70 protein-coding genes and 2 other annotated features (1 of these 72 running past the window's edge) are annotated in these 56,075 nt (G+C 45.2%); all 70 genes read left to right on the forward strand.

The annotated features are described in order from the left end of the window. Positions 1–210 precede the first annotated feature (210 nt). Entirely contained in the window at positions 211–909 is a 699-nt protein-coding gene (locus ACFQ2J_RS18420) for an MgtC/SapB family protein (protein ID WP_386064178.1), read from the forward strand. 397 nt (positions 910–1,306) lie between these two features. Continuing rightward, positions 1,307–1,771: a CtsR family transcriptional regulator gene (locus ACFQ2J_RS18425; protein ID WP_386064181.1), complete on the forward strand. Its 465-nt coding sequence runs from the start codon at positions 1,307–1,309 to the stop codon at positions 1,769–1,771. 20 nt (positions 1,772–1,791) lie between these two features. Beyond that, positions 1,792–2,343 (forward strand): UvrB/UvrC motif-containing protein, encoded by a 552-nt coding sequence (locus ACFQ2J_RS18430; protein ID WP_386064184.1) that lies wholly within the window; start codon positions 1,792–1,794, stop codon positions 2,341–2,343. Then, a complete protein-coding gene (locus ACFQ2J_RS18435) occupies positions 2,343–3,407 on the forward strand; it encodes a protein arginine kinase (RefSeq protein WP_386064187.1) in 1,065 nt (354 codons plus the stop codon). The genes ACFQ2J_RS18430 and ACFQ2J_RS18435 overlap by 1 nt, the downstream gene beginning before the upstream one ends. Before the next feature lie 26 nt (positions 3,408–3,433). Next, positions 3,434–5,869 (forward strand): ATP-dependent protease ATP-binding subunit ClpC, encoded by a 2,436-nt coding sequence (clpC, locus tag ACFQ2J_RS18440; RefSeq protein WP_386064190.1) that lies wholly within the window; start codon positions 3,434–3,436, stop codon positions 5,867–5,869. A 148-nt stretch (positions 5,870–6,017) separates the two neighbouring features. Then, positions 6,018–7,397, forward strand: a complete 1,380-nt coding sequence (radA, locus tag ACFQ2J_RS18445) for a DNA repair protein RadA (protein ID WP_386064193.1) — start codon at positions 6,018–6,020, stop codon at positions 7,395–7,397. Beyond that, complete coding sequence (gene disA, locus ACFQ2J_RS18450) at positions 7,398–8,471, forward strand: DNA integrity scanning diadenylate cyclase DisA (protein ID WP_386064196.1); 1,074 nt, start codon at positions 7,398–7,400, stop codon at positions 8,469–8,471. Between the two features lie 163 nt (positions 8,472–8,634). Beyond that, positions 8,635–9,729 (forward strand): PIN/TRAM domain-containing protein, encoded by a 1,095-nt coding sequence (locus tag ACFQ2J_RS18455; RefSeq protein WP_386064199.1) that lies wholly within the window; start codon positions 8,635–8,637, stop codon positions 9,727–9,729. Between the two features lie 88 nt (positions 9,730–9,817). Next, positions 9,818–10,999, forward strand: a complete 1,182-nt coding sequence (locus tag ACFQ2J_RS18460; protein WP_386064202.1) for a bifunctional 2-C-methyl-D-erythritol 4-phosphate cytidylyltransferase/2-C-methyl-D-erythritol 2,4-cyclodiphosphate synthase — start codon at positions 9,818–9,820, stop codon at positions 10,997–10,999. Positions 11,000–11,083: 84 nt separating this feature from the next. Next, positions 11,084–12,553 carry a glutamate--tRNA ligase gene (gene gltX / locus ACFQ2J_RS18465; RefSeq protein ID WP_386064204.1) on the forward strand — a complete coding sequence of 490 codons (1,470 nt, stop codon included), beginning with the start codon at positions 11,084–11,086 and terminating at the stop codon, positions 12,551–12,553. Between the two features lie 42 nt (positions 12,554–12,595). Next, positions 12,596–12,814 (forward strand) — a binding site (T-box leader). A 400-nt stretch (positions 12,815–13,214) separates the two neighbouring features. Further along, the gene (gene cysE / locus ACFQ2J_RS18470) at positions 13,215–13,886 is read left to right on the forward strand and encodes a serine O-acetyltransferase (protein WP_386064206.1); all 672 of its coding nucleotides are present in this window, start codon (positions 13,215–13,217) and stop codon (positions 13,884–13,886) included. Next, positions 13,867–15,264: a cysteine--tRNA ligase gene (cysS, locus tag ACFQ2J_RS18475; protein ID WP_386064209.1), complete on the forward strand. Its 1,398-nt coding sequence runs from the start codon at positions 13,867–13,869 to the stop codon at positions 15,262–15,264. The genes cysE and cysS overlap by 20 nt, the downstream gene beginning before the upstream one ends. Before the next feature lie 2 nt (positions 15,265–15,266). Next, the gene (locus ACFQ2J_RS18480) at positions 15,267–15,668 is read left to right on the forward strand and encodes a Mini-ribonuclease 3 (RefSeq protein WP_386064212.1); all 402 of its coding nucleotides are present in this window, start codon (positions 15,267–15,269) and stop codon (positions 15,666–15,668) included. Positions 15,669–15,673: 5 nt separating this feature from the next. Further along, positions 15,674–16,417, forward strand: coding sequence for a 23S rRNA (guanosine(2251)-2'-O)-methyltransferase RlmB (gene rlmB / locus ACFQ2J_RS18485; protein WP_386064214.1), 744 nt, complete (start codon positions 15,674–15,676; stop codon positions 16,415–16,417). Positions 16,418–16,420: 3 nt separating this feature from the next. After that, positions 16,421–16,930: an NYN domain-containing protein gene (locus ACFQ2J_RS18490; protein ID WP_386064216.1), complete on the forward strand. Its 510-nt coding sequence runs from the start codon at positions 16,421–16,423 to the stop codon at positions 16,928–16,930. Between the two features lie 139 nt (positions 16,931–17,069). After that, a complete protein-coding gene (gene sigH, locus ACFQ2J_RS18495) occupies positions 17,070–17,663 on the forward strand; it encodes an RNA polymerase sporulation sigma factor SigH (protein WP_386064502.1) in 594 nt (197 codons plus the stop codon). A gap of 71 nt (positions 17,664–17,734) precedes the next feature. After that, the gene (gene rpmG / locus ACFQ2J_RS18500) at positions 17,735–17,884 is read left to right on the forward strand and encodes a 50S ribosomal protein L33 (protein ID WP_386064219.1); all 150 of its coding nucleotides are present in this window, start codon (positions 17,735–17,737) and stop codon (positions 17,882–17,884) included. A gap of 38 nt (positions 17,885–17,922) precedes the next feature. Beyond that, positions 17,923–18,093: a preprotein translocase subunit SecE gene (secE, locus tag ACFQ2J_RS18505; protein WP_386064222.1), complete on the forward strand. Its 171-nt coding sequence runs from the start codon at positions 17,923–17,925 to the stop codon at positions 18,091–18,093. Between the two features lie 139 nt (positions 18,094–18,232). Continuing rightward, entirely contained in the window at positions 18,233–18,766 is a 534-nt protein-coding gene (nusG, locus tag ACFQ2J_RS18510; protein WP_386064225.1) for a transcription termination/antitermination protein NusG, read from the forward strand. A gap of 148 nt (positions 18,767–18,914) precedes the next feature. After that, a complete protein-coding gene (rplK, locus tag ACFQ2J_RS18515) occupies positions 18,915–19,340 on the forward strand; it encodes a 50S ribosomal protein L11 (protein WP_386064228.1) in 426 nt (141 codons plus the stop codon). A 114-nt stretch (positions 19,341–19,454) separates the two neighbouring features. Further along, positions 19,455–20,153 (forward strand): 50S ribosomal protein L1, encoded by a 699-nt coding sequence (rplA, locus tag ACFQ2J_RS18520; protein ID WP_386064230.1) that lies wholly within the window; start codon positions 19,455–19,457, stop codon positions 20,151–20,153. Positions 20,154–20,203: 50 nt separating this feature from the next. Next, positions 20,204–20,351, forward strand: a sequence feature (ribosomal protein L10 leader region). 57 nt (positions 20,352–20,408) lie between these two features. After that, positions 20,409–20,909, forward strand: a complete 501-nt coding sequence (gene rplJ / locus ACFQ2J_RS18525; RefSeq protein ID WP_386064233.1) for a 50S ribosomal protein L10 — start codon at positions 20,409–20,411, stop codon at positions 20,907–20,909. Positions 20,910–20,967: 58 nt separating this feature from the next. Beyond that, positions 20,968–21,333 carry a 50S ribosomal protein L7/L12 gene (gene rplL / locus ACFQ2J_RS18530; RefSeq protein ID WP_386064236.1) on the forward strand — a complete coding sequence of 122 codons (366 nt, stop codon included), beginning with the start codon at positions 20,968–20,970 and terminating at the stop codon, positions 21,331–21,333. Between the two features lie 190 nt (positions 21,334–21,523). Continuing rightward, positions 21,524–22,126, forward strand: coding sequence for a class I SAM-dependent methyltransferase (locus tag ACFQ2J_RS18535; protein WP_386064239.1), 603 nt, complete (start codon positions 21,524–21,526; stop codon positions 22,124–22,126). A gap of 341 nt (positions 22,127–22,467) precedes the next feature. Next, positions 22,468–26,004 carry a DNA-directed RNA polymerase subunit beta gene (gene rpoB, locus ACFQ2J_RS18540; protein WP_386064242.1) on the forward strand — a complete coding sequence of 1,179 codons (3,537 nt, stop codon included), beginning with the start codon at positions 22,468–22,470 and terminating at the stop codon, positions 26,002–26,004. Positions 26,005–26,076: 72 nt separating this feature from the next. Further along, positions 26,077–29,679 carry a DNA-directed RNA polymerase subunit beta' gene (gene rpoC / locus ACFQ2J_RS18545; protein ID WP_386064244.1) on the forward strand — a complete coding sequence of 1,201 codons (3,603 nt, stop codon included), beginning with the start codon at positions 26,077–26,079 and terminating at the stop codon, positions 29,677–29,679. Between the two features lie 148 nt (positions 29,680–29,827). Continuing rightward, positions 29,828–30,079 carry a 50S ribosomal protein L7ae-like protein gene (locus ACFQ2J_RS18550; protein ID WP_386064247.1) on the forward strand — a complete coding sequence of 84 codons (252 nt, stop codon included), beginning with the start codon at positions 29,828–29,830 and terminating at the stop codon, positions 30,077–30,079. Between the two features lie 98 nt (positions 30,080–30,177). Further along, the gene (gene rpsL, locus ACFQ2J_RS18555; protein WP_386064249.1) at positions 30,178–30,591 is read left to right on the forward strand and encodes a 30S ribosomal protein S12; all 414 of its coding nucleotides are present in this window, start codon (positions 30,178–30,180) and stop codon (positions 30,589–30,591) included. A gap of 47 nt (positions 30,592–30,638) precedes the next feature. Next, entirely contained in the window at positions 30,639–31,109 is a 471-nt protein-coding gene (gene rpsG / locus ACFQ2J_RS18560; protein ID WP_386064252.1) for a 30S ribosomal protein S7, read from the forward strand. Positions 31,110–31,157: 48 nt separating this feature from the next. Continuing rightward, positions 31,158–33,236, forward strand: a complete 2,079-nt coding sequence (fusA, locus tag ACFQ2J_RS18565; protein WP_386064255.1) for an elongation factor G — start codon at positions 31,158–31,160, stop codon at positions 33,234–33,236. A gap of 129 nt (positions 33,237–33,365) precedes the next feature. Beyond that, entirely contained in the window at positions 33,366–34,556 is a 1,191-nt protein-coding gene (gene tuf / locus ACFQ2J_RS18570) for an elongation factor Tu (RefSeq protein WP_386064258.1), read from the forward strand. A 142-nt stretch (positions 34,557–34,698) separates the two neighbouring features. Continuing rightward, a complete protein-coding gene (locus ACFQ2J_RS18575) occupies positions 34,699–35,346 on the forward strand; it encodes a GOLPH3/VPS74 family protein (RefSeq protein WP_386064261.1) in 648 nt (215 codons plus the stop codon). A 320-nt stretch (positions 35,347–35,666) separates the two neighbouring features. After that, the gene (rpsJ, locus tag ACFQ2J_RS18580; protein ID WP_386064264.1) at positions 35,667–35,975 is read left to right on the forward strand and encodes a 30S ribosomal protein S10; all 309 of its coding nucleotides are present in this window, start codon (positions 35,667–35,669) and stop codon (positions 35,973–35,975) included. A 30-nt stretch (positions 35,976–36,005) separates the two neighbouring features. After that, on the forward strand, positions 36,006–36,641 hold the full coding sequence (gene rplC / locus ACFQ2J_RS18585; RefSeq protein WP_386064267.1) for a 50S ribosomal protein L3: 636 nt from the start codon (positions 36,006–36,008) through the stop codon (positions 36,639–36,641). 21 nt (positions 36,642–36,662) lie between these two features. Further along, positions 36,663–37,286, forward strand: a complete 624-nt coding sequence (gene rplD / locus ACFQ2J_RS18590; RefSeq protein WP_386064270.1) for a 50S ribosomal protein L4 — start codon at positions 36,663–36,665, stop codon at positions 37,284–37,286. Then, the gene (gene rplW, locus ACFQ2J_RS18595; protein WP_386064274.1) at positions 37,286–37,576 is read left to right on the forward strand and encodes a 50S ribosomal protein L23; all 291 of its coding nucleotides are present in this window, start codon (positions 37,286–37,288) and stop codon (positions 37,574–37,576) included. The genes rplD and rplW overlap by 1 nt, the downstream gene beginning before the upstream one ends. Positions 37,577–37,610: 34 nt before the next feature. Continuing rightward, positions 37,611–38,441, forward strand: a complete 831-nt coding sequence (rplB, locus tag ACFQ2J_RS18600; RefSeq protein ID WP_386064277.1) for a 50S ribosomal protein L2 — start codon at positions 37,611–37,613, stop codon at positions 38,439–38,441. 57 nt (positions 38,442–38,498) lie between these two features. Next, positions 38,499–38,777 carry a 30S ribosomal protein S19 gene (gene rpsS, locus ACFQ2J_RS18605; protein WP_386064280.1) on the forward strand — a complete coding sequence of 93 codons (279 nt, stop codon included), beginning with the start codon at positions 38,499–38,501 and terminating at the stop codon, positions 38,775–38,777. A gap of 20 nt (positions 38,778–38,797) precedes the next feature. After that, positions 38,798–39,139, forward strand: coding sequence for a 50S ribosomal protein L22 (gene rplV / locus ACFQ2J_RS18610; protein ID WP_386064283.1), 342 nt, complete (start codon positions 38,798–38,800; stop codon positions 39,137–39,139). Positions 39,140–39,142: 3 nt separating this feature from the next. Continuing rightward, on the forward strand, positions 39,143–39,784 hold the full coding sequence (gene rpsC, locus ACFQ2J_RS18615) for a 30S ribosomal protein S3 (protein ID WP_386064286.1): 642 nt from the start codon (positions 39,143–39,145) through the stop codon (positions 39,782–39,784). Between the two features lie 18 nt (positions 39,785–39,802). Continuing rightward, entirely contained in the window at positions 39,803–40,237 is a 435-nt protein-coding gene (rplP, locus tag ACFQ2J_RS18620) for a 50S ribosomal protein L16 (RefSeq protein WP_386064288.1), read from the forward strand. Beyond that, on the forward strand, positions 40,227–40,427 hold the full coding sequence (rpmC, locus tag ACFQ2J_RS18625; RefSeq protein WP_093046744.1) for a 50S ribosomal protein L29: 201 nt from the start codon (positions 40,227–40,229) through the stop codon (positions 40,425–40,427). Before rplP ends, rpmC begins: the two co-directional genes overlap by 11 nt. Before the next feature lie 24 nt (positions 40,428–40,451). Then, the gene (gene rpsQ, locus ACFQ2J_RS18630; protein WP_386064292.1) at positions 40,452–40,715 is read left to right on the forward strand and encodes a 30S ribosomal protein S17; all 264 of its coding nucleotides are present in this window, start codon (positions 40,452–40,454) and stop codon (positions 40,713–40,715) included. Positions 40,716–40,757: 42 nt separating this feature from the next. Next, a complete protein-coding gene (gene rplN, locus ACFQ2J_RS18635; RefSeq protein ID WP_386064295.1) occupies positions 40,758–41,126 on the forward strand; it encodes a 50S ribosomal protein L14 in 369 nt (122 codons plus the stop codon). Between the two features lie 41 nt (positions 41,127–41,167). Next, on the forward strand, positions 41,168–41,479 hold the full coding sequence (gene rplX, locus ACFQ2J_RS18640) for a 50S ribosomal protein L24 (protein WP_386064298.1): 312 nt from the start codon (positions 41,168–41,170) through the stop codon (positions 41,477–41,479). A gap of 25 nt (positions 41,480–41,504) precedes the next feature. Further along, the gene (gene rplE, locus ACFQ2J_RS18645) at positions 41,505–42,044 is read left to right on the forward strand and encodes a 50S ribosomal protein L5 (protein ID WP_386064301.1); all 540 of its coding nucleotides are present in this window, start codon (positions 41,505–41,507) and stop codon (positions 42,042–42,044) included. Between the two features lie 24 nt (positions 42,045–42,068). After that, a complete protein-coding gene (rpsN, locus tag ACFQ2J_RS18650) occupies positions 42,069–42,254 on the forward strand; it encodes a 30S ribosomal protein S14 (RefSeq protein ID WP_084632683.1) in 186 nt (61 codons plus the stop codon). Positions 42,255–42,284: 30 nt separating this feature from the next. Then, on the forward strand, positions 42,285–42,683 hold the full coding sequence (gene rpsH, locus ACFQ2J_RS18655) for a 30S ribosomal protein S8 (RefSeq protein WP_386064304.1): 399 nt from the start codon (positions 42,285–42,287) through the stop codon (positions 42,681–42,683). A 30-nt stretch (positions 42,684–42,713) separates the two neighbouring features. Then, a complete protein-coding gene (gene rplF / locus ACFQ2J_RS18660) occupies positions 42,714–43,250 on the forward strand; it encodes a 50S ribosomal protein L6 (protein ID WP_386064307.1) in 537 nt (178 codons plus the stop codon). A 32-nt stretch (positions 43,251–43,282) separates the two neighbouring features. Then, positions 43,283–43,645: a 50S ribosomal protein L18 gene (gene rplR, locus ACFQ2J_RS18665; RefSeq protein ID WP_386064309.1), complete on the forward strand. Its 363-nt coding sequence runs from the start codon at positions 43,283–43,285 to the stop codon at positions 43,643–43,645. Positions 43,646–43,665: 20 nt separating this feature from the next. Further along, complete coding sequence (gene rpsE, locus ACFQ2J_RS18670) at positions 43,666–44,169, forward strand: 30S ribosomal protein S5 (RefSeq protein WP_386064311.1); 504 nt, start codon at positions 43,666–43,668, stop codon at positions 44,167–44,169. A 13-nt stretch (positions 44,170–44,182) separates the two neighbouring features. Then, positions 44,183–44,368, forward strand: coding sequence for a 50S ribosomal protein L30 (gene rpmD, locus ACFQ2J_RS18675; RefSeq protein ID WP_386064314.1), 186 nt, complete (start codon positions 44,183–44,185; stop codon positions 44,366–44,368). 32 nt (positions 44,369–44,400) lie between these two features. Next, complete coding sequence (gene rplO / locus ACFQ2J_RS18680) at positions 44,401–44,841, forward strand: 50S ribosomal protein L15 (RefSeq protein WP_386064317.1); 441 nt, start codon at positions 44,401–44,403, stop codon at positions 44,839–44,841. Beyond that, the gene (secY, locus tag ACFQ2J_RS18685; RefSeq protein ID WP_386064320.1) at positions 44,841–46,136 is read left to right on the forward strand and encodes a preprotein translocase subunit SecY; all 1,296 of its coding nucleotides are present in this window, start codon (positions 44,841–44,843) and stop codon (positions 46,134–46,136) included. The genes rplO and secY overlap by 1 nt, the downstream gene beginning before the upstream one ends. Before the next feature lie 22 nt (positions 46,137–46,158). Then, positions 46,159–46,812, forward strand: a complete 654-nt coding sequence (locus ACFQ2J_RS18690) for an adenylate kinase (RefSeq protein WP_386064323.1) — start codon at positions 46,159–46,161, stop codon at positions 46,810–46,812. Further along, the gene (gene map / locus ACFQ2J_RS18695; protein ID WP_386064326.1) at positions 46,809–47,555 is read left to right on the forward strand and encodes a type I methionyl aminopeptidase; all 747 of its coding nucleotides are present in this window, start codon (positions 46,809–46,811) and stop codon (positions 47,553–47,555) included. Before ACFQ2J_RS18690 ends, map begins: the two co-directional genes overlap by 4 nt. Before the next feature lie 16 nt (positions 47,556–47,571). Continuing rightward, on the forward strand, positions 47,572–47,907 hold the full coding sequence (locus tag ACFQ2J_RS18700) for an RNA-binding protein (RefSeq protein WP_386064328.1): 336 nt from the start codon (positions 47,572–47,574) through the stop codon (positions 47,905–47,907). Then, positions 47,885–48,103 carry a translation initiation factor IF-1 gene (gene infA, locus ACFQ2J_RS18705; protein ID WP_003178377.1) on the forward strand — a complete coding sequence of 73 codons (219 nt, stop codon included), beginning with the start codon at positions 47,885–47,887 and terminating at the stop codon, positions 48,101–48,103. The genes ACFQ2J_RS18700 and infA overlap by 23 nt, the downstream gene beginning before the upstream one ends. Before the next feature lie 35 nt (positions 48,104–48,138). Then, positions 48,139–48,252: a 50S ribosomal protein L36 gene (rpmJ, locus tag ACFQ2J_RS18710; protein WP_003156543.1), complete on the forward strand. Its 114-nt coding sequence runs from the start codon at positions 48,139–48,141 to the stop codon at positions 48,250–48,252. A gap of 24 nt (positions 48,253–48,276) precedes the next feature. Continuing rightward, positions 48,277–48,642 (forward strand): 30S ribosomal protein S13, encoded by a 366-nt coding sequence (gene rpsM, locus ACFQ2J_RS18715; RefSeq protein ID WP_386064456.1) that lies wholly within the window; start codon positions 48,277–48,279, stop codon positions 48,640–48,642. Between the two features lie 30 nt (positions 48,643–48,672). Then, positions 48,673–49,062 carry a 30S ribosomal protein S11 gene (rpsK, locus tag ACFQ2J_RS18720; RefSeq protein WP_386064459.1) on the forward strand — a complete coding sequence of 130 codons (390 nt, stop codon included), beginning with the start codon at positions 48,673–48,675 and terminating at the stop codon, positions 49,060–49,062. A gap of 180 nt (positions 49,063–49,242) precedes the next feature. Next, positions 49,243–50,187 carry a DNA-directed RNA polymerase subunit alpha gene (locus ACFQ2J_RS18725; RefSeq protein ID WP_386064461.1) on the forward strand — a complete coding sequence of 315 codons (945 nt, stop codon included), beginning with the start codon at positions 49,243–49,245 and terminating at the stop codon, positions 50,185–50,187. Positions 50,188–50,241: 54 nt separating this feature from the next. Then, complete coding sequence (gene rplQ, locus ACFQ2J_RS18730; protein WP_386064464.1) at positions 50,242–50,601, forward strand: 50S ribosomal protein L17; 360 nt, start codon at positions 50,242–50,244, stop codon at positions 50,599–50,601. Positions 50,602–50,791: 190 nt separating this feature from the next. Further along, positions 50,792–51,628 carry an energy-coupling factor ABC transporter ATP-binding protein gene (locus ACFQ2J_RS18735; RefSeq protein ID WP_386064467.1) on the forward strand — a complete coding sequence of 279 codons (837 nt, stop codon included), beginning with the start codon at positions 50,792–50,794 and terminating at the stop codon, positions 51,626–51,628. Then, positions 51,604–52,479, forward strand: a complete 876-nt coding sequence (locus ACFQ2J_RS18740) for an energy-coupling factor ABC transporter ATP-binding protein (RefSeq protein WP_386064470.1) — start codon at positions 51,604–51,606, stop codon at positions 52,477–52,479. The genes ACFQ2J_RS18735 and ACFQ2J_RS18740 overlap by 25 nt, the downstream gene beginning before the upstream one ends. Further along, a complete protein-coding gene (locus tag ACFQ2J_RS18745; RefSeq protein ID WP_386064472.1) occupies positions 52,469–53,269 on the forward strand; it encodes an energy-coupling factor transporter transmembrane component T family protein in 801 nt (266 codons plus the stop codon). Before ACFQ2J_RS18740 ends, ACFQ2J_RS18745 begins: the two co-directional genes overlap by 11 nt. A gap of 15 nt (positions 53,270–53,284) precedes the next feature. Continuing rightward, complete coding sequence (gene truA, locus ACFQ2J_RS18750; RefSeq protein WP_386064475.1) at positions 53,285–54,040, forward strand: tRNA pseudouridine(38-40) synthase TruA; 756 nt, start codon at positions 53,285–53,287, stop codon at positions 54,038–54,040. A gap of 191 nt (positions 54,041–54,231) precedes the next feature. Then, positions 54,232–54,669, forward strand: coding sequence for a 50S ribosomal protein L13 (rplM, locus tag ACFQ2J_RS18755; protein WP_386064478.1), 438 nt, complete (start codon positions 54,232–54,234; stop codon positions 54,667–54,669). Positions 54,670–54,688: 19 nt separating this feature from the next. Continuing rightward, positions 54,689–55,081 carry a 30S ribosomal protein S9 gene (rpsI, locus tag ACFQ2J_RS18760; protein ID WP_386064481.1) on the forward strand — a complete coding sequence of 131 codons (393 nt, stop codon included), beginning with the start codon at positions 54,689–54,691 and terminating at the stop codon, positions 55,079–55,081. 283 nt (positions 55,082–55,364) lie between these two features. Further along, positions 55,365–56,075 carry the 5' portion of an N-acetylmuramoyl-L-alanine amidase CwlD gene (gene cwlD / locus ACFQ2J_RS18765; protein ID WP_386064504.1) on the forward strand. Its footprint extends 3 nt past the window's final position, so 711 of the gene's 714 nt are visible here — the first part of the coding sequence; its start codon is at positions 55,365–55,367; its stop codon lies off the right edge, out of view.

Below are 56,075 nucleotides of genomic sequence, written 5' to 3' on the forward strand. Positions count from 1 at the left end.
ATGGTAGTCGGGTTTACCCCCGTGAGAGTAGGACACCGCTAGGCACAGATGAAACCCAGAAGCATTGCGCTTCTGGGTTTTTTGTTAAAGGAAAAAAGTTTAAGATATTGATGGTACAGGAATAGAACATCTACGCACAGAGAATAGGATATATTTTTTAAGATGAGATTGAATATACTAAAAGAATTAAAGGTAATTGGGGGATTAGGTATGGATTGGGATTGGGCCTTGCTGATTGATGATGATTTCACTACGTTTATTATTCGATTGTTTGTGGCGCTTGCCTTATCTGGAGCAATCGGATTTGAGCGTGAATTAAAGAACCATTCTGCTGGATTTCGCACACACATCCTGGTGGGAGTCGGTTCCTGCTTAATGATGTTGCTTTCTTTATATGGGTTTGAATCTTATATTGAAAAATTCGATAACATCCGCTTCGATCCAGCCAGGATCCCTTCCTATGTTATCAGTGGTATTGGCTTTCTGGGAGCAGGAACAATTATTGTAAATGGTATGACGATTCGCGGGTTGACGACTGCTGCTTCTATCTGGACAGTAGCAGGTCTTGGTCTAGTGGTGGGGGCTGGAATGTATGATGCTGCGATCGTCACAACAATCATGGTTCTGTTGAGCCTTGTGTTTCTGAACCAGGTAGAAGAAAGGTTCACAATAGGTACTAGTAAAAATTTTGTCAGACTTGTTGTAGACCAGGACATCAATATGGGCCAGGTCATTCAAATATTTGATGAATGTGGTCTTAAGATTCGTAAGTTGGCGATTGAAAATGAAAGCAGAGATGAAAGAAGTTTGTTCATTGAACTGGAAAAAGGCCAGAAATTTGACCAGCTTACGCTTTTTGACCAATTGTCCAAAGTAGATCACGTCAAATTTGTTTATGAAAAAAGGTAATTTATTTGAATTTTTAAACCGCACTATTTCAGTAGTGCGGTTTTTTGGTATAGGAATTTATAAAAAGTTAGTTGTGAATACCATTGGTTAGTGGCGCTCTTCCAGTTCCAGCGCCTATCCCTCTAGGTTTTAGGTCAATCCTCTCTGTGACAAAGGTCGTAAAGATGAGGTTCGTCTTAAGCTTGTCGGTGGTGAGCAAGGCCTTAGCGTTTGTCCGTGAGGGGGGGAATCAGTTATAAAGCTTGGTGGATTGTATAATTAGAGTTTTAAAACATATGGGTTTTGGGGAACATGAATGATGTATTCAAACTCAAACATTTTAGTTGCAAGCACATAAAATTTGAGTATAATAAAATTAAAGTCAAAGATAGTCAAAGTCAAAAGGGGAGGGGGGAAGATGCGGAATATATCCGACATCATCGAAGAATATTTAAAAGGTATTCTTAAGGACAACGAAAAGGATGCTATTGAAATCAAGAGAAGTGAAATTGCTGATCGATTCCAGTGTGTTCCTTCCCAAATCAATTATGTTATCAAAACGAGATTCACTGTAGAAAAAGGGTATATCGTCGAGAGTAAGCGAGGAGGCGGTGGATACATCAGGATTATTCGCATTCAGCATCAGGACGACTCGGACCTTATGGATGAGATCCTGGAAATGATCCCCGCAAAGGTTGCTCAATCACCAGCAGTGGACATGATTGATCGACTAGAGGAGGAAGAAATCATTACCGATCGTGAAGCGAAGCTCATGAAGAGTGTCATCGATCGGGAGGTGCTAGCTTTCCCCCTCCCATTACGTGATGAAATTAGAGCAAGAATCCTATCAGCAATGCTGACTACTTTACGTTATAAAATCTGATGATGAAGGGAGAGGATGCTATGGAATGCCAAGAATGCCATCAACGTCCGGCAACCGTTCATTTAAAGCAGGTAACCAATGGGAAGAAAACAGAGTTCCATGTTTGTGAACAATGCGCCAAAGAGAAAGGATATATGTCATACAGTGAAGAAAGTTTTACATTGAATGATTTGCTGACAGGTCTTTTCAATTATGACCATCCTTCTTCTCTTGGAAGTCATCAAGCTCAGACAAAGAAAGAACAGCAGAACCAAATGAAGTGCCCTAAGTGCGGGCTCACTTATGAACAGTTTGCGCATATCGGTAAATTTGGCTGTGCGAAGTGTTACGACACGTTCAATGAACGGTTGAATCCGATTTTCAAGCGTGTTCATAGCGGGAATACGATGCACGACGGGAAGATTCCTGAACGTGCAGGTGGCAAGCTTCATCTGCAAAAACAAATCGAACAACAGAAGCAGCAATTGCATCAACTAATTGAACAGGAAGAATTCGAAAAAGCAGCTACGGTAAGAGATGAAATCCGTGCATTGGAAAGACAGCTGAATGGAGATGGAGGTGGCGATGCGTAATGTCACTGCAGTCTTTTATAAATGAGGCAATCAGTCCATGGATGAAAGAGGAAGGTCCGGATAGTGATATTGTGATGAGCAGCAGGATCCGGCTGGCGAGGAATTTTGCAGATGTCACCTTCCCGATTGTCGCATCCGAAACGGAATTGAAGCCGATACTCGACTTTTTCCAAAGTGAATACAGCAACCGTTCATTTAAAGAGTATGAGCAGCTTGAACTTGTGAAAATGGATGAACTTCAGCCGATTGAAAAACGTGTCCTCGTCGAAAAACATCTGATCAGTCCTAATTTGGCAGAGAAATCGGATCATGCAGGAGCATTGATTTCTCAGAACGAGCAAGTGTCTGTGATGGTGAATGAAGAGGATCATATCCGGATTCAACTCTACTTTCCGGGATTCCAGCTTGATAAGGCATTGAAACAAGCGTTGGAAATCGACGATTGGCTGGAGGAAAAGATCAATTACGCATTCGATGGTAAACGCGGATACCTTACCGCGTGCCCGACAAATGTCGGAACAGGCATGCGGGCGTCAGTCATGATGCACCTTCCAGCTCTATCCATGACCCAGCAAATCAACCGGATGATCCCGGCTATCAACCAGCTTGGACTGGTTGTCCGAGGCATCTATGGTGAAGGCAGTGAGGCTCTGGGTAATATTTTTCAGATATCCAATCAGATCACTCTCGGAAAATCAGAGCAGGACATTGTGGAAGATTTGCAAAGTGTTGTCCAGCAATTGATCGAACAGGAAAAGCGAGCTAGAGAAACATTGATGAACCGTTCAGGTATCCAGCTGGAAGATCGGATTTTCCGTTCTTATGGCGTGTTGAAACACAGCAGAATCATAGAGTCCAAGGAAGCAGCAAAATGTTTATCGGATGTTCGTTTGGGAATAGATTTAGGGTATATCCAGCACGTTTCTAAAAATATACTAAATGAACTGATGGTTTTGACTCAGCCTGGATTTTTACAACAATATGCGAAAGAAACACTTTCTCCGGACCAGCGTGATGTCAGGAGGGCGTCGCTGATCCGCGAGAGATTGCAGCTTGAAAAATAATAATCTATGTTAGGAGGTCATGCCCTATGATGTTCGGGCGATTTACAGAAAGAGCACAAAAGGTATTAGCACTAGCACAAGAAGAGGCAGTGCGCCTCGGTCATAATAATATAGGTACAGAGCATATCCTTCTCGGTCTTGTCCGTGAGGGTGAAGGAATTGCTGCAAAAGCACTGATTGCACTTGGATTGGAATCAGAAAAAATCCAGCAGGAGGTAGAGCAGTTGATCGGTCGTGGCGACAAAGTGTCCCAGACGATCCACTACACTCCGCGTGCAAAGAAAGTCATCGAGCTGTCCATGGATGAAGCGCGTAAACTTGGTCATTCCTACGTTGGTACAGAGCACATCCTTCTCGGTTTGATTCGTGAAGGTGAAGGGGTTGCTGCCCGCGTATTGAATAACCTCGGTGTCAGCTTGAATAAAGCGCGTCAGCAGGTATTGCAGCTGTTGGGGAGCAACGAATCCTCAGGTGGACAAAGCCGTCGTGGTGGCGGTCAGGCAGCAAGTGCCAATACACCTACTCTCGATTCATTAGCACGTGACCTCACTTCGATTGCCAAAGAAGGCAATATTGACCCGGTCATCGGAAGAAGTAAAGAGATTGAACGTGTCATCCAAGTATTGAGCCGACGCACGAAAAACAACCCGGTTCTGATCGGGGAACCTGGTGTAGGTAAAACAGCTATCGCTGAAGGTCTGGCACAACAGATCATCAATAACGAAGTACCTGAAATCCTGCGTGACAAACGAGTGATGACGCTTGATATGGGTACGGTAGTAGCGGGAACGAAATACCGTGGTGAATTTGAAGATCGTTTGAAAAAAGTGATGGAGGAAATCCGCCAGGCGGGTAACATCATCCTGTTCATCGACGAGCTTCATACGTTGATTGGGGCTGGTGGAGCAGAAGGTGCCATTGACGCATCCAACATCCTTAAGCCATCCCTTGCTCGTGGTGAGCTGCAATGTATCGGTGCTACGACGCTTGATGAGTACCGTAAGTATATCGAGAAAGACGCAGCCCTGGAACGTCGTTTCCAGCCGATCCAAGTGGATGAGCCGACAGCAGAACAATCGGTGCAAATCCTTCAAGGCCTTCGTGATCGATATGAAGCGCACCACCGTGTAACGATCACGGACGAAGCGATTGCATCAGCAGTTAAATTCAGTGACCGTTATATTACCGACAGATTCCTGCCGGATAAAGCGATCGACTTGATTGACGAAGCTGCTTCCAAAGTACGTCTTCGTTCTTATACAGCACCACCGAACCTGAAGGAGCTTGAGCAGAAGCTCGAAGAAGTGCGCAAGGAAAAAGACGCAGCTGTCCAAAGCCAGGAATTCGAGAAAGCCGCTTCCCTAAGAGACAGTGAACAACGTCTAAGAGATGAACTTGAAAAAACGAAGGATGAATGGAAAGAGAAACAAGGCCAGGAGAATTCTGAGGTCACATTGGAAGACATCGCATCTGTAGTGTCCACTTGGACGGGAGTTCCAGTGAATAAGCTGGCAAAAGATGAAAGTGAAAAGCTGTTGAACATGGAAGACACGCTGCATAATCGCGTCATCGGTCAGGATGAAGCGGTGAAAGCAGTATCCAAGGCGATTCGCCGTGCACGTGCTGGATTGAAAGATCCGAAACGACCAATCGGCTCCTTCATCTTCCTGGGACCGACAGGAGTAGGTAAAACGGAGCTTGCAAGAGCACTTGCTGAAAGCATGTTCGGGGATGAAGATGCGATGATCCGTATCGACATGTCCGAGTACATGGAAAAACACAGCACCTCCCGTCTGGTAGGTTCACCTCCGGGTTATGTCGGTTATGATGAAGGTGGTCAGCTGACAGAGAAAGTCCGCCGTAAACCGTATTCCGTCGTGCTGCTGGATGAGATCGAAAAAGCACACCCTGAAGTGTTCAACATCCTGCTTCAAGTGCTTGAAGATGGTCGTTTGACTGACTCGAAAGGACGTGTCGTCGACTTCCGTAACACGGTACTGATCATGACATCCAACGTCGGTGCCCAAGAGCTGAAGAAGAACAAGTATCTAGGATTCACAATGGGTGATGAAAATCAGGACTATAAAGATATGAAGTCCAAAGTGACGAATGAGCTGAAAAAAGCATTCCGTCCTGAATTCCTAAACCGTATCGATGAAACGATCGTCTTCCACTCCCTGGAGCGCAAGCATATGAACTATATCGTCACATTGATGGCGGAGCAACTACGTAAGCGTCTGAAGGAACAAGAGATTGATTTCACGCTTACGGAAAAAGCGATTGAGAAGATTGCCAACGAAGGCTTCGATCCGGAGTATGGAGCGCGACCACTCCGTCGTTCCATCCAGAAGAACGTCGAAGACCTCTTGTCTGAAGAGCTTCTCAAAGAGAATATTCAAAAAGGGCAGAAAGTCGAAATCGATGTCGATGAAGAAACCGGCTTTGTTGTAAATGCCCAATAATGGTAATTTTAGAATCGGAAGGTGTATGCCTTCCGATTCTTTGCTATTTCAGATATGATTTGAATAGAAATCTTTAATTAAATTGTTGGTTGACTGTAACTTTTGGGTCATACATATCGTATAGAATGTAGAGAAGGGGAGATTACACTTGGCAAAAAGAAAAACGAAGTATGTTTGCCAGGAATGTGGCTATGAAACTCCCAAATGGATGGGAAAGTGTCCTGCCTGCCATCAGTGGAATACTTTGGTGGAAGAAGTAGTAGCATCTACTACAGGGGGACGCCACGTTTTTCAAACAGATAAAACAAGCCATGCAAAAAAACCTACGAAAATAACGTCCATTGAGACAGAAGACGAACCAAGGGTAGCTACTGATATGCCGGAACTCAATCGAGTATTGGGCGGAGGTATCGTCCAAGGTTCTCTGGTTTTGATCGGAGGAGATCCGGGAATCGGGAAGTCTACCTTGCTGTTGCAAGTATCAGCACAGCTGGCGAATAAGAAATTACCTGTGTTATATATTTCCGGTGAAGAATCGACCAGGCAGACGAAGTTGCGTGCAGATCGTCTATCGATCAAGTCGGATGATCTTTACGTCCTGTCTGAAACCAATCTTGTGGAAGTCGTAAATCAAATTGAATCGATCAATCCGAAATTTGTTGTCATCGATTCGATTCAGACAATCTATCGTGAAGAAGTCACATCGGCTCCCGGCAGTGTCTCTCAGGTGAGGGAATGTACAAGTGAATTGATGAGGGTCGCTAAGAGTAAAGGGATTCCGATTTTCATTGTTGGCCACGTCACGAAGGAAGGGTCGATAGCTGGTCCGCGACTGCTTGAGCATATGGTGGATGCCGTGCTTTATTTTGAAGGGGAGCGGCACCATACCTTCCGTATACTGCGAGGAGTCAAGAACCGCTTTGGATCTACAAATGAGATGGGTATCTTTGAAATGAAAGAACAAGGACTTGTGGAAGTAAGCAACCCCTCTGAAATCTTTCTGGAAGAACGATCCCAAGGTGCGGCAGGTTCGACAATCGTAGCCTCGATGGAAGGCAGCCGTCCGGTGCTTGTAGAGATTCAGGCACTCATATCCCCAACCACTTTTGGAAACCCTAGACGTATGGCCACTGGGCTGGATCATAATCGTGTTCCACTGTTGATGGCGGTATTGGAGAAACGTGTCGGTTTGCTGCTGCAGAATCAGGACGCTTATGTAAAAGTGGCAGGTGGAGTGAAGCTGGATGAGCCAGCTATCGATCTTGCAGTGGCGATCAGTGTTGCTTCAAGCTTCCGTGACCAGCCATCAAAACCGGATGATGTCGTTGTCGGTGAAGTGGGTCTTACTGGTGAAATCCGGCGGGTGGCAAGGATTGAACAACGCGTGCAGGAAGCAGCTAAGCTGGGCTTCAAACGAGTGATCATTCCAAATAAGAACCTCGACGGGTGGACCCCTCCAAGTTCCATTGAAGTCGTTGGGGTGGATACCGTCCAGGATGCATTGAAAGTAACCTTAGGGGGGAACTAAATGGAGTGGCATGAAATGAAAGAGTCAGTCATCGGAGATATACTTCAGTTTGTTGCTCCGGGGACGCCCATACGTGCAGGGATCGATAATGTTCTGCGTGCTAACACCGGCGGCCTCATCGTGGTCGGCTATGACGAAAAAATGCAGGCGATCGTTGATGGGGGGTTCAACATCCAGTCCCAATTTTCACCCGCTCATCTGTATGAGCTGGCTAAAATGGACGGGGCGCTTGTTCTGAATGGAGATGGCACGAAAATTCTCCTCGCGAATGCGCAATTGATGCCGGATCCGGAGATTCTCTCAACAGAAACTGGGATGAGACACCGGACAGCTGAACGCGTAGCGAAACAGACTGGCCATCTCGTCATTGCAATTTCACAAAGAAGAAATGTCATCACGCTATATAAAGGTAACTTGAGATATTCATTGAAAGATATCGGCGTCATTTTGACTAAGGCGAATCAGGCGCTTCAAACCCTGGAAAAATACAAGAAAGTCCTCGACCAGGGAGTCACCAATCTCGGTGCCCTGGAATTTGAAGAGATGGTCACTTTTTCGGAAGTGATCCAGGTGATTCACCGAATTGAAATGGTGCTTCGCATCAAAACAGAAATTCTGAATTACGCCAACGAACTGGGGACAGAAGGCAGACTTGTCCAGTTACAATTGACAGAGCTCGTTTCCAATATCGAGCAGGAAGCGGAATTGATGATCCGGGATTATAGTAAGCGGGCAGACTATGAACCTTACTACATTTTGAGGAAGATGCAGGAAGTCACGAATCCCGAATTGCTCTCGGATGAACAGATCCTTAAGCTTCTCGGATATGCATCGAATAAAAAACTGGAAGATCCGGTTGTCCCTCGGGGATATCGCATTTTGAGCAAAATTCCTCGCCTGCCGCCATTGATCATTGAACATTTGGTAGAAAGGTTCGGAACGCTTGAAGACATCGTCAAAGCTTCCACTAAGGAGTTAGTCGGAGTGGACGGTGTCGGTGAGGTTCGTGCCAGTAAAATCAAAGATGGTTTGGAAAGAGTCCAGGAGCAATTGTTCATTGATCGGCATATTTAAACGTTGACATGTGTAGGATTAGTATGGTAAGATTTTATATTTAAAATTGACTATATTTGTAAATTGTGCTACTTTTAGAACGATAGAATACGCTTGAAGATAAGAATTGAACTGATTATATCGTTATATTTTTGGTCATACTGTTGGCGAGGAGGTGAGTGGAGTGCTAAAACGAATTGTGCAATTATTTATTGTCATTGCTGGGGGTACCATCGGGTATCTTTATATTCCTGAACTGATCAGACTGCTGGATGTGACAGATCAGAATTGGATAGCATCTCCATATGTAGGAGCGGTTTTAGGAGCACTTATTTTATTTTTAACAACGTTCTGGCTTGTTGATTATATTGTGAATTTGCTGAGGTGGATTGAAGATACGTTAGTAAAAGCGCCGTTGGCTGACTTGCTTGTCGGCAGCTTCGGTTTGATCATCGGTTTGGTGATCGCTTTCTTTATCAATATCATCATTCAGGATATCCAAATTCAGGTCGTGAACCAGGTCGTGCCTATTTTCCTTACGTTTTTCCTGGGATACTTAGGGTTTCAGGTCGGATTCAAACGTAAGGACGAAATACTGGGATTGTTCACCATGACGAAAAAAGAGAAAAAGAAGCCTGAGGAAGAAGCAGGCGACTCTCAAGCGGTAATTCCGAAATCCAAAATTCTTGATACGAGTGTCATCATCGACGGTCGGATTGCGGATATCTGTCAGACGAACTTCCTGGAAGGTACCATTGTCATTCCTCAGTTCGTCCTTGAAGAACTTCAGCATATTGCTGACTCTTCTGATGGATTGAAGCGGAATCGAGGACGTCGAGGGTTGGATATTCTGAATCGTCTGCAGAAAGAGCTCCCGGTCAATGTCGAGATTTATGAGGGAGACTTCGAAGACATCCAGGAAGTGGACAGTAAGCTCGTTAAGCTTGCGAAAGTCATGGACGGTGTCGTTGTCACGAATGACTTCAATCTGAACAAAGTTTGTGAGTTTCAAAATGTAGCAGTCTTGAATATTAATGATCTGGCAAATGCGGTCAAGCCTGTCGTTCTGCCTGGGGAGGAAATGAAGATCCAGGTCATCAAAGATGGTAAGGAACAGAATCAGGGAATCGCCTACCTGGACGATGGAACGATGATCGTAGTCGAAGAAGGGAAGGATTACATTGGTGACAATATCAATGTGATTGTAACCAGCGTCCTTCAAACATCGGCCGGCCGGATGATTTTCGCAAAGCCGAAACCACTTGAAAAAGCATTGTAAAAAAGGTATAAACGAATAAGGAAAAACAAAAGTGATAACCATGGTGTTATCGCTTTTGTTGTTTATACAATCGTTAGGATGGATGGAAATGGTCAACTATACCGCTATTGTTCTTGCAGCTGGTCAAGGGAAGCGGATGAAGGCTGGGAAGAACAAGCAATTTTTGATGTTAGGTGAACAACCATTGATATTACATACGCTCGATGTGTTTGATTCTGATCCATGGTGTGAAGCGATCATTCTTGTGACAAATAAGGAAGAAACGGAATCCATGGACAGTCTTATTTCGACAGCTTCCCTGGACACACATGTAACAATCGTCCAAGGCGGCAAAGAACGTCAGGATAGCGTTTTCGAAGGGCTCAAAGTCCTCCGCGATGAAAAGTCCCTCGTCTTTATTCATGATGGTGCGCGTCCATTTGTGGAACAGGAACACCTCCATTCATTAGCGGAAGTTACGGCGGATAAAGGTGCAGCCTTGTTGGCCGTACCGGTGACAGACACTATCAAGCGACGGGACGGACATCAGCTCGAAACGCTGGACAGATCCCGGTTGTGGGCAGCACAGACACCTCAGGCATTCCGCCTATCTCTTATCCGCAGAGCCCATCTTGAGGCAAGTGCTCAAGGGTATGGTGGAACAGATGATGCATCACTCGTAGAACGTCTTGGGGAAGCGGTCGAGGTCGTCGAAGGAAGCTATAATAATTTTAAACTGACTACGCCGGAAGATTTTGATAAGGCGCTGGCATATGTGAACCAAAGGAACGAATTAAAAGGAGATGACGCTATGTTCCGGATCGGACAAGGCTTTGATGTACATCAATTGACGGAAGGCAGAAAGTGCATCATCGGTGGTATTGAAATCCCATTTGAAAAAGGATTGCTCGGGCACTCCGATGCAGATGTCTTATTGCATACGATTGCAGATGCATGTCTCGGTGCGATTGGTGAAGGGGATATCGGAAAGCATTTTCCTGACACCGATGAAGCGTTCAAAGACGCGGATTCAGGTAAGCTGCTTCAGCATGTGTGGCAAATCGTAAAGCAAAAAGGCTACACACTTGGGAATATGGATTGCACGGTCATCGCACAAGCTCCGAAAATGGCGCCATATATAGAAGAGATCCGCGCGAACATTGCGGGGCTGCTTGATGTGGATGCTGGTCAAATCAATGTGAAAGCTACCACTACAGAAAAGCTGGGCTTCACCGGACGACAAGAGGGGATAGCCTCCCAGGCGGTCGTCTTACTGACCAAAAATAGTTAAACAACTCAAAACAATCAACAAGAACGTGTAAAAATGATAAAATAGGACAAGGTTATAGAACGGTATTACGAAAGGGGAACAATCATGAGCAACCAAGTACGTGTGCGTTATGCACCAAGTCCGACTGGACATCTTCATATCGGAAATGCGCGGACAGCTTTATTCAATTACTTATATGCACGCCACCTAGGTGGGAAATTCATCATTCGGATCGAGGATACAGATGAAAAGCGTAATGTCGAAGGTGGAGAACAAAGCCAGTTGAATTATTTGAAATGGCTTGGAATCGAATGGGACGAAGGCGCTGATGTTGGAGGAGAATATGGACCGTATCGTCAGATGGAACGCCTCGACATTTATAAAAAACACATCGATGATCTGCTTGAACACGGATTGGCTTATAAATGCTACATGACATCAGAGGAACTGGAGCAGGAGCGTGAAGAACAACGCGCCAAAGGCCAGGTACCAAAATATTCAGGCGCACATCGTGACCTGACTGCTGAACAGATCGAACAGTTCGAAGCGGAAGGACGCCAACCTAGTATCCGTCTTCGTGTTCCTGAGAATAAAACATATAAATTCAATGATATCGTCCGTGAAGAAATCACTTTTGAATCCAGTGACTTCGGGGACTGGGTCATCGCTAAACAGAACGGTACACCAACCTACAACTTTGCGGTAGCGATTGATGATCACTATATGGAAATCTCTCACGTACTTCGTGGAGAAGAGCATATTTCCAATACACCGAAACAGATGATGGTGTATGACGCATTCGGATGGGAAGCTCCACAGTTCGGACATATGACATTGATTTTAAATGAAAACCGTAAAAAACTAAGTAAGCGTGATGAACACATTTTGCAGTTCATCGAACAATATAAGAACTTAGGTTACCTTCCGGAGTCTTTATTCAACTTCATCACATTGCTTGGATGGTCACCGGTTGGAGAAGAGGAGATCTTCACCAAGGATCAGTTCATCGAGATTTTCGATCCGGAACGCCTTTCCACTTCCCCGGCTATTTTCGATCCAGCAAAGCTGAAATGGATGAACAACCAGTACATCAAAGCATCCGACTTTGATCGTGTGGTCGAGCTTGCATTGCCGTACTTGAAAGAATCAGGAAAGCTGCCGGAAACAATGGATGAAAACCAGGAGAAATGGGCGCTGGAACTGATCAGCCTTTATCATGATCAATTGAGTTATGGAGCTGAGATCGTAGAATTGACAGAGCTGTTCTTCAAGCAGGAAATCGACTATGAAGAAGCAGCGATGGAAGTACTACGAGGAGAGCAGGTGCCTGAAGTGTTATCCACGTTCAAGCAGAAGCTTGCAGAACTGGAAGAGTTCACTCCTGAAAATATCAAAGCACAAATCAAAGCAACTCAAAAAGAAACCGGTCATAAAGGTAAAAAACTGTTCATGCCAATCCGTGTAGCGACCACCGGTCAGACGCATGGTCCTGAGCTTCCAAATGCGATTCACCTGCTTGGACTGGAAACAGTTACAGTAAGACTGGATGATGTATTGAAGCAATTGCAAGCGTAATGATTCACAAAATGCTCGGAATGTAATATAGTAAATAACAAATATAGAACGTGGATGAGGAGAAGTACGGACGCTCACCCTAACACAGAGAGAACCACAATTGCTGAAAGTGGTTTTTAGGCGGTATCCCGAAATGCACCTCTGAGTCTCTCTTCGAACGATAGTAGATGAGAGCGGGTTCTCCCGTTACAGAGATAAGAGTTGGAGAAACACCATATTTTCTCCAAACAGAGTGGAACCGCGTATCAAAACGCCTCTGTGCTACCAAGCATAGAGGCGTTTTTCTTTTCAAAGAAGATTCCTTCATCATTATTGTGCTGTAGGGTTCCGAAACACGCCTCGCTTTCCGCGGGGATAGCGTCGAGCCTCCTCGGTCGTACCTCCCTGTGGGGTCTCCGTCTGCTAATCTATTCCCGCAGGAGTCTCGCCGTGTCTCTCCACCCTGTTACGATAGTTAAACGAACGGAATCTCGAATTCATTCCATTGCTTTTATGGCGTTGGTGGGGAGGAAGTTGATGAGACTCCTGCGGAAAAACGAATGAGCCGAGACCCCGCAGCGAAGCGAGGAGGCTTGGGCGTTCGTCCGCGGAAAGCGAGTCAGTTTCCGTACCATCAACACGTTAATTCTAGGATGATAAGAATAAAGAAGGAGGAACAAGTATGGGGCTATTCAAAATGTTCAAGGATGACGTCGATGTCGTGTTTGACCAGGATCCTGCCGCACGTACGTATATAGAAGTCGTCTTGACCTATTCAGGGTTACACGCCATATGGGCACATCGGGTGGCCCATGCTTGTTATAAGCGGAAGTTCTTCTTCATCGCACGTGCGATTTCGCAGATCAGCCGTTTCTTTACAGGCATCGAAATCCACCCAGGAGCAACAATTGGCAGACGCTTTTTCATTGACCACGGAATGGGCGTCGTCATCGGAGAAACATGTGAGATCGGAGATAACGTGACCATTTTCCAAGGTGTCACCCTCGGAGGGACCGGTAAGGAAAAAGGGAAGCGTCACCCGACTCTGAAGGATAACTCTTTAGTGGCGACCGGTGCGAAGGTACTCGGTTCCATCACCATCGGAGAGAATTCAAAAGTAGGAGCGGGTTCTGTCGTCCTGAACGATGTACCTGACAACTCCACTGTTGTCGGCATCCCTGGCAGAGTCGTCATCCAGGACGGTGTGAAAGTCCGCAAAAAAGATCTCGACCATCATAAATTGCCAGATCCGGTTTACGACCGGTTGAAGCATATGGAAGCAGAAATGCAGCGACTACAGAAAGAAGTCGAAGAGTTAAAAGGAGTGAACAATAATGACCATTCAAATCTATAACACATTGAAGCGTCAGAAAGAGCTGTTTGAACCGATGGAAAAAGGAAAAGTGAAGATGTACGTCTGCGGTCCGACCGTCTACAACTACATCCATATCGGGAATGCCCGGCCTGCGATCGTCTTCGATACAGTCCGACGCTACTTTGAGCATAAAGGTTTTGAAGTGGACTATGTCCTTAATTTCACGGACGTGGATGATAAGCTGATCAAAGCTGCCAATGAATTGAATGAAGAAGTCCCGGCCATTGCCGACCGTTTCATCCAGGCTTACAAGGAAGATGTCGGTGCTTTCGGTGTCAAAGAAGCGGTCCACCATCCACGCGTAACGGAAAATATGGACGAAATCATCGCTTTTATTGAAGCGTTGATTGAAAAGGGCTATGCCTATGAAGCGGGCGGTGACGTCTACTTCAAACCGCGTAATTTCGAAGGCTATGGGAAGCTGTCTCATCAGTCGATTGATGAGTTACGCTCTGGTGCCCGTATCCAAGTAGGGGAGAAAAAGGAAGATCCACTCGACTTCACCCTTTGGAAACAAGCCAAACCAGGTGAGATTTCATGGGAAAGCCCATGGGGAGAAGGGCGTCCAGGTTGGCATATCGAATGCTCTGCGATGGCGAAGAAGTATCTAGGCGACACAATCGATATCCATGCCGGGGGACAGGATCTGACTTTCCCTCACCATGAGAATGAAATCGCTCAGTCCGAAGCCAACAACGGCAAATCTTTCGCACGGTACTGGATGCATAATGGATACATCAATATTGAAAACGAAAAAATGTCCAAATCACTGGGGAACTTCGTCCTTGCTCATGACTTGATCAAGAAGCATGATCCCCAAGTTATCCGCTTCTTCATGCTGAGTGTCCACTATCGACACCCAATCAACTTCAGTGATGATCTGCTTGAAGGTGCGAAGAACAGTTTTGACCGGATCAAAAATGCCTATGAAAACCTGCAACATCGTAAAGCGACAAGCATGGACCTGAAAGACCATTCGGATTGGATGGAAAAAGTTGAGACTCATAAAGCGCAGTTTGAAAAAGAAATGGACGATGACTTCAACACAGCCAATGCAATATCCGTCCTTTTCGATTTGACGAAAGATGCTAATGTCTACCTGCAGGAAAAACAGACGTCATCTGCTGTCATCGAAGCATTTGAAAAGGCGCTCGTGTCACTGACAGGAATCCTTGGCATTGAACTGGTCCAAGAACAGGAATTGCTTGACGAAGAGATTGAATCGCTGATTCAACAGCGGATCGATGCAAGAAAGAATCGCAATTTCGAGCTGGCGGACCAAATAAGGGATGATCTGAAGGAGCGGAACATCATTCTTGAAGATACACCTCAGGGAACACGCTGGAAACGAGGGTGACCATGGGAACGAAAATGGATGTCAAACAAATGAAGAGCCTTGCCCTCGCTTATATGGGTGATTCCGTATATGAACTTCATGTGCGGCATCACCTGTTAAAGCGGGGAAGTGTAAAGCCGAATGAATTGCACCAATCTGCGATTACATTTGTATCCGCCAATTCTCAGTCTTCTGTCGTACAGGCATGGCTGAATAAGGAAATGCTCTCCGAAGAAGAGCAGGGAGTCGTCCGCAGAGGGAGAAATGCGAAATCCGGCTCTGTACCAAAAAGCACAGATGTGCAGACTTACCGATACAGTACAGCTTTTGAAGCGTTGATCGGTTACCATTATCTTCTTGGGAACGAGGAGCGGCTGGATGAGTTGATTACCGATGCGATCAGACAAGTGGAAGAAAGGAGATGAATGAAATGAGTGAAGAGTGGATCATAGGTAAGAACCCGGTACTTGAAGCGTTGAGGTCTGGCAGGACAATCAATAAAGTCTTCGTCTCTGACCAGCTGCAGCATCAGGCATTCCAGAAAATCCAGCAAACCGCGAAGCAGAGCGGCGTACTGGTCCAAAAGGTGCCACGAAAAAAGATTGATCAGCTGGTAGACGGGAACCACCAGGGAGTAGCGGCAGCGGTGGCTGCTTATAAATACAGCAATCTGGATGATCTTTTTGCGAAAGCGGAAGAACGAGGAGAAGCACCATTTTTCATCATTCTTGATGAGGTGGAGGACCCGCATAATCTTGGTTCGGTACTCAGGACGGCGGATGCTGTCGGAGCTCATGGTGTCATCATTCCGAAGCGTCGGGCGGTCGGACTGACTGCTACCGTTGCCAAAACGTCTACTGGAGCAATCGAATATATTCCGGTCGCCCGTGTCACTAACCTGTCTCAGACGATTGATGAACTGAAGGACAGGCATGTGTGGGTAGTCGGGACAGATGCTTCCGGGACTGAAGATTTCCGTCAGCTGGATGGCACAATGCCACTTGCGCTTGTGATCGGCAGTGAAGGAAAAGGAATGAGCCGATTAGTCAGGGATAAGTGTGACTGGACCGTTCAATTACCGATGGTTGGAAATGTAACTTCTCTGAATGCTTCCGTCGCTGCATCGCTGTTGATGTATGAAGTCTTCCGTAAGCGACATCCGGTAGGGGAATGACGCATGATCGTATTGATTGTCGATGGGTACAACATGATTGGAGCATGGCCGGAACTTAAAAAAATGAAAACCTCTGACCTTGGACAAGCACGAGATGCATTGATCGAAATGATGGCCGAATACCAGTCTTATACTGGCGACCGCATCATCATCGTTTTCGATGCTTACCATGTGAGGGGACTTGCCAAAAAGCAAAAGAATTACAACGTGGAAGTGATTTTCACCAAAGAGAACGAAACCGCAGATGAACGGATCGAGCGATTGGCCGGGGAATTGAATGATGTGCGGACCCAGGTGTATGTAGCAACTTCCGACTATGCCGAGCAGCGGACGATTTTCGGACAGGGAGCTTTCCGGAAGTCGGCCCGCGAGCTCTATATCGAAGTGAAGAATATCGAACGGGATATTGCGCGCGATGTCAGTGACCAGAACAAGACGACCTATCAACCGAAAATTCCGCTGAAACAAGAAATGAGAGAATTATTTGAAAAATGGCGCAGAGGAGACAAATAACCGCCCCAGCTATGTTGACGGTACTTGAAAATTTACTGTATAATATTTCTAGTGTACAAGCTAGTACGGTCGGGGGGAATCTTGAGTGAGCATCGGACAAACCGAGAAAGACATCCAGTTGGAAACACTCGAAGATGAAATGATTGTCGAGAGGATTAACGCCGGAGAGGTCCAGGCTTTGGACTATCTCATCAATAAGTACAAGAACTTCGTTCGCGCAAAGGCACGGACGTATTTTCTCATTGGTGCAGACCGTGAAGATATTGTCCAGGAAGGGATGATCGGGCTCTACAAAGCGATACGTGATTACAAAGAGGACAAGCTCTCCTCCTTCAAAGCCTTCGCTGAACTGTGTGTCACTCGTCAAATCATCACCGCCATCAAAACCGCTACCCGCCAGAAGCATATTCCACTGAACTCCTACGTTTCCTTAGATAAGCCAATCTATGATGAAGAATCAGACCGAACACTGCTGGATGTGATTGCCGGATCGAAAGCGATCGATCCCCAGGAACTCATCCTCAACAAAGAACGGTTCGGAGACATGGAAGAAAAAATTTCAGAATTATTGAGCGATTTGGAAAAACAAGTGCTGAGCTTGTATTTGGACGGAAGATCCTACCAGGAGATTTCTGAAGAGCTTGATCGCCACGTGAAGTCGATTGATAATGCGCTGCAACGGGTGAAGCGTAAGCTCGAGAAATACCTGGAGCTGACTGAAATCGTATTATAACCTGTCATTGACAGGCTTATGGAAGCGTGCTACATTTATGGAAGTGAAAAACCTCGTAATGGGGTGAAATGATGCGAAAAAAAGTGATTTTAGCTTGTTCGATTTGTTCTAGTCGAAACTACAGTTCATATAAAAACTCAACAACTCAATCCGAACGACTCGAAGTACGTAAATTTTGCAAGAGATGCGGCACTCACACGCTGCATCGCGAAACAAAATAGAGAAAGAAGCCGATAGGCGCAAGTTTGGGGGTACTAGCGTGTTTAAATTCTTGAAGAATGTTACTCGTGAGATGCAGAAAGTAAGCTGGCCGAACGGTCGTGAATTGACGCGTTACACGATTACGGTTCTCGCCACAGTAGCATTTATCACGATCTTCTTTACTGTTGTGGATCAGGGCATCACTCTTGGATTACGACTATTTGAATAATAACGAAGAGTTTATGCTATAATGGTTTATATGTCTTATGTGGAAAAAACCCGGTTAACGGGTTTTTTCATGTTGGAAGCATTTTTTCAAAATCATATTTTTATAAGGGAGGGAAGGGCAAGGCGCTTGTCCTGTACGCATGGAAAAAAGATGGTATGTAGTTCACACCTATTCTGGATACGAAAATAAAGTAAAGACCAATTTAGAAAAGCGCGTAGAAACAATGGGAATGGAAGACAAGATTTTCCGAGTTCTTGTGCCGGAAGATGAAGAAACGGAAATCAAGGATGGCAAACGGAAAACAGCGAAAAAGAAAGTATTCCCTGGCTACGTACTGGCAGAGATGGTCATGACTGACGATTCATGGTACGTCGTTCGGAACACTCCGGGTGTGACTGGTTTCGTAGGCTCGACTGGATCTGGTTCAAAACCAATCCCTCTCTTACCTGAAGAAGTAGATACAGTCTTGAAACGCATGGGAATGAATGAGCCTGTTACAGAAATCGACTTCGAATTGAAAGAGAGTGTAGCGGTGACGGATGGTCCGTTCGCCAACTTCACAGGTACGATCGAACATATCGACCTGGACAAGCAGAAGGTGAAGGTACACGTCAACATGTTCGGACGTGAAACACCAGTAGAGCTTGATTTCTCTCAAATTAAAAAATTATAACCATCCCCTTGCAAACTTGTTGCAAAGATGCTAGAATTTTTATGTTCTTTATGTGCCTCGAAATCAATGAGGATGTTAAGCATATTGCAAAATGAGTGGGAGGGGCAAACCCTATTACCACATCACGGACTTTAAGGAGGTGTGTCACGTGGCTAAAAAAGTAATCAAAGTTGTAAAACTACAAATTCCTGCAGGTAAAGCGAACCCAGCACCACCAGTAGGACCAGCACTTGGTCAAGCAGGTATCAACATCATGGGTTTCTGTAAGGAGTTCAACGCTCGTACACAAGATCAGGCTGGTATGATTATTCCGGTTGAAATTACGGTATTTGAAGACCGTTCATTTACATTTGTTACGAAAACTCCACCTGCTGCCGTTCTTCTAAAGAAAGCAGCTGGAATTGAGAGTGGTTCAGGCGAACCTAACCGCAACAAAGTCGCTACTGTCAATCGCGATAAAGTACGCGAAATTGCGGAAACAAAAATGCCTGACTTGAATGCTGCTGACGTTGAAGCGGCTATGCGTATGGTCGAAGGAACAGCGCGTAGCATGGGTATTGTTATCGAAGACTAATCCCACAGCGGCACTCTGAGGAGTAGAAGGTTGCGTCAATGGAGGGATCCTTCATTTCGCAACCTTTATTCGTGGGAGGTACAACCGTTAAAACCACAATGAGGAGGAAATACAATGGCTAACAAAAGCAAAAAGTATCAAGAAGCTGTAAAGCTTGTTGATCGTTCAAAATCATATGAAGTAAAAGAAGCAGTTGCATTGGTTAAAGAAACTGCAAAAGCGAACTTCGACGAAACTGTTGAAGCAGCATTCCGTCTTGGAGTAGATCCTAAGAAAGCGGATCAGCAAATCCGTGGAGCGATGGTTCTGCCTCACGGTACTGGTAAGACGCAGCGCGTCCTAGTATTCGCGAAAGGTGAAAAAGCGAAAGAAGCTGAAGCAGCTGGAGCGGACTACGTAGGAGACGCAGACATGATCAACAAAATCAACCAAGGTTGGTTCGAGTTTGATGTTGTCGTTGCTACACCTGACATGATGGCTGAAGTTGGTAAATTGGGCCGTGTGCTTGGACCAAAAGGTCTTATGCCTAACCCGAAAACCGGCACAGTTACATTCGAAGTGGAAAAAGCGATTCAGGACATCAAAGCTGGTAAAGTTGAATACCGTGTCGACAAATCTGCTAACATCCACGTGCCGATCGGAAAAATTTCTTTCGATAACGACAAGCTGATCGAAAACTTTGAAGCAATCACAGATGCTCTTGTAAAAGCTAAGCCACAGGCTTCTAAAGGAACTTATATGAAGAATGCAGCTATTGCTTCTACTATGGGTCCTGGAATCAAAGTTGATGTATCAAGCTTCGTCCGCAAATAAAATTCATTGTTGACTTTTTAATAAGAGTTCAATATAATGAGTAATGTTGTGAAAATGAATACGTTATACCGTAGACCGCAGGTGCGTTTTTACGCTTAATTTCCTGCCGAGGTGTGTGAATATATGGATAGCCGCCCGCTTTGGCTGTCCTATACCAACAAGCCTCCATGTCTACATGGGGGCTTTCCTTTTGCATGATCCTTTTATGAATCAAGCACCTGTCGGTATGATGAAAAGTCAATAGGAGGTGGAACGATGAGCAAAATTATCGAGCATAAACAACAGATCGTATCTGAAATCGCTGATAAACTCAAGAACAGCAAATCTACAGTACTTGTAGATTACCGCGGTCTTGATGTTGCAGAAGTGACTGACTTGCGTAAACAGCTTCGTGATGCTGGCATCGAGTTCAAAGTGTACAAGAACACAATGACACGTCGTGCGACAGAAGAAGCAGAACTTACAGAGTTGAATGAAACGCTTGTAGGCCCTACTGCAATTGCATTCAGTGAAGAAGATGTTGTAGCTCCTGCCAAGATCCTTAACAACTTTGCGAAAGAGCATGATGCTCTTGAAATCAAAGGTGGAGTGATCGAAGGTAAAGTTGCTACTCTTGATCAGATCAAAGAACTTGCAGATCTTCCAAACTACGAAGGTCTTGTATCTATGCTACTCAGCGTGCTTCAAGCACCTGTACGCAACTTCGCTTACGTTACGAAAGCAGTTGCAGAGCAGAAAGAAGAACAAGGCGCATAATCGCGTTTTCGTTTTCGGTTAACAAAATTAAAACAAAAACCTAAGGAGGAACTTAATCATGAGTCACGAACAAATCATTGAAGCGATTAAGGAAATGTCCGTTCTTGAATTGAACGACCTAGTAAAAGCAATTGAAGAAGAATTTGGTGTAACTGCTGCAGCTCCAGTAGCTGTAGGCGGCGGAGCAGCTGGTGGAGAAGCAGCTGAAGAGCAAACTGAATTCGACGTAGTACTTGAAAGTGCTGGAAGCTCTAAGATCAAAGTTGTTAAAGCAGTACGCGAAATCACTGGTCTTGGACTTAAAGACGCTAAAGATCTTGTAGATAACGCTCCTGGCGCTATCAAAGAAGGCGTTTCTAAAGACGAAGCTGAAGAAATGAAAGCTAAACTTGAAGAAGCTGGAGCTTCTGTAGAAGTTAAGTAATTGTATGTAAGATAAAGCTCGCTGTTCATCGGCGGGCTTTATTTTTCTTACACTTTAATTAAGGTTAACTTTGTTAATGGATTAAAGTATAAGAAAATACCAAGGCTTTCGCCATAAGTACTTGGCGACAAGCTGGGATTTTCTAATGGATAGTGAAAGTCATTATTACTTGTAAGCAGGTGTGTAGAAAATGACTGAACATTATTATTCGAAAAAGACGAAAGTAACGAGTGATGAGCGTACATGGACGTTTACGTTAAGAGGACGTACGTTCACCTTTACTACAGACCACGCCGTTTTCTCGAAAAGAGAAGTCGATTTTGGATCAAGACTGATGATCGAAACGTTCCAACCGCCTGATATAACTGGTGACTTTCTCGACTTAGGTTGTGGATATGGTCCAGTAGGGATGGCGTTGGCAGCATCTTTTCCGGAGCGGGAAGTAGTCATGGTCGATGTGAATGAGCGAGCGCTTGCACTTTCCGAAAAAAATGCCGCGCAGAATGATATTGCTAATGTAACGATCCTGGAAAGCGATCGGTTTCAGGGAATTAAAGATCGTTCATTTTCCTCCATCTTAACCAACCCTCCAATTCGAGCTGGTAAAGAGGTAGTCCATGCCATGTTCGAAGAAGCGTACGAAGCTCTTCTTCCTGGTGGCGAACTGTGGGTGGTCATCCAGAAGAAGCAAGGTGCGCCCTCTGCTAAAAAGAAACTCGAGGAATTATTTGGAGACACTGAAGTGATCGTGAAACAAAAAGGGTACTTTATTCTCAAATCTGAAAAGGTTTGACTCGATCTGGGGATTGTGCTATTATTGAAAAATGCCAATATGTGCGTTCCTATGTCAAGTGATTTTTGCAAAAAATGTATAAATCTTTGTTTCGGGGGCGACAATGGTAAAATCGAACGCCAAGATGCAGACCGGGCTTTATAAAAACCCTTTTCTTTTTTGTCTAACGTTAGAGAGAAATGAAGGTTTGATCATTTGAAATCCCATTCGTAAATCTATCTATTACGAATGCCATTATATAATAGCTTGTGGTTGGAAGGGTTCTTCCTCAAGCTTGTTCGGCATGTCTTTGCCGGACCCTTTTTTCGTTATTAAAATGCTTGTTTTAAGGGGTGAATCTGTTGACAGGTCAACTAGTTCAGTATGGACGACACCGCCAACGTAGAAGTTATGCACGTATCAGTGAAGTATTGGAATTGCCTAACTTGATTGAGATTCAGACTGCTTCCTATCAATGGTTCTTGGAAGAAGGACTGAAAGAAATGTTTCAGGACATTTCTCCGATCGAGGATTTTACCGGTAATCTATCGCTTGAATTCGTAGATTACACTTTAGGTGAACCTAAATATCCGGTCGACGAATCCAAGGATAGGGATGTAACCTATAACGCTCCTCTTCGCGTGAAAGTTCGTTTGTTGAACAACGAAACTGGAGAAGTGAAAGAGCAGGAAGTATTCATGGGTGACTTCCCACTTATGACAGACACAGGTACCTTTGTCATCAATGGTGCAGAGCGCGTCATCGTATCACAGCTTGTCCGCTCACCGAGTGTCTATTTCAGTAAAAAAATAGATAAGAACGGGAAGCGTGGACACACAGCTACCGTCATACCTAACCGTGGAGCATGGTTGGAGTTTGAAACAGATGCGAAAGATGTCGTACATGTCCGTATCGATCGAACTCGAAAACTACCTATTACGGTTCTTTTGCGTGCACTAGGCTTCGGTACGGATCAGGAAATCATCGATCTTATCGGAGATAATGAATATTTGAAAAACACGCTGGAGAAAGACAACACAGAAAACAGTGAGAAAGCGTTGCTTGAGATTTATGAGCGTCTTCGTCCTGGAGAGCCGCCAACAGTTGAAAACGCGAAAAGCTTACTTGTTTCCCGTTTCTTCGATCCTAAGCGTTATGACCTTGCACGTGTAGGTCGTTATAAAATCAACAAAAAGCTTCATATTAAAAACCGTCTATTCAACCAGACTCTTGCTGAGACACTGGTAGATGAAGAGACTGGAGAAGTATTAGCAGATAAAGGCGATAAGATCGACCGCCGCCTGTTGAATCGTCTCCTTCCACACCTTGAGGGTGAAGAAGATAACACAGGTGATCAAATGCTGGAACCGCATGATGGTGTATTGGAAGAGCCAATCAAGGTTCAATCCATCAAGATCGTAGATCCGACAGATCCGGAAGGGGAACGTTCTATCAACGTCATTGGTAATGCCAATGTAGATCGTTCTGTGAAGAACATCACCCCTGGAGATATCCTGTCTGCAATCAGCTATTTCTTCAACCTGTTGCACCAGGTCGGAGATACAGATGACATCGACCACCTTGGTAACCGTCGTCTGCGTTCCGTTGGTGAATTGTTGCAGAACCAGTTCCGTATCGGTCTTTCCCGTATGGAACGTGTCGTTCGTGAGCGTATGTCCATCCAGGACACATCTGCTATCACGCCGCAGCAGTTGATCAACATCCGTCCCGTTATCGCATCGATCAAAGAGTTCTTCGGAAGCTCTCAGCTTTCTCAGTTCATGGACCAGACCAACCCGTTGGCAGAGCTTACGCACAAACGTAGACTATCTGCCCTTGGACCAGGTGGTCTGACTCGTGAACGTGCAGGATTCGAAGTTCGTGACGTACACTACTCCCACTACGGTCGTATGTGTCCGATCGAAACGCCGGAGGGTCCGAACATCGGTCTGATCAACTCCTTGTCTTCTTATGCGAGAGTCAATGAGTTCGGATTCATCGAAACTCCGTATCGACGTGTCGACCCTGAGACAGGTAAGGTAACCGCACAGATCGATTACCTGACTGCCGACGAAGAAGATAACTATGTAGTCGCTCAGGCGAACGCAAAGCTTGGTGAAGACGGTGCCTTCATCGATGATGAAGTAATCGCTCGTTTCCGTGGGGAAAACACAGTGGTAAGCCGCGATCGTCTTGATTACATGGACGTCTCACCTAAGCAGGTCGTATCTGCTGCGACAGCATGTATCCCGTTCCTTGAAAATGATGACTCCAACCGTTCATTGATGGGTGCGAACATGCAACGTCAGGCAGTTCCATTGTTGAATCCTCAAGCTCCAATTGTCGGAACAGGTATGGAATACGTATCTGGTAAGGACTCCGGAGCTGCAGTAATCTGTCGTCACGAAGGTATTGTGGAACGCGTGGAAGCGAAAGAAGTCCTCGTCCGCCGCATAACTGAAGTGAATGGCAAAGAAGTGGAAGGCGATCTTGATCGCTACCGTTTACAGAAATTCATTCGTTCCAACCAGGGAACTTGTTATAACCAGCGTCCAATCGTCGCTAAAGGCGATCGTGTAACCAAAGGTGAGATCCTTGCTGATGGTCCATCCATGGATATGGGTGAACTGGCACTTGGACAAAACCCTCTTGTCGCATTCATGACTTGGGATGGTTACAACTATGAGGATGCCGTCATCATGAGTGAACGTCTTGTAAAAGATGATGTTTATACATCTGTTCATATTGAAGAGTATGAATCAGAAGCTCGTGATACGAAATTAGGACCTGAAGAGATCACTCGTGATATTCCTAACGTCGGCGAAGAAGCGCTTAAAGATCTCGACAGCCGTGGAATCATCCGTGTCGGAGCTGAAGTCAGCGACGGAGATCTTCTTGTAGGTAAAGTAACACCAAAAGGAGTAACGGAGCTTTCTGCAGAAGAGCGCCTATTGCATGCGATCTTCGGTGAAAAAGCCCGTGAAGTACGTGATACTTCCCTACGTGTACCACACGGCGCAGGTGGAATCGTACTTGACGTCAAGATCTTCAATCGTGAAGATGGTGACGAGCTTCCTCCTGGTGTAAACCAGCTTGTCCGTGTATATATCGTTCAGAAGCGTAAGATTTCTGAAGGGGATAAGATGGCGGGTCGTCACGGTAACAAAGGTGTTATCTCGAAGATTCTTCCAGAAGAAGATATGCCGTATCTTCCAGACGGAACTCCGGTCGACATCATGTTGAACCCATTGGGTGTACCTTCCCGTATGAACATCGGACAGGTGCTTGAGCTTCACCTTGGAATGGCTGCAAGACAGCTTGGTATCAAGGTCGCTTCACCTGTATTCGATGGAGCACGTGAAGAAGATGTTTGGGAAACACTTGAAGAAGCCGGCATGCCTAGAGATGCGAAGACGATCCTTTATGATGGTCGCACAGGCGAGCCGTTCGACAACCGCATTTCAGTCGGTGTCATGTATATGATCAAACTTGCACACATGGTAGACGATAAGCTCCACGCGCGTTCTACCGGACCTTACTCCTTGGTTACTCAACAGCCATTGGGTGGTAAAGCGCAGTTTGGTGGACAGCGTTTCGGTGAGATGGAGGTATGGGCACTTGAAGCATACGGAGCTGCATACACGCTTCAGGAAATCCTTACTGTCAAGTCCGATGACGTTGTTGGTCGTGTGAAAACGTATGAAGCGATTGTCAAAGGTGAAAATGTACCAGAACCTGGCGTACCTGAATCATTCAAAGTATTGATCAAAGAGCTTCAAAGCTTGGGTATGGACGTGAAAATCCTGTCAGGTGATGAGACGGAAATTGATTTGCGAGACATTGAAGAAGAAGAAACACAAGCTTCAGAAAACCTGAATCTCGACCCTGCTGACAATTGATCTTCGGTACAACAGTCGCTGATCTTGTTCTAAGCTTAGGGAAACCTGGATACTAAAAGGGAGGTAGGCCCCTTGCTAGATGTTAATAACTTTGAGTATATGAAAATAGGTCTTGCTTCACCCGATAAGATTCGTTCCTGGTCTTTCGGTGAAGTGAAGAAACCAGAAACAATCAACTACCGCACGTTGAAACCAGAGAAAGATGGTCTTTTCTGTGAACGTATCTTCGGTCCTACGAAGGACTGGGAGTGTCACTGTGGTAAATACAAGCGTGTACGTTACAAAGGCGTCGTTTGTGACCGCTGTGGTGTAGAAGTAACGAAAGCGAAAGTCCGTCGTGAGCGTATGGGGCACCTTGAACTTGCTGCCCCTGTCTCTCACATCTGGTATTTCAAAGGTATTCCGAGCCGTATGGGTCTAGTGCTTGATATGTCGCCAAGAGCGCTGGAAGAAGTCATCTACTTCGCAGCATACATCGTGACAGACCCTGGCGAAACTGCACTTGATAAGAAGCAGTTGCTTTCGGAAAAAGAATACCGTGCATACCGTGAAAAGTATGGAATGAACTTCGGTGCCCAAATGGGTGCAGAAGCAATTCGCAGACTATTGATGGATATCGACCTTGATAAAGAAGTCGATGCATTGAAAGAAGAGCTGAAGACTGCTCAAGGCCAGCGTCGTACTCGTGCGATCAAGCGTCTTGAAGTGTTGGAAGCATTCCGTAATTCAGGTAACGATCCATCATGGATGATTCTTGACGTACTACCTGTCATTCCACCTGAACTTCGTCCGATGGTTCAGCTGGATGGTGGACGTTTCGCGACATCTGACCTGAACGACCTTTACCGTCGTGTCATCAACCGTAACAACCGTCTGAAGCGTCTATTGGACCTTGGTGCACCTAGCATCATCGTTCAAAACGAAAAACGTATGCTTCAGGAAGCTGTAGACGCATTGATTGACAACGGCCGTCGTGGTCGTCCTGTCACAGGACCAGGTAACCGTCCATTGAAATCTCTTTCTCACATGCTGAAAGGGAAGCAAGGACGTTTCCGTCAGAACCTGCTCGGTAAACGTGTCGACTATTCCGGTCGTTCTGTTATCGTCGTAGGTCCGAACCTGAAGATGTACCAATGTGGTCTTCCTAAAGAAATGGCACTTGAACTGTTCAAGCCATTTGTAATGAAAGAACTTGTTGAACGTGGCCTTGCTCACAACATCAAGTCTGCAAAACGTAAAATTGAACGCATCCACCCAGAAGTTTGGGATGTATTAGAAGATGTCATCAAAGAACATCCAGTTCTATTGAACCGTGCACCAACGTTGCACCGTCTCGGAATCCAGGCGTTCGAACCTACATTGGTCGAAGGTCGCGCGATCCGTCTTCACCCGCTCGTATGTACGGCATACAACGCCGACTTTGACGGTGACCAAATGGCGGTACACGTTCCATTATCTGCAGAAGCACAAGCAGAAGCACGTATCCTGATGCTGGCAGCGCAGAACATCCTTAACCCTAAGGATGGAAAACCTGTCGTTACACCATCCCAGGATATGGTGTTGGGTAACTATTACCTGACAATGGAACGTCCGGGAGCAGTAGGGGAAGGAATGGTCTTCAAAGACTTGAACGAAGCCCTGATCGCTTACCAGAACGGATATGTACACTTGCATACACGTGTTGCAGTCTATGCGGGTGCTTTGAACAACCAGACATTCACTGAAGAACAAAACAGCCAGCTGTTACTGACAACAGTAGGTAAATTGATTTTCAATGAAATGCTCCCAGCTTCATTCCCTTATATGAATGAACCTACACAGGAGAACCTGGAAGTGAAAACTCCAGAGAAGTACTTTGTTGAAAAAGGTACGAACATCCGTGAGGAGATTCCGGAACGAGAAGAAGTTCTTCCGTTCAAGAAAGGGATTCTTGGGGACATCATCGCTCAAGTGTTCAAGCACTTCTCAATCAGTGAAACGTCCAAAATGCTTGACCGCATGAAAGACCTTGGTTTCGCATATTCAACGAAAGCAGGTATTACGGTCGGTGTATCTGACGTTGTCGTACTTCCTGAGAAGCAGGAAATTCTTGAAGAAGCACAAACGAAAGTAGATAAAGTCCTTAAACAGTTCCGTCGTGGACTGATTACGGACGAAGAGCGTTATGATCGTGTCATCGATATCTGGTCGAAGGCGAAAGACGATATCCAGGAACGCTTGATGCGTTCCCTTAATACACGTAACCCGATCTTCATGATGAGTGATTCCGGTGCACGTGGTAACGCGTCGAACTTCACACAGCTTGCTGGTATGCGTGGTTTGATGGCCAACCCGGCTGGTCGAATCATTGAGTTGCCGATCAAATCAAGCTTCCGTGAAGGTCTGACAGTATTGGAATACTTTATCTCTACACACGGTGCGCGTAAAGGTCTTGCCGATACAGCACTGAAAACTGCCGATTCCGGTTACCTTACTCGTCGTCTAGTTGACGTTGCGCAAGATGTCATCGTCCGTGATGATGACTGTGGTACAGATCGTGGTCTTCCTGTAGCGTCCCTGACAGAAGGTACTGAACTAATCGAACCATTGATCGATCGTTTGATTGGTCGTACGTCCTTCCAGACAATACGCCACCCTGAGTCGGATGAGCTATTGGCTGTGAGAGATGAAGTCATTACAGAAGATGCTGCTAAACGAATCGTTGATGCAGGAATCGAGCAAGTTGTGATTCGTTCCGCATTTACATGTAACACCAAGCACGGCGTATGTAAGAAATGTTACGGCCGTAACTTGGCAACTGGTGATGAGGTTGAAGTTGGAGAAGCTGTCGGAATCATCGCAGCACAGTCCATCGGTGAACCTGGTACACAGTTGACGATGCGTACATTCCACACAGGTGGAGTTGCCGGAGACGATATCACGCAAGGTCTTCCACGTATCCAAGAGCTGTTTGAAGCGCGTAACCCGAAAGGTCGTGCTGTCATTTCAGAAATCAAAGGTACTGTGCATGACGTGAATGAAGTGAAAGAAAAACTTGAAATCGTCGTTCAAGGTGAAGTGGAATCCCGTTCCTACACAGCGCCTTATGGTGCTCGTATGAAAGTTGCTGTCGGTGACGAAGTCGTTGCTGGTCAGGAACTGACAGAGGGTTCTGTAGATCCGAAAGAACTATTGACGATCAGCGGTCTTGACGGAGTCCAGGAATATCTCTTGAAAGAGGTACAGAAAGTTTACCGAATGCAAGGGGTAGAAATCGGCGACAAGCACGTCGAGGTCATGGTTCGTCAGATGCTTCGTAAGATCCGTGTGCTGGATTCTGGAGATACAGAAGTATTGCCAGGTTCACTGCTTGAAATCCACCAGTTCCGTGATGCAAACAAAAAAGCATTGCTTGAAGGTGGGCAGCCGGCAGTTGGACGTCCGGTCCTACTCGGTATTACGAAAGCATCTCTTGAAACTGACTCCTTCTTGTCAGCCGCATCCTTCCAGGAGACGACTCGTGTCTTGACGGATGCTGCGATCAAAGGTAAGCGCGATGAACTTCTCGGCTTGAAAGAGAATGTCATCATCGGTAAGCTTGTTCCAGCTGGAACTGGTATGAACCGCTACCGTAAGATCCAGGCAGAAAAAGAAGAGCAGCAGACGACAGAAGCTGTAGAAGAAGTCACACAATAATATAAAAAACAAAGTTTTGACAATGGATAAATGCATATGGAGGCACCTGAAAAATTCACTGCAAAATTCAGTTGACATGAATATTGCTGAGTGATAATATAATCAAGGTGCTTCCATTTATCCTTGTTACTTTGGAGGATACGCATAGATGTCTTATGAAAAAGTAGCACAGGCTAATTCTAATATCGTTATTGGAACCAAACAGACACTGAAGGCCATGAAAAATGGTGAAGTGGAAGAGGTCTTTGTTGCTGGTGATGCTGATCAGCATATAACAGAGAAAGTGATGCGTATGGCAGAGGAACTGAAGGTTCCGTGTCACAGAGTCGACTCCATGAAAAAGCTGGGGAAGGCATGCGGCATTGATGTCGGCGCAGCTACAGTGGCGATAAAGCAATAAAGTTTTGGCGGTCATTCGCGAAGACTTTGTTTTTTGCCTTTTTATGAACCACCTGGATGTGTGGTATTAAAAACAGTATTGAAGGGAGGATATCTAACATGCCAACTATTAACCAATTGGTACGTAAAGGACGCGTAAGCAAGGGGAAGAAATCTGACTCTCCTGCTTTGAATAAAGGATACAACAGCTTCAAGAAGAGCTTGACTGACCAGTCTTCTCCACAAAAACGTGGTGTATGTACTCGTGTCGGTACAATGACTCCTAAGAAGCCGAACTCCGCATTGCGTAAATATGCGCGTGTGCGTTTGACTAACCAGATCGAGGTTACTGCATACATCCCTGGTATCGGCCACAACCTACAAGAGCACAGTGTTGTTCTTATCCGTGGTGGACGTGTAAAAGACTTACCAGGTGTGCGTTATCACATCGTTCGTGGTGCACTTGATACAGCAGGTGTTGAAGGTCGTGCTCAAGGCCGTTCTAAATACGGTACGAAACGCCCTAAGAAATAATGATTTGAAAACCAATTTTGAACACACACAGGAAAGGAGGATGACATATGCCACGTAAAGGACCAGTAGCTAAACGTGATGTATTGCCAGATCCGATGTACAAATCGAAGCTTGTAACTCGCTTGATCAACCAAATCATGGTTGACGGACAGCGCGGAAAAGCACAAAAGATTCTTTATAAAGCTTTTGACCTTGTTCAAGAACGCAGCGGTAACGATGCGATGGAAACTTTCGAACAAGCGATGAAGAACGTAATGCCAGTATTAGAGGTTAAAGCTCGTCGTGTCGGTGGTTCCAACTACCAAGTACCAATGGAGGTACGCCCTGAGCGTCGTCAAGCTCTAGGCCTTCGTTTCATTGTGAACTATTCCCGCCTTCGCGGTGAAAAGACAATGGAAGAGCGCCTTGCTAACGAAATTCTTGATGCTGCCAACAACACAGGTGCAGCTGTTAAGAAGCGTGAAGACATGCACAAGATGGCTGAAGCGAACAAAGCATTCGCTCACTATCGCTGGTAATCAACCAACTAAACTAAAAACTTTACATTCAGAAAGGAGAAAGATTCCATGGCTAGAGAGTTCTCCTTGGAAAAGACTCGTAATATCGGGATCATGGCTCACATCGATGCCGGTAAAACTACCGCTACCGAGCGTATTCTTTTCTATACAGGACGTATCCACAAAATTGGTGAAACTCACGAAGGAGCTTCCCAGATGGACTGGATGGAGCAGGAGCAAGAACGCGGAATTACAATCACTTCCGCTGCGACTACTGCTCAGTGGAAAGACCACCGTATCAACATCATTGATACACCTGGACACGTAGACTTCACTGTTGAAGTTGAGCGTTCCTTGCGTGTACTTGATGGTGCGGTAGCTGTATTGGACGCACAATCTGGTGTTGAACCACAAACAGAAACTGTTTGGCGTCAGGCTACGACATACGGTGTTCCACGTATCGTATTTGTCAACAAAATGGATAAAATCGGTGCTGATTTCATCTACTCCTTAGGTACACTTAGTGACCGTCTAGGAGCAAATGCTGCGGCAGTTCAACTGCCAATCGGTGCTGAAGACGACTTTGAAGGTATCATCGACCTTATCACGATGGAAGCATTCTACTACCTTGATGACTTAGGGACTCGTGCTGAAGCACGTCCAATCCCTGACGAGTACAAGGATCAAGCAGAAGAATACCGCTCGAAACTTATCGAAGCGGTAGCTGATCATGATGAAGACTTGATGATGAAATTCCTAGAAGGGGAAGAAATCACTAACGATGAGTTGAAAGCGGCTATCCGTACTGCAACTCTAAGTGTTGAATTCTACCCAGTATTCTGTGGATCTGCCTTCAAGAACAAAGGTGTTCAACTATTGATTGATGGAGTTATCGATTACCTTCCATCTCCATTAGATGTACCTGCGATTGAAGGTCATGTGCCACAGACGGAAGAGCAAGTCACTCGTAAAGCAGACGATAATGCGCCATTCTCAGCATTGGCATTTAAAGTTGCTACAGACCCATTCGTGGGTAAATTGACTTTCTTCCGTGTGTACTCCGGAACTCTTAACTCCGGTTCATATGTTAAGAATGCAACGAAAGATAAGCGTGAACGTGTAGGTCGTATCCTGCAGATGCACGCGAACTCTCGTGAAGAGATCTCTACTGTATATGCTGGTGACATTGCGGGTGCTGTAGGTCTTAAAGATACAGGAACTGGTGACACATTGTGTGACGAGAAAAACCTTGTAATCCTAGAATCTATGGAATTCCCTGATCCGGTAATCTCTGTAGCGATCGAACCTAAATCCAAAGCGGACCAGGATAAGATGGGTATCGCGCTTGGTAAACTGGCTGAAGAAGACCCGACTTTCCAAACGGAAACAAACGTTGAAACTGGTCAGACAATCATCGCTGGTATGGGTGAGCTTCACCTTGATATCATCGTTGACCGTCTACGCCGTGAGTTCAAAGTGGATGCCAACATTGGCGCTCCACAGGTAGCTTACCGTGAAACGTTCCGTGCAAGTGCGGAAGTTGAAGGTAAATTCGTACGTCAGTCTGGTGGTCGTGGACAATACGGTCACGTTTGGGTTAAATTCGAGCCAAACGAAGAAGGCGCTGGCTTCGAATTCGTAAACAAAATCGTCGGTGGTGTTGTTCCTCGTGAATATATTCCATCTGTCGAGCAGGGAATCAGAGAATCTCTAGAGAATGGTGTATTGGCTGGCTACCCTATGGTAGACATCAAAGCTACTCTTTATGATGGTTCTTACCACGATGTCGACTCTAACGAGATGGCATTTAAAGTAGCTGCATCTATGGCGCTTAAAGCTGCCAAAGGTAAATGTAGCCCAGTTCTTCTTGAGCCAATGATGAAAGTTGAAGTAGTCATTCCGGAAGAATACATGGGAGACATCATGGGTGACGTAACTTCCCGTCGTGGACGTGTAGAAGGTATGGAAGCTCGTGGAACAGCTCAAGTGGTTAAAGCGTTCGTTCCACTTTCTGAAATGTTCGGTTATGCAACAGCGTTGCGTTCCAACACTCAAGGTCGCGGAACTTACACGATGCATTTTGATCACTATGAAGAAGTACCTAAGAGTATTTCTGAAGAGATCATCAAGAAAAATGCTGGTGAATAATTGATTTTTTGCTAAAGTTCAGGTATAACTTGAATTGTGAGCGTGGAAGCAGTTTTGACTGCTTCCGGGCTTCATATAAATTTATTTATTCAAACAAAAATTGTTATTTATTTAAAGGAGGAACTATAAATGGGTAAAGAAAAATTCGACCGCTCCAAATCCCACGTCAACATCGGTACAATTGGCCACGTTGACCATGGTAAAACTACTTTGACTGCAGCAATCACAACTGTACTTCACAAGAAATCTGGTTCTGGTACTGCAATGGCATATGACATGATCGACGGTGCTCCAGAAGAAAAAGAGCGTGGAATCACAATCTCCACTGCACACGTTGAGTACGAAACTGACACTCGTCACTATGCACACGTTGACTGCCCAGGTCACGCTGACTACGTTAAGAACATGATCACTGGTGCTGCACAAATGGACGGAGCTATCCTAGTAGTATCTGCTGCTGATGGTCCAATGCCACAAACTCGTGAGCACATCCTACTTTCTCGTCAGGTTGGTGTACCTGCAGTAGTAGTATTCCTTAACAAAGTTGACATGGTAGACGACGAAGAGCTTCTTGAGCTAGTTGAAATGGAAGTTCGCGATCTACTATCTGAATATGACTTCCCTGGTGACGATGTACCAGTAGTAGCTGGTTCTGCACTTAAAGCTCTTGAAGGTGACGAAAGCTATGAAGCTAAAATCTTCGAACTTATGGATGCAGTTGATGAGTACATCCCAACTCCAGAACGTGACACTGACAAGCCATTCATGATGCCAGTAGAGGACGTATTCTCTATCACTGGTCGTGGTACTGTTGCTACAGGTCGTGTTGAGCGTGGAGAAGTTAAAGTCGGTGACGAAATCGAAATCATCGGTCTTTCTGAAGCGCCTAAGAAAACAACTGTAACTGGTGTTGAAATGTTCCGTAAGCTTCTTGACTATGCAGAAGCTGGAGACAACATCGGAGCGCTTCTTCGTGGTGTGAGCCGTGAAGATATCAGCCGTGGACAAGTACTTGCTAAGCCTGGTACGATCACTCCACACACTGAGTTCCAAGCAGAAGTTTACGTTCTATCTAAAGAAGAAGGTGGACGTCACACTCCATTCTTCTCTAACTACCGTCCACAGTTCTACTTCCGTACAACTGACGTGACTGGCGTTATCGAACTTCCACAAGGCGTAGAAATGGTTATGCCTGGAGATAACGTAGAGATGACTGTTAAGCTTATCTCTCCAATCGCGATCGAAGACGGTACTAAGTTCTCCATCCGTGAAGGTGGACGTACTGTAGGCGCTGGTGTTGTAGCTTCAATCACTAAGTAAGCCTTAAATATTCAAGTAAAGGCAGCGATTTGATCGCTGCCTTTTTTCTATGCCTGAATACATAACTTAGATGAGTTTCTTCTATATATATGAAACGCATAGAGCAATCGATTCGTATAACATGATAAAAGGGGGATGAATCATGTTATTGCATGAAGAACTAGTGTACCTTTCCATTGATGATCGGAAAAATAAGCTGAGTGTTTCGCAAAGTATCCTAAACCAGGCAATAGCAGGTGCAGTTTTGATGGATGCACTATTTGATGGATTAGTGACGATTGAGAATAAGAAAATGTACATTACGGAAAAGCTGCAGGATAACCCATTTCATGAACGCTTTTTTGTATTGGAAAAGATGGACGGGAAGCCCGTGAAATCCGTATTGAAAAAACTGGCTGGTGAAGCTAGTGTGACAAGTGCGATCGAAGCATTGTCTGCAAAGCAGCTGATTTCGATACAAGAAGAAAAAGTGCTCTTGTTATTTACTACGAAGAACTATCATCTTGCAGAACCTGAACGAAAACAGCTGCTGGTGAAAACAATCAAGGAAGAAATCATGTCGTATGAAGGAGAGCCATCGAATCGTCTGTTCTCGTTGGCATCGTTAATCGAAGTGACAAAACTGGATCGCCATCTTTTCCCTCAAGAATATAAAGATATGAAAAAACGTTTGAAGGAAATACGTAAATCGGATGTTATCGCACAGTCTGTCTATCAGATTATTAAAGACACTGAAACGATGATGGTTGTCATTACAGCTGGAGCAGTTGCAGCTACGACAAGCAACTGATAAATACAATAAATCAACCCTGTTCACGCAGGGTTTTTCTTATGTGCTGAATTCCTGTTGAACCCATACGGCTGTAAGTGGAACAGGGGTTGAAATCATCGTCGATCCTTAGTATAATTACTTGATGTGCGACGTCATAAATTCATTTGATTTTATGCTTGCATTCGCCAACATTCTTCTATATAATAAGTAATGTTGGTCATAAAAGGCGATGATGCGAAAGGTTGTTGACACACCCGGCCCCTTTGCCATGGCTAGTGGGTCAAGGAATTTTCGCGGAGAAAGTCTATTTTTGAAATGGGCGAAAAGGAGGGAAAATAATGGCAAAAGAAAAGATTCGTATTCGTTTGAAGGCGTATGATCACCGTATTTTGGATCAATCCGCTGTGAAAATCGTAGACACTGCGAAGCGTTCAGGAGCTAACGTATCAGGTCCGATCCCGCTTCCGACTGAAAAGTCTATCTACACAATTCTACGTGCGGTGCACAAGTACAAAGATTCTCGTGAGCAATTCGAGATGCGCACGCATAAACGTCTAATCGACATCATTAATCCGACACCACAAACAGTAGATTCTCTAATGCGTTTGGACCTACCATCTGGTGTGGATATCGAAATTAAACTATAAAACTTTTTTAAATCATAGGAGGTGTAACGGATGGCGAAAGGAATCTTAGGACGCAAAGTCGGCATGACTCAAATCTTCTCTGAAGATGGCGAGTTGATCCCGGTAACAGTAGTTCAAGCTGAACCAAACGTAGTTCTTCAAAAGAAGACTATGGAAAACGATGGATATGAATCCATTCAATTGGGCTTTGCAGATCAGAAGAAAAACCGTACGAACAAGGCTGGGACTGGACATGCTGATAAAGCAAACACCACACCTAAGCGCTACGTTCGTGAAATCCGTAATGCAAGTCTTGATGACTACGAAGTAGGTCAAGAAGTTAAGGTGGATATTTTTGAAGCTGGAGACGTAATCGATGTGACAGGACAATCCAAAGGTAAAGGTTTCCAAGGTGCGGTCAAGCGTCACAACCAAAAAATCGCTCCAATGGCACATGGTTCCCGCTACCACCGTGGTCCCGGTTCTATGGGGCAAGGTGCGGACCCGGCAAAAGTATTCAAAGGTAAAGGCCTTCCTGGGCAAATGGGTAGCGAAACAGTTACTCTACAAAACCTTGAAGTAGTAAAAGTTGACGCCGAGCGTAACTTGCTATTGATCAAAGGTAACGTACCAGGAGCTAAAAAATCCTACGTTAAAGTCACGAGTGCAATCAAGGCTAGCAAATAATAGAGGAAGGGAGGATATGTCATGCCTAAAGTAGCACTATTAAACCAAAGCGGCTCTAAAGTCGGCGATGTTGAATTGAACGACGCCGTTTTCGGTATCGAACCTAATACTCATGTACTACACGAAGCTGTTGTGATGCAACGCGCATCTTTGCGCCAAGGCACACACAAAGTTAAGAATCGTTCTGAAGTACGCGGCGGTGGACGCAAACCATGGCGTCAAAAAGGTACAGGTCGTGCACGTCAAGGTTCTATCCGTTCACCACAGTGGGTTGGCGGTGGAACAGTATTCGGCCCAACACCACGCAGCTACAGCTACAAATTACCAAAGAAAGTGCGTCGTCTAGCACTACGTTCTGCGCTATCAAGCAAAGTGAACGATGAGAACCTGATCGTTTTGGAAAGTCTTTCACTGGATGCTCCAAAAACAAAAGAGGTTGTCAGCCTGCTTAACGCACTTGACGTAAACTCTAAAGTACTAATCGTTACTGCTGATGAAGATGTGAACGTTACTCGTTCTTCTAACAACATCAAAACAGCAAAAACGGTTTCTGTTGAACAAATGAATGTGATGGATTTGCTATCGCATGACAAGCTGATCCTTACTAAGGAAGCAGCTGAAAAAGCAGGGGAGGTGCTTGCATAATGAAAGAACCACGTGATATCATTAAGCGCCCTGTCATTACGGAACAGTCTGCAGACCTTATGGGAGAAAAGAAATATACGTTTGAAGTGAGCACGAAAGCGAACAAAACTCAAATCAAGCATGCCGTTGAAGAGATCTTCGGTGTGACTGTTGAGCGTGTGAACACAATGAACCTTAAAGGTAAATTCAAGCGTATGGGCCGTTACGGCGGTTACCGTTCTGACCGTAAGAAAGCAGTTGTTACTTTGACTGAAGATAGTAAAGAACTAGAATTCTTTGAAGGTGTATAAAAAATAAAGTTTATAAGTGAAGGAGGGAAAAAAGATGGCGATTAAAAAGTATAGACCTACTACTAATGGTCGTAGAGGCATGTCTGTATCCGATTTTGCTGAAATCACTACAGACACTCCAGAAAAATCCTTGCTTGCTCCACTTCACAAACGTGGTGGTCGTAACAACCAAGGTAAACTAACTGTTCGTCATCAGGGCGGCGGTCATAAGCGTCATTACCGTATCATCGATTTCAAGCGTGACAAAGATGGAATACCAGGTCGCGTTGCTACGATCGAATACGATCCGAACCGTTCCGCTAACATCGCTTTGATTCACTATGCTGATGGTGAAAAGCGTTACATCCTAGCTCCAAAAGGATTGGAAGTAGGAAAAGAAATCATGTCAGGTGAAAGTGCAGATATCGTTCCAGGTAACGCACTTCAACTTAAAGATATTCCAGTTGGTACAATCGTACACAACATCGAGCTTAAGCCGGGTCGCGGTGGACAGCTGGCACGTTCTGCAGGTGCTCAGGCACAAGTTCTTGGACGTGAAGAGAAATATGTTCTTGTACGTTTGACTTCTGGTGAGGTTCGCTTGATTCTAGGCACTTGCCGTGCAACTGTCGGTCAAGTTGGTAACCTACAGCACGAATTGATCAACATCGGTAAAGCAGGTCGCTCCCGTCACCTAGGTAAGCGCCCGACTGTTCGTGGTTCTGTTATGAACCCTAACGATCACCCACACGGTGGTGGTGAAGGACGCGCTCCAATCGGACGTAAATCACCAATGTCACCATGGGGCAAACCGACACTTGGTTACAAAACGCGTAAGCGTAACAAACCATCTGATAAGTATATCGTTCGTAAACGTAAAAAATAACGGGGTTGAACGACGGGGCATGAAACCCGTCTCTCAATCACGAAGGGAGGTTTATGTATGGGTCGCAGCCTAAAAAAGGGACCTTTCGTAGATGACCATCTAATGAAAAAAGTCGAAAAAATGAACGAAGATGATAAGAAACAAGTGGTAAAGACTTGGTCACGTCGTTCTACTATTTTCCCTAACTTTGTCGGACACACAATCGCAGTTTATGACGGTCGTAAACATGTACCAGTTTTCGTTACAGAAGATATGGTCGGTCACAAACTCGGTGAATTCGCGCCATCCCGTACGTTCAAGGGACACTCTGGCGATGATAAGAAAACAAAACGCTAAATTGAGAGGAGGCACTCCAGATGCAAGCTAAAGCCGTTGCGAAAACCGTTCGTATTGCTCCTCGTAAAGTTCGTTTAGTCGTAGATTTGATTCGAGGAAAAAACGTTGGTGAAGCGATCGCGATTCTACGTCATACACAGCGTGGCGCTTCTCCGGTTGTAGAAAAGGTATTGAACTCTGCTATTGCTAACGCAGAACACAATTATGAATTGGACCCGGAAAACCTATACGTTTCCGAGGCGTTTGTAAATGAAGGTGTAACGATGAAACGTTTCCGTCCACGTGCGATGGGACGCGCTAGCCAAATCAACAAACGCACAAGCCACATCACAGTGGTTGTATCAGAAAAGAAGGAGGGATAATCAGTGGGTCAAAAAGTTAATCCTGTAGGTCTTCGTGTCGGAGTCATCCGCGACTGGGAATCCAAGTGGTACGCTGGCAAAGATTACGCTGACTTGCTACATGAAGATATCAAAATTCGTGAATATATTGAACAACGCCTAAAAGACGCTTCAGTATCTACGATCGAAATCGAGCGTGCAGCAAACCGTGTGAATATCACTATCCACACTGCTAAGCCTGGTATGGTTATTGGTAAAGGTGGATCCGAAGTTGAAGCACTTCGTAAATCCCTTAACGACCTGACTGGCAAACGCGTTCACATCAACATCGTAGAAGTGAAAAAAGCGGACTTGAACGCAACATTGGTTGCTGAAAATATCGCACGTCAATTGGAAAACCGTATTTCTTTCCGTCGTGCTCAGAAACAAACTATCCAACGTGCTATGCGCGCAGGAGCTAAAGGTATTCGTACGCAAGTATCAGGACGCCTTGGCGGTGCGGACATCGCTCGTGCAGAATCTTACAGTGAAGGAACTGTACCACTACACACACTTCGTGCAGACATCGATTACGGTACTGCGGAAGCTGACACAACTTACGGTAAGCTTGGTGTCAAAGTGTGGATCTATCGTGGAGAAGTCCTTCCAACAAAGAACAAGAAATAAGGAAGGGGGAAAAGCATTATGTTAATGCCAAAACGTGTTAAGTATCGTCGTCAACACCGTACTAGCTTGAAAGGCCGTGCTAAAGGCGGAACTTCAGTAGCATTCGGTGAATATGGATTGCAAGCTGTAGAACCAGCATGGATTACAAGCCGTCAAATCGAGGCAGCGCGTATTGCGATGACTCGTTATATGAAACGTGGCGGTAAAGTCTGGATCAAAATCTTCCCAGACAAACCTTACACTGCTAAACCCCTTGAAGTCCGTATGGGTTCCGGTAAAGGTGCTCCAGAAGGATGGGTTGCAGTAGTAAAACCAGGAAAGATCATGTTTGAGATCGCAGGTGTATCTGAAGAGGTTGCACGCGAAGCGTTGCGTCTTGCTTCTCACAAGCTACCGATCAAAACTAAAATCGTAAAACGTGAAGAAATTGGTGGTGAAATCAATGAAGGCTAATGAAATCAGAGAATTAACCACTGCCGAAATTGAACAAAAAGTCAAATCTTTAAAAGAAGAACTTTTCAACCTACGTTTCCAGCTAGCAACAGGTCAACTTGAGAACACAGCTCGTATCCGTGAAGTTCGCAAGTCCATCGCAAAGATGAAGACTGTTGTCCGTGAAAGAGAGCTAGGCGTAAATAACTAATAGTTGAGAGGAGGTTACCCTCACATGAGTGAACGTAATAATCGTAAGGTTTACACTGGTCGTGTAGTATCTGACAAGATGGATAAAACCATTACGGTAATGGTTGAGACTTATAAATTCCACAAACTTTATGGTAAGCGTGTCAAGTACTCCAAGAAGTTCAAGACACATGACGAAAACAACCAAGCTAAGAACGGCGACATCGTACGCATCATGGAAACTCGTCCGCTATCTGCGACTAAACGTTTCCGTTTGATCGAAGTCGTTGAAGAATCAGTTATCATTTAATAAAGTTCGCTCGGAATTGTTCCGAAGGGAGGTAACAGCGATATGATTCAACAGGAATCAAGAATGAAAGTTGCAGACAACTCTGGCGCTCGTGAAATTCAAGCGATCAAAGTACTAGGCGGTTCAGGCCGTAAAACAGCTAACATTGGTGATGTTATTGTTGCAAGTGTAAAACAAGCAACACCAGGGGGCGTTGTTAAAAAAGGTGAAGTAGTTAGAGCGGTTATCGTTCGTTCAAAGAGCGGCGTACGTCGTAAAGATGGTTCTTACATCCGTTTTGATGAGAACGCAGCTGTAATCATCCGTGATGATAAAGGACCACGTGGTACTCGTATCTTCGGACCGGTTGCTCGTGAATTGCGTGATGCAAAATTTATGAAGATCGTATCTCTAGCTCCAGAAGTATTGTAATAGATAGAATCGAAAAGCCTTGTTAAGGAGGTGCGTCAAGCATGCATGTAAAAAAAGGTGACAAAGTAATGGTCATTTCCGGTAAGGATAAAGGCAAACAAGGAACAATCCTTGAAGCATACCCGAAAAAAGAACGTGTACTTGTTGAAGGGATCAACGTCGTGAAGAAACACGCGAAACCTTCTCAAGATAACCCACAGGGTGGAATCCTTAACCAGGAAGCACCTGTTCATGTATCTAATGTGATGCCGATTGATCCAAAATCCGGCGAACCAACACGTGTTGGATACAAGGAAGAAAACGGAAAGAAAGTTCGTATCGCTAAAAAATCAGGTGAAGCTTTAGATAAATAATTAGCGACGAAAGGAGGGCCACACGATGAACGAACTAAAGAAAAAATATCAAGAAGAAGTTGTTCCATCTTTGATGAGCAAATTCGAATATGACTCTGTCATGCAAGCACCGAAAGTTGAGAAGATCGTTGTCAACATGGGTATCGGTGATGCAGTACAGAATGCGAAAGCACTAGACACTGCTGTTGAAGAACTATCACTAATCACAGGACAAAAACCATTGGTTACTCGTGCAAAGAAATCCATCGCTGGATTCCGTCTTCGTGAAGGAATGCCAATCGGTGCGAAAGTAACTCTTCGCGGAGAGCAAATGTACGAATTCCTACAAAAGCTTATCGCTGTATCCCTGCCACGTGTACGTGACTTCCGCGGGATCTCTAAGAAAGCTTTTGACGGTCGTGGAAACTACACTCTTGGTGTCAAAGAGCAATTGATTTTCCCGGAGATTGATTATGATAAAGTCAACAAAGTGCGTGGAATGGATATCGTTGTAGTAACTACAGCGAACACAGACGAAGAAGCACGTGAACTCTTAGCTCAGTTTGGTATGCCGTTTCAAAAATAATGAGCTAACAAAGGAGGGAAAATTGTGGCTAAAAAATCAATGATCGCGAAACAAAAGCGTACCCCTAAGTACAAAGTTCAGGAATATACGCGTTGTGAACGCTGCGGACGTCCGCACTCCGTACTACGCAAATTCAAACTTTGCCGTATTTGTTTCCGTGAACTTGCATATAAAGGACAAATTCCTGGCGTCAAAAAAGCTAGCTGGTAAACCCCATTTCGGGAAGGAGGTAAATGAGTTATGACAATGACAGATCCAATTGCAGATATGCTTACGCGTATCCGTAACGCTAATATGGTACGTCACGAGAAGCTAGAACTTCCAGCTTCCAACGTTAAAAAGGAGATCGCTGATATCCTTAAACGCGAAGGTTTCGTACGTGATTTCGAATATGTAGAAGACAACAAACAAGGTGTCCTACGTATCTTCATGAAATACGGACAAAACGAAGAGCGTGTAATTTCTGGAGTGAAACGTATCAGTAAACCAGGATTGCGTGTATATGCCAAAGCTGATGAACTTCCAAAAGTTCTTAACGGTCTAGGTGTAGCAATCGTATCCACATCAAAAGGTCTATTGACTGATAAAGAAGCACGTGAACAAGCCGTTGGTGGCGAAGTGCTTGCATATGTCTGGTAATCTAACAGAGAAGACAGGAGGTGCAAAAGAATGTCTCGCGTAGGTGTTAAAACATTAGAGATCCCTCAAGGTGTTGAGGTTAAGAATGATAACAACACGATCACTGTCAAAGGACCAAAAGGCGAACTTACTCGTACTTTCCACCCTGACATGGTCATCAAACAAGAAGATAACGTTCTTACTGTAGAACGTCCAAGCGATAACAAAGAGCACAAAGCTCTACACGGAACTACTCGCAGCATCATCGGAAACATGGTTGAAGGAGTTTCCAAAGGCTACGAGAAATCACTTGAAATCATCGGTGTAGGTTACCGTGCTAACAAGCAAGGCTCTAAAGTCGTGATTAACGCTGGTTATTCACACCCTGTAGAAGTCGAGCAACGTGACGGAATCGAAATCGAAATTCCTTCCAACACGAAAGTGATTGTAAAAGGAATCGATAAAGAACTAGTAGGAGCAGTTGCAGCGAATATCCGCGCAATCCGCCCACCCGAGCCTTACAAAGGTAAAGGTATCCGTTATGAAGGCGAACACGTTCGTCGTAAAGAAGGTAAAACTGCTAAATAAGGTTCGATAGGGAACAGAAAGGAGTGACCTGGATGATCACAAAGGCTGACAAAAACGTAGTACGTAAGAAAAGACATGCGCGTGTACGTCGTACCATCTCTGGAACTGCTGAACGCCCACGTCTTAACGTCTACCGTTCAAACAAACACATCTATGCCCAGCTAATCGATGATATCAACCAAGTAACAGTAGCCAGCGCTTCTACTGTAGACAATGGTTTCGATCTAGAAGGTACTGGAAACGTTGAAGCAGCACAGAAAGTCGGAGAAATGATTGCTAAGCGTGCACAAGACAAAGGATTCAAGAACGTCGTATTCGATCGCGGCGGTTACTTGTACCATGGACGTGTAAAAGCACTAGCCGAAGCAGCTCGTGAAGCTGGCTTGGAATTTTAATCGATAAAGGAGGGACATACATGCGTACAAACATCGACCCTAGTAAACTAGATCTTGAAGAACGCGTTGTAACTGTCAACCGTGTAGCGAAGGTTGTAAAAGGTGGACGTCGCTTCCGCTTCGCAGCACTGGTTGTTGTAGGTGATAAAAACGGTCATGTCGGTTTTGGTACTGGTAAAGCACAAGAAGTACCAGAAGCGATCAAAAAAGCAATTGATGATGCTAAGAAAAATCTTATCAGTGTACCAGTTGTTGGTACGACTATTCCACACGAAATCACTGGACGCTTCGGCGCTGGAAACATTCTAATGAAACCAGCTGCAGAAGGTACAGGAATCATCGCTGGTGGACCTGTCCGTGCCGTACTTGAGCTTGGTGGCGTAGGTGACATCCTATCCAAATCACTAGGTTCAAACACACCAATCAACATGGTCCGCGCTACAATCCAAGGCCTAAGCGAGCTTAAGCGTGCAGAAGATGTCGCGAAGCTTCGTGGAAAGTCTGTAGAAGAACTGTTAGGATAAGGAGGGAAATAACATGGCTAAAAAGTTGGAAATTACCCTCACGCGCAGTGTCATCGGCAGAAAGCAAGATCAGCGTCGTACTGTCGAAGCACTAGGTTTGAATAAAATTCGTAAAACTGTAGTTCTTGAAGATACTCCTTCCACTCGTGGAATGGTCAACAAAGTATCCCACTTAGTATCGGTGAAAGAAGTACAATAAACTAAAAGCGCAAAAGAGGAGGTGCTCGCATCATGAAACTGCATGAACTAAAGCCAGCTAAAGGTACTCGTAAAGTACGCAACCGCGTCGGTCGTGGTATGGCTAGCGGTAACGGTAAAACTGCTGGACGTGGTATGGATGGTCAAAAATCTCGTTCCGGCGGCGGTGTACGCCCAGGATTCGAAGGTGGACAAATGCCACTATTCCAACGTCTTCCTAAGCGTGGATTCACAAACATCCACCGCAAGGAATTCGCAATCGTTAACCTTGAAGCACTTAATCGTTTCGACGAAGGCACAGAGGTTACACCTGAGCTTTTACTAGAAACTGGTGTTGTAAGCAAAGCGAAAGCTGGAATCAAGATTCTTGGTAACGGTTCTATCGAAAAGAAACTTACAGTAAAAGCTCACAAGTTCTCTGCTTCTGCTAAAGATGCAATCGAAGCAGCGGGCGGTCAAACTGAGGTGATTTAATGTTCCGTACAATCTCCAATTTTATGCGCGTGGGTGATATTCGGCGGAAAATCATATTCACCTTGTTGATGCTTATCGTATTCAGATTAGGTACATTCATTCCTGTGCCATTTACGAATAAAGATGCCATCACCTTTATGGATGAGCAGAATGCTTTCGGCTTTCTGAACACATTCGGTGGTGGAGCATTGCAGAACTTCTCCATTTTCGCAATGGGGATCATGCCTTACATCACGGCATCCATCATCATGCAATTGCTGCAAATGGATGTTGTGCCTAAATTCACTGAATGGAAAAAGCAAGGGGAAGTGGGCCGCCGGAAATTAGCTCAGTTTACCCGCTATGGAACTGTCGTTCTAGCTTTCATCCAGGCGATCGGAATGTCCATTGGCTTTAATGCCATGACAGGCGGTCAGTTGATCCAGAATCCTGGCGTCACACAATTCCTGATCATCGCCTTGGTATTGACAGGTGGAACAGCGTTCTTGATGTGGCTTGGTGAGCAAATCACTGCCCATGGCGTAGGAAATGGTATTTCCATCTTGATTTTTGCTGGTATCGCTGCTGCGATTCCAAATGGCATCAATCAACTATATGAAAAGTATTTCTCCAACCCAGGAGAGCAGTTGTTCATCAACATCGTCATCGTAGCAATCATCGCACTAGTAATCGTAGCCGTTGTCGTGGGTGTCATCTTCATCCAGGAAGCACTACGTAAAATTCCAATTCAATATGCGAAACGATTGGTGAACCGTTCACCTGTAGGTGGTCATTCGACACACCTTCCAATCAAGGTGAATGCAGCTGGAGTTATCCCTGTCATCTTCGCTATCTCATTCATTATCGCTCCACCGACAATTGCCGGTTTCTTCGAGGGTAATGAAGTAGCGAGTACGATCACGTATATCTTTGACTATAATAACTGGCCTGGGATGACAATCTATGTAGCATTGATCATCGCCTTCACTTATTTCTACACATTCGTTCAGGTCAACCCTGAGCAAATGGCAGAAAATCTGCAGAAGCAAGGTGGTTATATTCCGGGAATCCGTCCTGGAAAGAATACGGAAACGTACTTGAAAAGGGTTATGTACCGATTGACTTTCGTAGGTTCCATCTTCCTGGCAGCCGTATCGATCCTTCCGATTATTCTTGGCTCCATCGCGAATCTGCCTGCTTCCATCCAAATCGGAGGAACCAGCCTCTTGATCGTTGTAGGTGTTGCACTGACAACGATGAAACAGTTGGAAAGTCAGTTAGTGAAGCGTCACTATAAAGGTTTCATCAAAGGATAAAAATGAGAGCGAGGGGAACACGTTGAATTTAATTCTGATGGGTCTTCCTGGTGCTGGCAAAGGCACGCAGGCAGAGAAGATAGTCGAAAAATATGACATCCCTCATATCTCAACTGGAGATATGTTCCGTTTAGCTATCAAAGAAGGAACAGAACTTGGTAAAGAAGCGAAAGCTTTTATGGATAAAGGCGAATTGGTTCCGGATGAAGTTACAATCGGAATCGTTCGCGAACGTTTAAGCAAGCCGGATTGTAACAAAGGCTTCCTGCTAGATGGTTTTCCACGAACGATCGCTCAGGCAGAAGCTTTGGAGAATCTGTTGAATGATATGGATGCATCCTTGGATCATGTACTTCATATCGATGTTCCAACCGATCAACTGGTAGAACGTCTTACCGGCCGTCGCATTTGTCCGACTTGTGGAGCGACGTATCATGTCATCTACAACCCGCCTAAAGAGGAGGGTGTCTGTGACAAGGATGGTTCAGAGCTGATCCAGCGTGAAGATGATCAGCCTGCAACAGTTCGCAAACGCTTGGAAGTGAATGTGGAACAAACGCAGCCGATGTTGGACTTCTACAAAGAAAAAGGCTACTTGGTAAGTATCGATGGTGACCAGGATATCGACCAAGTATTCAAGGATCTTGATGAAAAGCTCGGAGGCTCATCCAAATGATCGTATGCAAAACACCACGGGAAATTGAAATCATGCGTGAAGCAGGCAAAATCGTTGCCTTGACGCACCAAGAGTTGAAAAAGCATATTCAACCAGGAATCACCACAAAGGAATTGGATCGCATTGCAGAGAAGACGATCCGAGGCATGGGTGCAATTCCTTCCTTTAAAGGGTATAATGGTTTCCGTGGTAGTATTTGCGCATCTGTCAATGAAGAGCTTGTTCATGGGATTCCGGGAGACCGGAAGCTGAATGAGGGAGATATTATCAGCATTGATATCGGTGCAAAGTATAACGGATACCACGGCGATTCTGCCTGGACGTATCCGGTTGGCGAGATTGATGAAGGTACTGAGGAATTGCTGAAAGTAACCGAGACATCTTTGTTCAAAGGACTTGATGAAGCAAAACCAGGTGAACGCCTTTCAAATATATCCCATGCCATTCAAAGCTATGTGGAACCTCTCGGTTTCAGCATCGTCAGGGAGTACGTCGGACACGGGGTAGGTCAGGAACTGCATGAGGATCCTCAAATTCCTCACTATGGTCCGCCTAACAAGGGTCCAAGACTTAAACCTGGAATGGTATTAGCGATTGAACCTATGGTCAATGCAGGAAAAAGATATGTCAAAACTCTTGCAGATAATTGGACGGTCGTTACCCAAGATGGTAAAATGTGTGCGCATTTTGAACACACCATCGTTATTACTGAAGAAGGTTATGAGATTTTAACCAAAGCCTAAGTGAAGGTGATCGTGATTGAACGAAACGGAGTCGAGTCCGCAATTAGGTCAAGTTGTTCGTATTGTACAGGGACGTGAGTCGGGGCAGTATGCGGTTGTCATAGATTACATTGACGATCGTTTTGTGCTGCTTGCCGACGGGGAGAAACGTAAGTATGATCGACCAAAGAAAAAGAATCTGCAGCATGTGGAGCTGATGGATTTCGTTTCTCCTGAAGTCCACAAGAGCCTTCTAGAAACTGGTCGCGTCACAAATGGTAAACTGCGGTTTGCCGTGTCCAAATTTATCAATGAAGTAGTGACTGATTTGAAGAAGGGAGATCAACTCGATGGCGAAAGACGATGTAATTGAAGTGGAAGGAACAGTCGTTGAAACTCTTCCGAACGCAATGTTCAAGGTAGAGCTTGAAAACGGCCATACCGTGTTAGCTCATGTTTCTGGTAAAATTCGCATGCATTTCATTCGAATCTTGCCTGGAGATAAAGTAACGGTTGAACTTTCCCCTTATGATTTAACTAGAGGACGTATCACGTACCGTTATAAATAGCATGAAATGCTCCGATATAAAAGGAGGTATGGATCATGAAGGTAAGACCTTCTGTAAAACCAATTTGCGAAAAGTGCAAAGTTATCCGTCGTAAAGGTAAAGTAATGGTTATTTGCGAAAACCCTAAGCATAAACAAAAACAAGGTTAATATTGAAGGAGGTGCACGTACCGCATGGCACGTATTGCAGGTGTAGATATTCCTCGCGATAAGCGAGTAGTAATTTCATTGACTTATGTCTACGGTATCGGAAACAGTACTGCGAAAGACGTTCTAGCTAAAGCTGGAGTCTCTGAAGACACTCGTGTTCGCGATCTTACTGAAGACGAATTGGCAAAAATCCGTAAAGAAGTTGAGAACTTCAACGTAGAAGGTGACCTTCGCCGTGAAGTTTCACTTAACATCAAACGTTTGATCGAAATCGGTTCTTACCGTGGAATCCGCCACCGTCGCGGACTACCAGTACGCGGACAGAAGACGAAGAACAACTCCCGTACACGTAAAGGTCCACGTCGTACAGTAGCTAACAAACGTAAGTAATTGATAAGTAAAGGAGGTAACTAAAACACTATGGCACGTAAAACTAACACTCGTAAACGTCGTGTAAAAAAGAATATTGAGAGTGGTGTGGCTCATATCCGTTCCACTTTTAACAATACGATCGTAACGATCACTGACGTTCAAGGTAACGCTATAAGCTGGAGCAGTGCTGGATCCCTTGGTTTCAAAGGTTCCCGTAAATCTACTCCATTCGCCGCTCAAATGGCTGCTGAAGCTGCTGCTAAAGCTTCTCAGGAACACGGCATGAAAACTCTTGAAGTAACAGTCAAAGGTCCTGGTGCTGGTCGTGAAGCTGCTATCCGTGCGCTTCAAGCAGCAGGCATGGAAGTAACAGCGATTGTTGACGTAACTCCAGTACCTCACAATGGCTGCCGTCCACCAAAACGTCGTCGCGTGTAATTAACCTGTATAGAATTTGTCACCCTGTCTATAATGGGTTATGATAGCTATTTAACAGCAACGCATAACACACATTAAGAAGAATGTTTTGATTCTGAATCGGGGATGCCTACCTGAGGAATTTCGGTTAGACGGTTTGTCTAACCGGGGTTTCGACGTTTTGAAGGAGGGTTTTGTTTAATGATCGAAATAGAAAAGCCAAAAATTGAAACGGTCGAAATCAGCGAAAAGTCCACTTTTGGTAAATTCGTTGTCGAACCGCTTGAACGTGGGTACGGTACAACACTGGGGAACTCCTTACGTCGTATCCTGTTATCCTCACTTCCTGGCGCTGCTGTAACATCAGTTCAAATTGATGGGGTACTTCATGAATTCTCGACGATCGAAGGCGTAGTCGAGGATGTGACGACTGTAATTTTGAACCTAAAGAAACTGGCTCTGAAGATTTATTCTGATGAAGAGAAGACTTTAGAAATCGATGTACAGGGCGAAGGAAAAGTCACCGCCGCTGATATTACGCATGATAGCGACATCGAAGTATTGAACCCGGAATTGCATATTGCAACACTGGATTCCAATGCGAAGCTAACTATGCGCATTACAGCTGAACGCGGTCGAGGATATCGCCCAGCAGAAGGTAATAACCATGAAGAATTGCCAATTGGTGTCATTCCAGTTGACTCTATCTTCACACCAGTCTCACGTGTAACTTATCAAGTTGAGAATACACGTGTCGGCCAAACATCCAACTTCGACAAGTTGACATTGGATGTATGGACGGATGGAAGCATCCGCCCAGAAGAGGCTGTATCTCTTGGAGCTAAGATCTATATGGAACACCTCAACATCTTTGTAGGCCTTACTGATGAAGCACAAAATGCTGAAATCATGGTTGAAAAAGAAGAGGACCAAAAAGAGAAAGTCCTTGAGATGACGATTGAAGAACTTGACCTGTCAGTACGTTCTTACAACTGCCTTAAGCGTGCAGGCATCAACACTGTGCAAGAGCTTGCTCAAAAGTCTGAAGAAGATATGATGAAGGTCCGTAACCTTGGTCGTAAGTCTCTTGAAGAAGTGAAGCACAAGCTGGATGACCTGGGCCTAGGCCTTCGTAATGACGATTGATCGATAGATAGATTGAACATCTTAAGAGATTCCTAAACAAGGGAGGGAAAGTCCATGGCTAGAAAATTGGGTCGTACTACTGACCAACGCATGGCGTTGCTACGTAATCTTGCGACTGATCTAATCATTCATGAACGGATTGAAACGACTGAAGCTAAAGCGAAAGAGCTTCGTTCCGTCGTTGATAAAATGATCACACTTGGTAAGCGTGGCGATCTTCACGCTCGCCGTCAAGCAGAGTCATTCCTATACAATGCTTCTGCTGACGAAGAAGGAGATCAAACAGCACTTCAAAAGCTATTCTCTGACATCGCTCCACGTTACGAGGACCGTCAAGGTGGATACACTCGCGTGTTGAAGCTAGGCGCTCGTAAAGGTGATGGCGCAGAAATGGCAATCATTGAACTAGTTTAATGATCGGATCTAGTGCAAAAGGGCAGGACGGAATCTCAACAAGAGGTCAGTTCCAGCCCTTTTTTTGTACTTTAGGAGAATAGAATTCGGAATAGATTCCGGGAAATAGAGAGCAGGGATGTCGATTCATAATTGATTCGACATTATTCCCTGGGAAATAGTGCAGAGCTGAGTAGAGGGGGAGCAGGAAATGGAGCATTTCATCGAATTCAAGAATGTGTCATTTCGTTACAGTGAGGATCAACCCTGGGTCCTGGATGATGTCAGCTTTAAAGTGAAAGCGAATGAATGGCTGGCGATCATCGGGCATAATGGTTCAGGTAAATCCACCATTGCCAAATTGATGAACGGTCTCCTGATCCCACAGCAAGGAGAAATACTTGTGAGTGGAATGCAGGTCAACGAGTCGACAATATGGGAAATCCGAAGACTGGTCGGAATGGTTTTTCAAAATCCTGATAACCAGTTCGTTGGAACGACGGTGAAGGATGACGTAGCATTCGGCATGGAGAACCATGGGTTCCCGAGAGAAGAAATGGTCGAACGGATCCAGGAGAGCTTGGATGCGGTCGGCATGACAGATTATGCCGGACATGAACCCCACCGTTTGTCAGGGGGACAAAAGCAGCGAGTAGCCATTGCCAGTGTGATGGCGGTATCTCCAAAGCTGATCATTTTGGATGAAGCGACAGCAATGCTGGATCCAAAAGGTCGGAAAGAGATTATGAATACCGTCCGCAATGTACAACAGCAGCGTGATTTGTCTATGATTACAATCACCCACGACTTGCATGAGGTCGTCAGGGCAGAGCGTGTCATCGTGATGAATAAAGGGAAGGTTTGGCTCGAAGGGGAGCCACGTAAGATCTTTGAAAAGAAAGAAGCACTGAGAGAGATTGGCCTGGATACTCCATTCATTACTAAACTGACTTCTGAGTTAAGAAACGAAGGTTTAGATATTCAGCGTGAGCCACTTAATCACCAGGAGTTACTGGAGGAATTATGGACATTGCATTCAAAAATGTAAGTTTTACGTACCAACCTAATACTCCCTTTGAACATCATGCGCTGAACGATCTGAATTTCGAGGCGAAGTCAGGCTCTTTCGTTGCAGTCATCGGTCATACAGGTTCAGGTAAATCGACGTTGATCCAGCATTTGAATGGGTTGTTGAACCCGACAGAAGGTGTTGTGAGTATCGGCGGATACCGGTTGGTCGCCGGTGAGAAGACAAAGGATATTCGCAGTCTTCGGGAAAAGGTAGGCGTAGTCTTTCAATATCCTGAACACCAATTATTTGAAGAAACAGTAGCAAAAGATATCGCCTTCGGTCCGATGAATTTCGGCGTCGGTCAAGACGACATCCAACAGCGCACTCGAGAGGTGCTGACTGCTGTCAATCTACCTGAGGAAGTGCTCGAACGATCCCCGTTTGATCTGAGTGGTGGTCAGATGCGCCGAGTAGCTATAGCTGGCGTGCTTGCGATGGAACCTGAAGTGCTTGTATTGGACGAGCCGACAGCAGGTCTTGATCCAAGGGGCCAACGAGAAATAATGGAAATGTTTTACAAGATGCATCAGGAGAAAAAGCTTACCACATTCCTTGTTACACACAGCATGGAGGACGCGCTTAGATACGCGGATCATATCCTCATAATGAACCAGGGGGAGATTCATATGGAAGGGACCCCTGAGGAAATTTTTGAAGATGGAGCTCCACTGAAGGACGTACAGCTCGATTTACCTGAAGTGGTACAATTCCTGAAGGCGATCGAAGATAGATTTGATGTGAAGATCCCTTATCGACACCAGACGATAGCACAATTAGCAAAGGAATTGACTGCGATGGTGCAAGGGGGCCGATCAAATGAGCAGTAACATGATCATCGGCCAGTATGTGCCGGGATACTCAGTCATTCACCGAATTGATCCACGGACTAAAATAAGCATCATTTTCTTTTTCGTCATTATCGTATTCTTTGCTAATTCTGTTATGAGTTATGGTGCACTAACGGTATTTGCTGTCGGTGCTGCTATTGCCACACGAATCCCGGCGCCTTATATTATCAAAGGGTTGAAACCAGTATGGTTCCTCGTAGTCTTCACGTTCCTGCTCCACCTTTTCATTACGAAGGAAGGAGACGTGTTGTTCACGATCTTTTCCTATGATTTTTACACAGGTGGTCTCATACAGGGACTGGCCATATCGTTGAGGTTCTTCCTCTTGATTCTCGTCACTTCGATGTTGACGCTGACTACGACACCGATTGAAATTACGGATGCGATTGAAGCGTTATTAGGACCACTGAAAAAAGTGAAATTCCCAGTACATGAGCTTGCGCTGATGATGTCCATTTCACTGCGATTCATTCCAACCTTGATGCAGGAAACGGAAAAAATCTCGAAAGCGCAGGCTTCAAGAGGCGTTGACTTTCGAACTGGTCCAATCAAGGAGCGGATCAAAGCAATTGTCCCGCTATTGGTTCCGCTATTCGTAAGTGCATTCAAACGTGCGGAAGATTTGGCGATGGCGATGGAAGCGCGTGGATACCAGGGCGGTGAAGGAAGAACGAAGCTGCGTGAACTGAAAGTCGGCCGAGTGGATTACTTCGGCGCTGCGGTATTTGCTCTGATTACACTCGTCATGTTTTTAACCCGTACGTATTAAAATGGAGGTCTGGCTATGCAACGTATGAAATGTATCATTCAATATGACGGTACTGCCTTTGCAGGTTACCAGGTACAGCCGGATCAACGCACTGTACAATCCAAGCTTGAAGCAGCACTTACACAAATGCATAAAGGAAAAGAAGTGAAAGTGGTTGCTTCTGGCAGAACCGACGCAGGCGTCCATGCGAAGGGGCAGGTGGTTCATTTTGACACCTCCCTGGACATTCCCCTTGAAGGGTGGAAAAAGGGCCTTAAATCGCTTCTACCGCCGGATATAGGGGTACTGGAGGTCCAATCTGCCTCTGAGAGCTTTCATGCCAGGTATGACACGGTCGGTAAAGAATATCGGTATGTCATCCTGAACCAGCCAGACCCTGATATTTTCAAAAGGAATTATGCATTTCATGTTCGTGAAGAACTCAATGTCGAAGCAATGCGAGAGGCTTGCCGCTACCTGGAAGGCGAGCACGATTTCACCTCGTTCTGTTCCGCTCGTACAGAGGTGAAGGGCGATAAAGTACGGACGATCATGAAAGCCGATGTACAAAGGCTTGGAAGTGAGCTGACATTTACGTTCAGAGGAAGCGGCTTCCTTTATAACATGGTACGGATCCTCGTCGGCACTTTGGTGGAAATCGGTAAAGGGGAGCGGGACCCCGTGGATATTCCATCGATTATCGACGCAAGGAACCGTGCCGCAGCCGGCAAAACGGCACCACCTCAAGGGCTGTTTTTGTGGGAAGTGCACTACCCTCAACCCGAAATGTAGATTATTTTGAAAAAAAGTTAAAAAACAACGAATCCAGGTGTAACATTCGCTTGACATAGGGGAGTGAAGTGTTATAAGATATTCTATGGCATTTTATTTCTATACCACGATTAGCCCCGGAAAGTTAATCGTATTGAGATAAAACTTAAAAGCTCTGTGAAATATAAGAACAATTCAGGAGGGAAACCGACATGCGCACAACTTTCATGGCTAATGATAGTAATGTTGAACGCAAATGGTACGTTGTGGATGCTGAAGGACAAACACTTGGTCGTCTATCAAGTGAAGTTGCTTCTATCCTTCGTGGTAAGCATAAACCAACTTATACACCGCACGTTGATACTGGAGATCATGTGATCATCGTCAACGCTGAGAAAATTCATCTGACAGGTAAGAAGCTTAACGATAAAATTTACTACCGTCACTCTAACCACCCTGGCGGTCTGAAACAGCGTACGGCTAACGAAATGCGCACTAAATACCCTGAGCAAATGCTAGAACTAGCAATCAAGGGTATGCTGCCAAAAGGAAGCCTAGGACGTAAAATGGGCAAGAAGCTTCATGTATATGCTGGCCCAGAACACAAAAACCAAGCACAAAAACCAGAAGTTTACGAACTTCGCGGTTAATCCAAGGAGGTAATGAAGAGTGGCACAAGTACAATACTACGGTACTGGACGTCGTAAAAGCTCAACAGCACGTGTACGCCTTGTCCCTGGCAGCGGCCGTGTTGTGATCAATAATCGTGATGCTGAAGATTATTTCCCATATGAAACACTTCGTGTTATCTTGAAACAGCCTCTAGCTGTTACAGAAACAGAAGGTAACTACGATGTATATGTAAACGTTGATGGTGGAGGATTCACAGGTCAAGCAGGAGCTGTCCGTCACGGAATCGCTCGTGCGCTTCTAGAAGCAGACCCTGAATACCGTACTACACTTAAGCGTGAAGGACTTCTAACGCGTGACGCTCGTGCTAAAGAACGTAAGAAATACGGTCTTAAAGGCGCTCGTCGTGCACCACAGTTCTCTAAGCGTTAATTTTATCAACACAACCAAAGTCTCTGGCCTTTATGGCTGGAGGCTTTTTTGTTTTGGCGAGGGTGCGAGGGCGGTTCCGGCGACTTTTCAGGGTTTCCAGCGAGTTTTAGAATTTACCGGCGAGTTCGCACAGCTTTCCAGCGCCATTTCAAATTATCCGGCGACTACACAAATTTACCGGCGACTGCTCACACCTAACCATTCATCCGCTTCAAAAATTTCATAATTCCCTGCCTTGTCCCATATAGTGAAAGGAGACTATCTTGAGAGGGTGGGAGACGTGATCCATCGTCTGAAAATCATTACTTGGTTGTGTGGTTTGACGATACTGGTTTTTCTTGTGGCATATCCAATCCAGGAAGCGAAGGACACCTGGCAGTCATGGTCGCTTCCATTAGCAGGGAAAGTGATTGTGCTTGATCCTGGGCACGGAGGTCCTGACGGGGGTGCTGTCGGATCGGACGAGACGCTTGAGAAGGATATTGCGTTGCAAGTATCGGATTACTTGCGTGACTATCTGCAGGAAGCAGGCGCATTAGTATATATGACGCGTGAAGAGGATGTTGATCTGGCTGCAGAAGGAACGAGTGGACTGGCCCGGCGAAAATCGGAAGATATCAGAGCCAGGGTAGCATTTATCAAAGATAAGGATCCGGACTTTTTCTTAAGCATGCACTTGAATGCCATTCCTTCTTCCAAATGGCATGGAGCGCAGACGTTTTATTACCCGGAACTTGAAGGAAGTAAGCACTTGGCAAGCTTCATTCAATCGGAAATCAAGCGGAACCTTGAGAATACGGAACGATCTGCAATGGCGATCAATGGAATCTATGTGTTGAAACACGCAGATACACCTGGAGCTCTTGTCGAGATCGGATTCCTTTCGAACCCGCATGAACGCGATCTGCTGAAGTCAGATACCTATCAGCGGAAAATGGCTGCATCCATCTATGAAGGTATCTTAAGGTACACGACAGAAGGGGAGTATCCTGAA

Origin of the sequence: Thalassobacillus hwangdonensis (assembly GCF_042675915.1) — a bacterium.
GTDB classification, from domain to species: Bacteria; Bacillota; Bacilli; order Bacillales; family Halobacillaceae; genus Thalassobacillus_A; species Thalassobacillus_A hwangdonensis.

Coding starts and splice junctions, on each gene's coding strand:
- ACFQ2J_RS18420 (WP_386064178.1), top strand. CDS start 211: ATGGATTGGGATTGGGCCTTGCTGATTGATGATGATTTCACTACGTTT.
- ACFQ2J_RS18425 (WP_386064181.1), top strand. CDS start 1,307: ATGCGGAATATATCCGACATCATCGAAGAATATTTAAAAGGTATTCTT.
- ACFQ2J_RS18430 (WP_386064184.1), top strand. CDS start 1,792: ATGGAATGCCAAGAATGCCATCAACGTCCGGCAACCGTTCATTTAAAG.
- ACFQ2J_RS18435 (WP_386064187.1), top strand. CDS start 2,343: ATGTCACTGCAGTCTTTTATAAATGAGGCAATCAGTCCATGGATGAAA.
- clpC (WP_386064190.1), top strand. CDS start 3,434: ATGATGTTCGGGCGATTTACAGAAAGAGCACAAAAGGTATTAGCACTA.
- disA (WP_386064196.1), top strand. CDS start 7,398: ATGGAGTGGCATGAAATGAAAGAGTCAGTCATCGGAGATATACTTCAG.
- ACFQ2J_RS18460 (WP_386064202.1), top strand. CDS start 9,818: ATGGTCAACTATACCGCTATTGTTCTTGCAGCTGGTCAAGGGAAGCGG.
- gltX (WP_386064204.1), top strand. CDS start 11,084: ATGAGCAACCAAGTACGTGTGCGTTATGCACCAAGTCCGACTGGACAT.
- cysE (WP_386064206.1), top strand. CDS start 13,215: ATGGGGCTATTCAAAATGTTCAAGGATGACGTCGATGTCGTGTTTGAC.
- cysS (WP_386064209.1), top strand. CDS start 13,867: ATGACCATTCAAATCTATAACACATTGAAGCGTCAGAAAGAGCTGTTT.
- ACFQ2J_RS18480 (WP_386064212.1), top strand. CDS start 15,267: ATGGGAACGAAAATGGATGTCAAACAAATGAAGAGCCTTGCCCTCGCT.
- rlmB (WP_386064214.1), top strand. CDS start 15,674: ATGAGTGAAGAGTGGATCATAGGTAAGAACCCGGTACTTGAAGCGTTG.
- ACFQ2J_RS18490 (WP_386064216.1), top strand. CDS start 16,421: ATGATCGTATTGATTGTCGATGGGTACAACATGATTGGAGCATGGCCG.
- sigH (WP_386064502.1), top strand. CDS start 17,070: ATGATTGTCGAGAGGATTAACGCCGGAGAGGTCCAGGCTTTGGACTAT.
- rpmG (WP_386064219.1), top strand. CDS start 17,735: ATGCGAAAAAAAGTGATTTTAGCTTGTTCGATTTGTTCTAGTCGAAAC.
- nusG (WP_386064225.1), top strand. CDS start 18,233: ATGGAAAAAAGATGGTATGTAGTTCACACCTATTCTGGATACGAAAAT.
- rplA (WP_386064230.1), top strand. CDS start 19,455: ATGGCTAACAAAAGCAAAAAGTATCAAGAAGCTGTAAAGCTTGTTGAT.
- rplJ (WP_386064233.1), top strand. CDS start 20,409: ATGAGCAAAATTATCGAGCATAAACAACAGATCGTATCTGAAATCGCT.
- rplL (WP_386064236.1), top strand. CDS start 20,968: ATGAGTCACGAACAAATCATTGAAGCGATTAAGGAAATGTCCGTTCTT.
- ACFQ2J_RS18535 (WP_386064239.1), top strand. CDS start 21,524: ATGACTGAACATTATTATTCGAAAAAGACGAAAGTAACGAGTGATGAG.
- ACFQ2J_RS18550 (WP_386064247.1), top strand. CDS start 29,828: ATGTCTTATGAAAAAGTAGCACAGGCTAATTCTAATATCGTTATTGGA.
- rpsL (WP_386064249.1), top strand. CDS start 30,178: ATGCCAACTATTAACCAATTGGTACGTAAAGGACGCGTAAGCAAGGGG.
- rpsG (WP_386064252.1), top strand. CDS start 30,639: ATGCCACGTAAAGGACCAGTAGCTAAACGTGATGTATTGCCAGATCCG.
- fusA (WP_386064255.1), top strand. CDS start 31,158: ATGGCTAGAGAGTTCTCCTTGGAAAAGACTCGTAATATCGGGATCATG.
- tuf (WP_386064258.1), top strand. CDS start 33,366: ATGGGTAAAGAAAAATTCGACCGCTCCAAATCCCACGTCAACATCGGT.
- ACFQ2J_RS18575 (WP_386064261.1), top strand. CDS start 34,699: ATGTTATTGCATGAAGAACTAGTGTACCTTTCCATTGATGATCGGAAA.
- rpsJ (WP_386064264.1), top strand. CDS start 35,667: ATGGCAAAAGAAAAGATTCGTATTCGTTTGAAGGCGTATGATCACCGT.
- rplC (WP_386064267.1), top strand. CDS start 36,006: ATGGCGAAAGGAATCTTAGGACGCAAAGTCGGCATGACTCAAATCTTC.
- rplD (WP_386064270.1), top strand. CDS start 36,663: ATGCCTAAAGTAGCACTATTAAACCAAAGCGGCTCTAAAGTCGGCGAT.
- rplW (WP_386064274.1), top strand. CDS start 37,286: ATGAAAGAACCACGTGATATCATTAAGCGCCCTGTCATTACGGAACAG.
- rplB (WP_386064277.1), top strand. CDS start 37,611: ATGGCGATTAAAAAGTATAGACCTACTACTAATGGTCGTAGAGGCATG.
- rpsS (WP_386064280.1), top strand. CDS start 38,499: ATGGGTCGCAGCCTAAAAAAGGGACCTTTCGTAGATGACCATCTAATG.
- rplV (WP_386064283.1), top strand. CDS start 38,798: ATGCAAGCTAAAGCCGTTGCGAAAACCGTTCGTATTGCTCCTCGTAAA.
- rplP (WP_386064288.1), top strand. CDS start 39,803: ATGTTAATGCCAAAACGTGTTAAGTATCGTCGTCAACACCGTACTAGC.
- rpmC (WP_093046744.1), top strand. CDS start 40,227: ATGAAGGCTAATGAAATCAGAGAATTAACCACTGCCGAAATTGAACAA.
- rpsQ (WP_386064292.1), top strand. CDS start 40,452: ATGAGTGAACGTAATAATCGTAAGGTTTACACTGGTCGTGTAGTATCT.
- rplN (WP_386064295.1), top strand. CDS start 40,758: ATGATTCAACAGGAATCAAGAATGAAAGTTGCAGACAACTCTGGCGCT.
- rplX (WP_386064298.1), top strand. CDS start 41,168: ATGCATGTAAAAAAAGGTGACAAAGTAATGGTCATTTCCGGTAAGGAT.
- rplE (WP_386064301.1), top strand. CDS start 41,505: ATGAACGAACTAAAGAAAAAATATCAAGAAGAAGTTGTTCCATCTTTG.
- rpsH (WP_386064304.1), top strand. CDS start 42,285: ATGACAATGACAGATCCAATTGCAGATATGCTTACGCGTATCCGTAAC.
- rplF (WP_386064307.1), top strand. CDS start 42,714: ATGTCTCGCGTAGGTGTTAAAACATTAGAGATCCCTCAAGGTGTTGAG.
- rplR (WP_386064309.1), top strand. CDS start 43,283: ATGATCACAAAGGCTGACAAAAACGTAGTACGTAAGAAAAGACATGCG.
- rpsE (WP_386064311.1), top strand. CDS start 43,666: ATGCGTACAAACATCGACCCTAGTAAACTAGATCTTGAAGAACGCGTT.
- rpmD (WP_386064314.1), top strand. CDS start 44,183: ATGGCTAAAAAGTTGGAAATTACCCTCACGCGCAGTGTCATCGGCAGA.
- rplO (WP_386064317.1), top strand. CDS start 44,401: ATGAAACTGCATGAACTAAAGCCAGCTAAAGGTACTCGTAAAGTACGC.
- secY (WP_386064320.1), top strand. CDS start 44,841: ATGTTCCGTACAATCTCCAATTTTATGCGCGTGGGTGATATTCGGCGG.
- map (WP_386064326.1), top strand. CDS start 46,809: ATGATCGTATGCAAAACACCACGGGAAATTGAAATCATGCGTGAAGCA.
- infA (WP_003178377.1), top strand. CDS start 47,885: ATGGCGAAAGACGATGTAATTGAAGTGGAAGGAACAGTCGTTGAAACT.
- rpmJ (WP_003156543.1), top strand. CDS start 48,139: ATGAAGGTAAGACCTTCTGTAAAACCAATTTGCGAAAAGTGCAAAGTT.
- rpsM (WP_386064456.1), top strand. CDS start 48,277: ATGGCACGTATTGCAGGTGTAGATATTCCTCGCGATAAGCGAGTAGTA.
- rpsK (WP_386064459.1), top strand. CDS start 48,673: ATGGCACGTAAAACTAACACTCGTAAACGTCGTGTAAAAAAGAATATT.
- ACFQ2J_RS18725 (WP_386064461.1), top strand. CDS start 49,243: ATGATCGAAATAGAAAAGCCAAAAATTGAAACGGTCGAAATCAGCGAA.
- rplQ (WP_386064464.1), top strand. CDS start 50,242: ATGGCTAGAAAATTGGGTCGTACTACTGACCAACGCATGGCGTTGCTA.
- ACFQ2J_RS18735 (WP_386064467.1), top strand. CDS start 50,792: ATGGAGCATTTCATCGAATTCAAGAATGTGTCATTTCGTTACAGTGAG.
- ACFQ2J_RS18740 (WP_386064470.1), top strand. CDS start 51,604: ATGGACATTGCATTCAAAAATGTAAGTTTTACGTACCAACCTAATACT.
- ACFQ2J_RS18745 (WP_386064472.1), top strand. CDS start 52,469: ATGAGCAGTAACATGATCATCGGCCAGTATGTGCCGGGATACTCAGTC.
- truA (WP_386064475.1), top strand. CDS start 53,285: ATGCAACGTATGAAATGTATCATTCAATATGACGGTACTGCCTTTGCA.
- rplM (WP_386064478.1), top strand. CDS start 54,232: ATGCGCACAACTTTCATGGCTAATGATAGTAATGTTGAACGCAAATGG.